Annotated in this window: 55 protein-coding genes; 27 read left to right on the forward strand and 28 right to left on the reverse strand. The window is 70.3% G+C overall.

Annotated features, from left to right (window positions below):
• Positions 1-195: 195 nt before the first annotated feature.
• Together AAW14_RS09590 and AAW14_RS09595 are read left to right on the forward strand one after the other, a co-directional pair.
• Positions 196-2769 carry a bifunctional YncE family protein/alkaline phosphatase family protein gene (locus AAW14_RS09590; protein WP_265562031.1) on the forward strand — a complete coding sequence of 858 codons (2574 nt, stop codon included), beginning with the start codon at positions 196-198 and terminating at the stop codon, positions 2767-2769.
• Positions 2770-2964: 195 nt separating this feature from the next.
• Positions 2965-3510 carry a GNAT family N-acetyltransferase gene (locus AAW14_RS09595; RefSeq protein ID WP_265562033.1) on the forward strand — a complete coding sequence of 182 codons (546 nt, stop codon included), beginning with the start codon at positions 2965-2967 and terminating at the stop codon, positions 3508-3510.
• 57 nt (positions 3511-3567) lie between these two features.
• Here AAW14_RS09595 and AAW14_RS09600 read toward each other — a convergent pair whose 3' ends face one another.
• The 7 genes from AAW14_RS09600 to AAW14_RS09630 all read right to left on the reverse strand — a co-directional run bounded on the left by AAW14_RS09600 (position 3568) and on the right by AAW14_RS09630 (position 12931).
• Positions 3568-5382, reverse strand: coding sequence for a type IV secretory system conjugative DNA transfer family protein (locus tag AAW14_RS09600; RefSeq protein WP_265562035.1), 1815 nt, complete (start codon positions 5380-5382; stop codon positions 3568-3570).
• Between the two features lie 22 nt (positions 5383-5404).
• Complete coding sequence (locus AAW14_RS09605) at positions 5405-6826, reverse strand: ATP-binding protein (protein ID WP_265562036.1); 1422 nt, start codon at positions 6824-6826, stop codon at positions 5405-5407.
• Between the two features lie 7 nt (positions 6827-6833).
• On the reverse strand, positions 6834-8393 hold the full coding sequence (locus tag AAW14_RS09610; RefSeq protein ID WP_265562038.1) for an SCO6880 family protein: 1560 nt from the start codon (positions 8391-8393) through the stop codon (positions 6834-6836).
• Positions 8390-9709 carry a hypothetical protein gene (locus AAW14_RS09615; RefSeq protein WP_265562040.1) on the reverse strand — a complete coding sequence of 440 codons (1320 nt, stop codon included), beginning with the start codon at positions 9707-9709 and terminating at the stop codon, positions 8390-8392. The genes AAW14_RS09610 and AAW14_RS09615 overlap by 4 nt, the downstream gene beginning before the upstream one ends.
• Positions 9699-10538, reverse strand: a complete 840-nt coding sequence (locus AAW14_RS09620; RefSeq protein ID WP_265562043.1) for a hypothetical protein — start codon at positions 10536-10538, stop codon at positions 9699-9701. The genes AAW14_RS09615 and AAW14_RS09620 overlap by 11 nt, the downstream gene beginning before the upstream one ends.
• 232 nt (positions 10539-10770) lie before the next feature.
• Entirely contained in the window at positions 10771-11079 is a 309-nt protein-coding gene (locus AAW14_RS09625) for a hypothetical protein (RefSeq protein ID WP_265562045.1), read from the reverse strand.
• A gap of 496 nt (positions 11080-11575) precedes the next feature.
• Positions 11576-12931, reverse strand: a complete 1356-nt coding sequence (locus AAW14_RS09630; protein ID WP_265562048.1) for a S53 family peptidase — start codon at positions 12929-12931, stop codon at positions 11576-11578.
• A 1120-nt stretch (positions 12932-14051) separates the two neighbouring features.
• Here AAW14_RS09630 and AAW14_RS09635 point away from each other — a divergent pair.
• The 3 genes from AAW14_RS09635 (at position 14052) to AAW14_RS09645 (ending at position 16897) form a co-directional block, all read left to right on the forward strand.
• Positions 14052-14807 carry a trypsin-like peptidase domain-containing protein gene (locus AAW14_RS09635; protein WP_265562052.1) on the forward strand — a complete coding sequence of 252 codons (756 nt, stop codon included), beginning with the start codon at positions 14052-14054 and terminating at the stop codon, positions 14805-14807.
• Between the two features lie 102 nt (positions 14808-14909).
• Positions 14910-15917: a bifunctional lytic transglycosylase/C40 family peptidase gene (locus tag AAW14_RS09640; RefSeq protein WP_265562054.1), complete on the forward strand. Its 1008-nt coding sequence runs from the start codon at positions 14910-14912 to the stop codon at positions 15915-15917.
• A 281-nt stretch (positions 15918-16198) separates the two neighbouring features.
• Positions 16199-16897 (forward strand): phosphatase PAP2 family protein, encoded by a 699-nt coding sequence (locus tag AAW14_RS09645; RefSeq protein ID WP_265562056.1) that lies wholly within the window; start codon positions 16199-16201, stop codon positions 16895-16897.
• Between the two features lie 65 nt (positions 16898-16962).
• Here AAW14_RS09645 and AAW14_RS09650 read toward each other — a convergent pair whose 3' ends face one another.
• Together AAW14_RS09650 and AAW14_RS09655 are read right to left on the reverse strand one after the other, a co-directional pair.
• Positions 16963-18501, reverse strand: coding sequence for an FAD-binding oxidoreductase (locus AAW14_RS09650; RefSeq protein ID WP_265562058.1), 1539 nt, complete (start codon positions 18499-18501; stop codon positions 16963-16965).
• 115 nt (positions 18502-18616) lie between these two features.
• Entirely contained in the window at positions 18617-18784 is a 168-nt protein-coding gene (locus AAW14_RS09655; protein WP_265562060.1) for a hypothetical protein, read from the reverse strand.
• A gap of 124 nt (positions 18785-18908) precedes the next feature.
• On the opposite strand from AAW14_RS09655, the gene AAW14_RS09660 reads away from it, so the two are divergent.
• Both AAW14_RS09660 and AAW14_RS09665 read left to right on the forward strand, forming a co-directional pair.
• Positions 18909-19751, forward strand: a complete 843-nt coding sequence (locus tag AAW14_RS09660) for a hypothetical protein (RefSeq protein WP_265562062.1) — start codon at positions 18909-18911, stop codon at positions 19749-19751.
• A gap of 125 nt (positions 19752-19876) precedes the next feature.
• A complete protein-coding gene (locus AAW14_RS09665) occupies positions 19877-20101 on the forward strand; it encodes a hypothetical protein (protein WP_265562064.1) in 225 nt (74 codons plus the stop codon).
• Between the two features lie 209 nt (positions 20102-20310).
• On the opposite strand, the gene AAW14_RS09670 is transcribed toward AAW14_RS09665, so the two are convergent.
• Positions 20311-20667, reverse strand: coding sequence for a metal-sensitive transcriptional regulator (locus tag AAW14_RS09670; protein ID WP_265562066.1), 357 nt, complete (start codon positions 20665-20667; stop codon positions 20311-20313).
• Positions 20668-20970: 303 nt separating this feature from the next.
• Between AAW14_RS09670 and AAW14_RS09675 the strand changes: the two genes are divergently transcribed.
• The 3 genes from AAW14_RS09675 to AAW14_RS09685 all read left to right on the forward strand — a co-directional run bounded on the left by AAW14_RS09675 (position 20971) and on the right by AAW14_RS09685 (position 23094).
• Complete coding sequence (locus tag AAW14_RS09675) at positions 20971-21591, forward strand: DUF47 domain-containing protein (protein ID WP_265562068.1); 621 nt, start codon at positions 20971-20973, stop codon at positions 21589-21591.
• Positions 21592-21598: 7 nt separating this feature from the next.
• Positions 21599-22597, forward strand: coding sequence for an inorganic phosphate transporter (locus AAW14_RS09680; RefSeq protein WP_265562070.1), 999 nt, complete (start codon positions 21599-21601; stop codon positions 22595-22597).
• Between the two features lie 296 nt (positions 22598-22893).
• On the forward strand, positions 22894-23094 hold the full coding sequence (locus AAW14_RS09685; RefSeq protein ID WP_055490601.1) for a DUF5988 family protein: 201 nt from the start codon (positions 22894-22896) through the stop codon (positions 23092-23094).
• A 112-nt stretch (positions 23095-23206) separates the two neighbouring features.
• Here AAW14_RS09685 and pstB read toward each other — a convergent pair whose 3' ends face one another.
• From pstB to AAW14_RS09720, 7 genes are all read right to left on the reverse strand, one after another.
• Entirely contained in the window at positions 23207-23983 is a 777-nt protein-coding gene (pstB, locus tag AAW14_RS09690) for a phosphate ABC transporter ATP-binding protein PstB (protein WP_265562073.1), read from the reverse strand.
• Positions 23984-24020: 37 nt separating this feature from the next.
• Positions 24021-25085 (reverse strand): phosphate ABC transporter permease PstA, encoded by a 1065-nt coding sequence (gene pstA, locus AAW14_RS09695; RefSeq protein WP_265562075.1) that lies wholly within the window; start codon positions 25083-25085, stop codon positions 24021-24023.
• Positions 25082-26089: a phosphate ABC transporter permease subunit PstC gene (gene pstC, locus AAW14_RS09700; protein ID WP_265562077.1), complete on the reverse strand. Its 1008-nt coding sequence runs from the start codon at positions 26087-26089 to the stop codon at positions 25082-25084. The genes pstA and pstC overlap by 4 nt, the downstream gene beginning before the upstream one ends.
• A gap of 99 nt (positions 26090-26188) precedes the next feature.
• Positions 26189-27325: a phosphate ABC transporter substrate-binding protein PstS gene (gene pstS, locus AAW14_RS09705; RefSeq protein WP_265562079.1), complete on the reverse strand. Its 1137-nt coding sequence runs from the start codon at positions 27323-27325 to the stop codon at positions 26189-26191.
• Between the two features lie 383 nt (positions 27326-27708).
• The gene (locus AAW14_RS09710) at positions 27709-28122 is read right to left on the reverse strand and encodes an NUDIX hydrolase (protein ID WP_265562081.1); all 414 of its coding nucleotides are present in this window, start codon (positions 28120-28122) and stop codon (positions 27709-27711) included.
• A gap of 64 nt (positions 28123-28186) precedes the next feature.
• Positions 28187-29323: a CHAD domain-containing protein gene (locus AAW14_RS09715; protein WP_265562083.1), complete on the reverse strand. Its 1137-nt coding sequence runs from the start codon at positions 29321-29323 to the stop codon at positions 28187-28189.
• On the reverse strand, positions 29304-31718 hold the full coding sequence (locus AAW14_RS09720; RefSeq protein ID WP_416223281.1) for an RNA degradosome polyphosphate kinase: 2415 nt from the start codon (positions 31716-31718) through the stop codon (positions 29304-29306). Before AAW14_RS09720 ends, AAW14_RS09715 begins: the two co-directional genes overlap by 20 nt.
• Before the next feature lie 588 nt (positions 31719-32306).
• On the opposite strand from AAW14_RS09720, the gene AAW14_RS09725 reads away from it, so the two are divergent.
• From AAW14_RS09725 to AAW14_RS09745, 5 genes are read left to right on the forward strand one after another with little or no spacing between them, the layout of a single operon-like run.
• Positions 32307-32846 (forward strand): RNA polymerase sigma factor, encoded by a 540-nt coding sequence (locus AAW14_RS09725; protein WP_265562086.1) that lies wholly within the window; start codon positions 32307-32309, stop codon positions 32844-32846.
• A complete protein-coding gene (locus tag AAW14_RS09730; RefSeq protein WP_265562089.1) occupies positions 32843-33715 on the forward strand; it encodes a zf-HC2 domain-containing protein in 873 nt (290 codons plus the stop codon). Before AAW14_RS09725 ends, AAW14_RS09730 begins: the two co-directional genes overlap by 4 nt.
• Positions 33712-34581, forward strand: coding sequence for an ATP-binding cassette domain-containing protein (locus tag AAW14_RS09735; RefSeq protein ID WP_265562091.1), 870 nt, complete (start codon positions 33712-33714; stop codon positions 34579-34581). Before AAW14_RS09730 ends, AAW14_RS09735 begins: the two co-directional genes overlap by 4 nt.
• On the forward strand, positions 34578-36125 hold the full coding sequence (locus AAW14_RS09740; protein WP_265562092.1) for an ABC transporter permease: 1548 nt from the start codon (positions 34578-34580) through the stop codon (positions 36123-36125). The genes AAW14_RS09735 and AAW14_RS09740 overlap by 4 nt, the downstream gene beginning before the upstream one ends.
• A complete protein-coding gene (locus AAW14_RS09745) occupies positions 36113-36778 on the forward strand; it encodes an ABC transporter (RefSeq protein WP_265562094.1) in 666 nt (221 codons plus the stop codon). The genes AAW14_RS09740 and AAW14_RS09745 overlap by 13 nt, the downstream gene beginning before the upstream one ends.
• Positions 36779-36808: 30 nt before the next feature.
• Here AAW14_RS09745 and mshD read toward each other — a convergent pair whose 3' ends face one another.
• From mshD to AAW14_RS09785, 8 genes are all read right to left on the reverse strand, one after another.
• Positions 36809-37747, reverse strand: a complete 939-nt coding sequence (gene mshD / locus AAW14_RS09750) for a mycothiol synthase (protein WP_265562096.1) — start codon at positions 37745-37747, stop codon at positions 36809-36811.
• A gap of 207 nt (positions 37748-37954) precedes the next feature.
• Positions 37955-38395: a hypothetical protein gene (locus AAW14_RS09755; protein ID WP_265562099.1), complete on the reverse strand. Its 441-nt coding sequence runs from the start codon at positions 38393-38395 to the stop codon at positions 37955-37957.
• Between the two features lie 66 nt (positions 38396-38461).
• Complete coding sequence (locus AAW14_RS09760) at positions 38462-39937, reverse strand: sensor histidine kinase (protein ID WP_265562101.1); 1476 nt, start codon at positions 39935-39937, stop codon at positions 38462-38464.
• Positions 39934-40665 (reverse strand): response regulator transcription factor, encoded by a 732-nt coding sequence (locus tag AAW14_RS09765; protein ID WP_265562103.1) that lies wholly within the window; start codon positions 40663-40665, stop codon positions 39934-39936. Before AAW14_RS09765 ends, AAW14_RS09760 begins: the two co-directional genes overlap by 4 nt.
• Positions 40666-40854: 189 nt before the next feature.
• On the reverse strand, positions 40855-41100 hold the full coding sequence (locus AAW14_RS09770) for a hypothetical protein (RefSeq protein ID WP_265562105.1): 246 nt from the start codon (positions 41098-41100) through the stop codon (positions 40855-40857).
• Between the two features lie 37 nt (positions 41101-41137).
• Complete coding sequence (locus tag AAW14_RS09775; RefSeq protein WP_265562107.1) at positions 41138-42157, reverse strand: S1C family serine protease; 1020 nt, start codon at positions 42155-42157, stop codon at positions 41138-41140.
• 271 nt (positions 42158-42428) lie between these two features.
• Complete coding sequence (locus AAW14_RS09780) at positions 42429-43451, reverse strand: LacI family DNA-binding transcriptional regulator (RefSeq protein WP_265562109.1); 1023 nt, start codon at positions 43449-43451, stop codon at positions 42429-42431.
• Between the two features lie 49 nt (positions 43452-43500).
• Positions 43501-44280: a response regulator transcription factor gene (locus AAW14_RS09785; RefSeq protein ID WP_265562111.1), complete on the reverse strand. Its 780-nt coding sequence runs from the start codon at positions 44278-44280 to the stop codon at positions 43501-43503.
• 253 nt (positions 44281-44533) lie between these two features.
• Between AAW14_RS09785 and AAW14_RS09790 the strand changes: the two genes are divergently transcribed.
• From AAW14_RS09790 to AAW14_RS09820, 8 genes are all read left to right on the forward strand, one after another.
• Entirely contained in the window at positions 44534-45523 is a 990-nt protein-coding gene (locus tag AAW14_RS09790; RefSeq protein WP_265562113.1) for an alpha/beta hydrolase, read from the forward strand.
• A gap of 37 nt (positions 45524-45560) precedes the next feature.
• On the forward strand, positions 45561-45815 hold the full coding sequence (locus tag AAW14_RS09795) for a MoaD/ThiS family protein (protein ID WP_265562115.1): 255 nt from the start codon (positions 45561-45563) through the stop codon (positions 45813-45815).
• Between the two features lie 3 nt (positions 45816-45818).
• Positions 45819-47033, forward strand: a complete 1215-nt coding sequence (locus AAW14_RS09800) for a hypothetical protein (RefSeq protein ID WP_265562116.1) — start codon at positions 45819-45821, stop codon at positions 47031-47033.
• 134 nt (positions 47034-47167) lie between these two features.
• Entirely contained in the window at positions 47168-47905 is a 738-nt protein-coding gene (locus tag AAW14_RS09805; protein ID WP_265562458.1) for a DUF2993 domain-containing protein, read from the forward strand.
• Positions 47906-48107: 202 nt separating this feature from the next.
• Positions 48108-48188, forward strand: a complete 81-nt coding sequence (locus AAW14_RS39715; RefSeq protein ID WP_355139345.1) for a putative leader peptide — start codon at positions 48108-48110, stop codon at positions 48186-48188.
• Positions 48189-48329: 141 nt separating this feature from the next.
• A complete protein-coding gene (locus tag AAW14_RS09810) occupies positions 48330-49169 on the forward strand; it encodes a sulfurtransferase (RefSeq protein WP_265562118.1) in 840 nt (279 codons plus the stop codon).
• A 36-nt stretch (positions 49170-49205) separates the two neighbouring features.
• Positions 49206-49493, forward strand: coding sequence for a DUF1416 domain-containing protein (locus AAW14_RS09815; RefSeq protein ID WP_128379854.1), 288 nt, complete (start codon positions 49206-49208; stop codon positions 49491-49493).
• A gap of 122 nt (positions 49494-49615) precedes the next feature.
• Positions 49616-49873 (forward strand): DUF3099 domain-containing protein, encoded by a 258-nt coding sequence (locus AAW14_RS09820; RefSeq protein ID WP_265562120.1) that lies wholly within the window; start codon positions 49616-49618, stop codon positions 49871-49873.
• Positions 49874-49884: 11 nt separating this feature from the next.
• On the opposite strand, the gene AAW14_RS09825 is transcribed toward AAW14_RS09820, so the two are convergent.
• Positions 49885-51306, reverse strand: coding sequence for a helix-turn-helix domain-containing protein (locus tag AAW14_RS09825; RefSeq protein ID WP_265562122.1), 1422 nt, complete (start codon positions 51304-51306; stop codon positions 49885-49887).
• A 191-nt stretch (positions 51307-51497) separates the two neighbouring features.
• Here AAW14_RS09825 and AAW14_RS09830 point away from each other — a divergent pair, with 191 nt between their 5' ends.
• Entirely contained in the window at positions 51498-52154 is a 657-nt protein-coding gene (locus tag AAW14_RS09830; RefSeq protein ID WP_265562124.1) for a hypothetical protein, read from the forward strand.
• A gap of 125 nt (positions 52155-52279) precedes the next feature.
• Here AAW14_RS09830 and AAW14_RS09835 read toward each other — a convergent pair whose 3' ends face one another.
• Entirely contained in the window at positions 52280-52642 is a 363-nt protein-coding gene (locus AAW14_RS09835; protein WP_265562126.1) for a DsrE family protein, read from the reverse strand.
• 375 nt (positions 52643-53017) lie between these two features.
• On the opposite strand from AAW14_RS09835, the gene AAW14_RS09840 reads away from it, so the two are divergent.
• Genes AAW14_RS09840 through AAW14_RS09850 form a run of 3 tightly spaced genes read left to right on the forward strand, consistent with a single transcriptional unit; the run spans position 53018 to position 55023 of the window.
• Positions 53018-53593, forward strand: a complete 576-nt coding sequence (locus tag AAW14_RS09840) for an FABP family protein (RefSeq protein WP_265562128.1) — start codon at positions 53018-53020, stop codon at positions 53591-53593.
• A gap of 16 nt (positions 53594-53609) precedes the next feature.
• Complete coding sequence (locus tag AAW14_RS09845; RefSeq protein ID WP_265562130.1) at positions 53610-54047, forward strand: Fur family transcriptional regulator; 438 nt, start codon at positions 53610-53612, stop codon at positions 54045-54047.
• Between the two features lie 10 nt (positions 54048-54057).
• On the forward strand, positions 54058-55023 hold the full coding sequence (locus tag AAW14_RS09850) for a YgfZ/GcvT domain-containing protein (protein WP_265562133.1): 966 nt from the start codon (positions 54058-54060) through the stop codon (positions 55021-55023).
• Positions 55024-55031: 8 nt separating this feature from the next.
• On the opposite strand, the gene dtd is transcribed toward AAW14_RS09850, so the two are convergent.
• A complete protein-coding gene (dtd, locus tag AAW14_RS09855; protein ID WP_265562135.1) occupies positions 55032-55457 on the reverse strand; it encodes a D-aminoacyl-tRNA deacylase in 426 nt (141 codons plus the stop codon).
• Between the last annotated feature and the right edge of the window lie 74 nt (positions 55458-55531).

Here is a 55531-nt window from a genome sequence, read left to right on the forward strand (position 1 = left end):
AAGCCTTACAGCGCCGATGGTACTGCAGGGGGGACCCTGTGGGAGAGTAGGACACCGCCGAACAAATCTTGAGAAAGAGCCCCAACTCCGGATTTACCCCCGTGAGTTGGGGCTCTTTCGCGTTCACTGTACGGTCATGGCCACGTCAGTGCGATGTCAATGGCGCGTCACGCATCGGGGCCAGCGTCGTGGTCCATGGTCTCCACACGCACCGCGCGCGGACAGCGCAGCAGCAATGGCCGCAGCAGGAACAGACGGCTCACCGTCACCGTCATCGCCAGTACCGCCGTGCTCGCCACCGGAGCGGCTGTTGCCCTCGCCGCCGGCGGCGGGCACGCAACCGCGGGTCCGAAGGGCGACGGCACCGCCATCACTCCCGTCGGCTACAAAGTCACCCCGGCCGGCAAGCAGGCCCAGCTCGGGGACCTTCCCCTCAACGCTGTTCTGTCGCCGGACAAGAGCATGCTCCTGGTGAGCAACGCCGGTCAGGGCACCCAGTCGCTCCAGGTGGTCGACCCCAAGGATTCCAAGGTCGTACAGACCATCTCCTATCCGAGCCCGCAAGCGATCTTCACCGGCCTTGCCTTCAGCCCCGACGGAAAGCGTGCCTACGCCAGTGGCGGCGGTCGCGAGATCATCCACACCTACGACGTACGGGCCGGGCGGCTCACCGAGACCGCGCCCATCAAGCTCCCGACGAAGAACCCGCAGGGCCAGGCCGTGAACATGTATCCGGCTGGGATCGCCGTGACGCCTGACGGGAAGCGGCTCGTCGTCGCCGACCGGCTCGCGGACGCCGCGACCGTGGTGAATCTGGCCGACGGGTCCATGGCAACCGTTGCTGTCGGACACGCCCCTTACGCCGTCGCCCTCACCGAGGGCGGAAAGACCGCCTACGTCACCAATCAGGGCGGCAACACCGTCAGCGTCCTCGACATCGGCGGGTCCGCCCCCGTCCTGCGGGCCACCGTCAAGGTCGGCACCCATCCCAACGCCATCATCGCCGACCGAGCGCAGAAGACCCTGTACGTCGCCAACGGCGACAGCGACCAGGTCAGTGTCATCGACACAGGCAAGCGCACCGTGACGCGGACGATCGGCCTCGCGCCGTACGCGCATGCGCCTGTCGGCAGCAACCCCGATGCTCTCGCGCTCTCCGAGGACGGGCGTCGGCTCTACGTGGCGAACTCCGGCAACAACGACATCGCCGTCGTCAGCCTGAAGAGCGGCACGACGGAAGGGCTCGTCCCCACCGCCTGGTACCCGACCGCCGTCGTCGCGCACGGCGGCAGCCTCTACGTCACCAATGCCAAGGGTCTCGGCGCAGGACCCAACAACGGTCCCGGCCATCCGGACCCCACCTCGACGGCCCCCCAGTCGCCCGACCAGTACTCGGGCTCGATGATGAAGGGCACGCTGTCCACCATCGGCCTCGGCGGCGGGGACCGGCAGCTGCGCGACTGGACGCGGACCGTGGTTGCCAACAACGGGTTCGATCAGGGGGACGGCCCCCGGGCCACCGGGGCGGTCGTACCGCGCCGGGTCGGTGAGAAGTCGCCCATCAAGCACGTCATCTACGTCGTCAAGGAGAACCGGACCTTCGACCAGGAGTTCGGCTCCCTCCACAAGGGAAACGGTGACGCCTCGCTCAACCTGTTCGGCGACGACTCCGCGCCCAACGCCCGCTCCCTCCAGCGTCAGTTCGTCACGCTCGACAACTTCTACGCCGACGCCGAGGTGAGCGCGCAGGGCTGGAACTGGACCGTTGCGGCCAATTCCAACCCCTACGCCGAGCAGGGCTGGCCCGCCAACTACTCCGGGCGCAACCACTCGTACCCGTCCGAGAACAACGACCCGGCGATCGCGCCGAACAAGGACCCCGAGCAGGCTTACATCTGGCAGCGGCTCGCGGACAAGGGAATCAGCTTCCGGAACTACGGGTTCTACGGGTATGCGGACGCGAGCGGGAAGACCGTGGCCGACGACCCCGTGCTGAACGCCCGGACCGACCACGCCTTCGGACCGTTCAACCTGAACTGCCCCGACTCCGCGAACACCTTCCCGGCCCGCGCCACGAGCTGTGGCAGCCCGCGGATCGAGGAGTGGAAGAAGGAGTTCGCACAGTACGAGAAGAACGGGAACCTGCCCGCCTTCGAGTCACTGCGGCTCCCCAACGACCACACCTCGGGGACCAAGGCCGGACTGCCGACGCCGAAGGCGTACGTCGCCGACAACGACTGGGCGCTGGGGCAGCTCGTCGACACTGTCTCGCACTCGAAGTACTGGAAGTCTACGGCGATCTTCGTGACCGAGGACGATGCTCAGAACGGGCCCGACCACGTGGATGCACACCGGACGATTTCGCAGGTCATCAGTCCCTACACGCGCATCGGGCGGGTCGACTCGACGTTCTACTCGACCGCGTCGATGCTGCGGACCATCGAGCTGATGCTGGGCGTGTCCCCGATGACGCAGTTCGACGCGTACGCCACCCCGATGGTCAACTCCTTCACGGCGCGCCCCAATCCGGCCGCGTACCGGGCCATCAAGCCGCCCACCGATCTGACCGCCGTGAACACGGCCGGCTCGCCGATGTCGGCTGTCTCCGCGAAGCAGAACCTGACCAAGGAGGACCAGATCGACGAGCGCACGTTCAACGAGGCGATCTGGGAGAGCGTCCGCGGGGCGCAGTCCACGATGCCGGCGCCGAAGCACGACCTGTTCGGGGCGCCGACCGCTCAGGCGAAGACGTCGGACGATGACGACTGACCCTGGCTGAGGCGACCCGGCCGAGGCGACTCGGCTGAAGTGACTCGGCTGAAGTGACTCGGCTGAAGTGACTCGGCTGAAGTGACTCGGCCGAGGTGACTTGGGTGCGGCCCCGCGAACCGGGGCCGCACCTGTCGCGTCAGGGCGTGAGAAATGGGCGCGCCGTCCGCAGCGTCGGGCCGTTACCGTGGCCGCATGCAGTACATGATCCGGTCCATACGCCCCGACGAGTGGCCCGCGGTGAAGGAGCTGCGGCTCACCGCTCTCCAGGACCCCGTTGCGCACCTCGCCTTCCTGGAGACCTATCAGGATGCCGTCGACAAGCCGGACTCCTTCTGGCAGGAGCGGGCGGAAGGGGCTGCCGAGGGGGCATTGGGAGTTCGGCAGATCATCGCCGAGGCCCCGGACGGCACGTGGGTCGGCACGCTGACCGTGCTGGTCGAGGAGGCCGGGACGAAGGACTGGGCCGGGTTCCCGGTGGAGCGGAAGCAGGGCCATCTCGTGGGGGTGTTCGTACGCCCTGAGCACCGGGGAACCGGGCTGACCGAGACGCTCTTCGACGCCGGTCTTGAGTGGGCGTGGGCGCGCGGTGTCGAGCGGGTGCGGCTCATCGTGCACGAGGACAACGAGCGGGCCAGGACCTTCTACCGCAAGATGGGGTTCGTGCCGAGCGGGCTCACGGTGCCGCTGTCCGAGGACTTGGGCGAGTCCGAGCTGGAGATGGTGCTCGAGCGGGCCTGAGGCGGTGTCCGACACTGCGCGCCCGGCGGGAATCGCCGGACACCGCCCGGCCGGGCGCTACACGGGTGGTTCGTACTGCGGCCAGCGTGCACGGGCCTGTTCGCGGGAGCGGAGCAGGGCCAGGGTCGGCAGGCCGCGGTCCGCTCCGGCGGACAGGAGTTCCGGCAGCTGGGGGAGGGGAGCCACGGCCGCCACGTCGTCCAGGACAAGGGTGAGTGGTGGGTCGAGGCGACCGGAGGATGACCGTTCGGCCATGCGCCGGCCGCGCTCGACCACGCTGGAGACGAGGGCCGTCAGCAGGGGCATGGCGCCGGGGTGCTGCCTGGGGTCCTCGATGGATTCGCCTACCACATAAAGAGTGCCCCCTTCGTTCACGAAGGAATCCAAGGCGAGGCTGTCACTTCGGTTGGGTGTGCATGCCTCGCGGATATGGACCGTGAAGAGGGAGGACAGGGCGCGTGCGGTCAGTTCCTGAGCCATGTCCCTGCGTTCGGGGTGCGAGGTGAGCGCGGACTCCAGCTCGCCTGCCGCGCCGGACGCCGCCTTGGGGTTCGTACGGAGGGCGCGCACGGCTTCCTGGACCTGGGTGCCCTGGGCCCAGCGGTGAATGTGCCGGATGGTTCGGCCCTCTATGGCTGCTGCGTGCAGATAGCTCCGCAGGAGTGTTTCCGCCGCGTCGGCGAGCGCCTGGTCGATACGGGCCGTGGGGCGGACCGGCGCGAGCAGCGCGACGGCGCGGGCCGCGGCGGTGGCCTTGTCCTCGCAGCCGGAGGACGGGGACCAGTGCAGCCGGGCCGGGGTGTCGCACAGGTGGGAGGGGTCGTAGAGAAGAACGGGGCCGAGCTTGGCGCGGGCGTCCTTGGTCTCGGACCACAGGGCCGGGCCGGAGGTGACGACGAGCGCGGGTCCCTCGGCGTCGCGCACGGCCTGGGCGGCCAGGGGATGACGGGTCTCGGGTCCGCCGAGGACGACCGATGCGGGCGTCCATGCCCCGGGGCGCGCGGCGGTCTGCTCGGCGCCGACGCCCGCCGGACGGGGGGCGGTTGCGACGTCGCCCGAGGCGGCGGGAGGCTCGGGCCCGGATGCCGACGGGCCCGGGTGCCCGGCCGTGGACGGCTTCGTCACCGCGGGGCCGAGAACGGGCACCGGGGTCGAGGCGATGTCGGAGGACGGCACACCGGCGCCCCGCGTCGACGCACCGGCGTGCTGCGCGGACGCGCCGACGACCGGGGCGGTCCAGCCCGCGGCCGGGGCGGGCGAGCCCACAGGAGTGGCGGGCGAGCCCACGGCGGTGGCGGGCGAGCCCACGGCGGTGGCGGGCGGGCCTTCCGCCGGTCCGGCTGAGCCGGGAGCCGGAACCGACGAGCCCGCGTGCGGGACGGGCACGCCCGCGGCGGCGGACGGTGCGCCCGCAGGCCAGGCGGATGCGTTCGCGGCCGGGGCAGGTGCGCCCGCAGGCCGGCCGAAGGGGTCCCCGGCCGGGGCGAACGTGCCCTTGGCCGTCGCCTTCCGGCGGGCCCGTACCGCCTTCCACCGGGCCACCGTGCCGATCACGAACACGGTCAGCACGAACAGCACCATCAGTTCGCCTATGAACAGGCCCCAGAACAGCCCGTATCCGGACAGCTGGTTCGCCGGCACGTCCGGCCATGCAGCCGCGATGTCATGGGGCCGGATGGCCAGATGCCGTATGGCCACCGGCGTACGGCTGAACCGGACGTCGTGCGGCCAGGCGCCCCGCGCGAACCAGCCCGCGAGGCCCGTGGCCGTCCACACCATCAGCGTCACACCGAGCAGGAAGGCGAGCACGCCCACCAACAGGCCGTCGGGGATGCCTCCCCGGCGGTCCTGTCGCTCCTTGGCTGCAGTCATCGGGACCCCATGTCTACGCCACCTACGCCACCGTGGACTCGGAGGAGCCGTCCAGGTCGCTCAGCCGCTCTTCCATGAATGCCGCCGCGCGTTCCTCCGCCTCCCGTTCCGCGGCGCGCAGTGCGTCGTGCGCCGGGTCGCTCGCCGACTCCGTCATCGCGCGGTCGGTGAAGACGAGCGGCCGTTCCATCTCCGTGATCAGGTGTTTGACCACCTGGACATTGCCGTTGACGTCCCACACCGCGATGCCGGGCGTCAGGGTGGGGATGATCTCCACGGCCCACCTCGGCAGGCCGAGCACCCGGCCGGTCGCCCGTGCCTCGTCCGCCTTTTGGGCATAAATGGTCCTGGTGGACGCCATCTTCAGGATCGCGGCGGCCTCCTTCGCCGCCGCCCCGTCCACGACGTCGCTGAGGTGGTGCACGACCGCCACGAAGGACAGACCGAGCCGCCGTCCGAACTTCAGCAAACGCTGGAACAGCTGGGCGACGAACGGGCTGTTGATGATGTGCCAGGCCTCCTCGACCAGGAAGATGCGCTTCTTCCGGTCGGGGCGGATCCACGTGTGCTCCAGCCAGACGCCCACGATGGCCATCAGGATCGGCATGGCGATCGAGTTGCGGTCGATGTGGGACAGGTCGAACACGATCAGCGGGGCGTCCAGATCGATGCCGACGGTTGTGGGTCCGTCGAACATGCCCCGCAGGTCACCGTCGACCAGGCGGTCCAGGACCAGCGCCACGTCCAGGCCCCAGGCCCGTACGTCGTCCAGGGCGACATTCATCGCCTCCGCGGACTCGGGTTCGGGGTGCCGGAGCTGCTCGACGATGTCGGTGAGGACCGGCTGGCGCTCGACGATCGTCTCGTTGACGTACGCGTGTGCGACCTTCAGGGCGAAGCCGGACCGTTCGTCGAGGCCGTGCCCCATGGCGACCTCGATGATCGTGCGGAGCAGTGCGAGCTGGCCGGTCGTCGTGATCGCCGGGTCGAGGGGGTTGAGCCGGATGCCGTGGTCCAGGGCGGCCGTCGGGTCGAGCCGGATGGGCGTTATCCCCAGCTCCTGCGCGATCAGGTTCCACTCGCCGACCCCGTCCTCGCCCTGCGCGTCGAGGACCACGACCTGTCGGTCGCGAAAGCGCAACTGGCGCAGGACGTACGTCTTCTCCAGTGCCGACTTGCCGTTGCCCGACTCGCCGAGCACGAGCCAGTGCGGCGCCGGGAGCTGCTGGCCGTACAGCCGGAAGGGGTCGTAGATGTAGCCCTTCCCGGAGTAGACCTCGCGGCCGATGATCACACCGGAGTCGCCGAGGCCGGGTGCGGCCGTCGGCAGGTAGACGGCTTGGGCCTGGCCCGTGGACGTGCGGACGGGCAGCCGGGTCGTCTCGACCTTTCCGAAGAGGAAGGACGTGAAGGCGTCGGTCAGGACGGACAGCGGATCCCGCATCAGGTCCTTACCTCCGAATGCCGGTGGCGAAGGGGAGCGTGTTGACGAAGGCCCGGTGGTGCTCGCGATCGCACCACTCCAGCTTCAGATAGGACTTGCCGGCCGAGGCGCGGATGGTCCGCTTGTCCCGGGCCAGGGCTTCCGGCGAACGGGCCGAGACGGTGATGTAGCCGACCAGGTTGACGCCCGCGGCGCCGCTCGCGAGGTCCTCGCCGCGCTGGTCCAGGCGGGAGTGGGCGGCGATGTCACGGGGGTCGACGGTGCGGTTCATCTTGGCGGCGCGGCTGGCCTCGGCCTCGTCGTTGGTCTTCTCGGTGAGCATGCGCTCGATGGCGACCTCGGTGGGCTCCAGGTCCATGGTGACGGCGACCGTGCGGATGACGTCCGGGGTGTGGACGAGCAGCGGAGCGAGGAAGTTCACGCCGACCGGGGTCATCGGCCACTCCTTGACCCATGCGGTGGCGTGGCACCAGGGCGCGCGCGTGGACGACTCGCGGGTCTTCGCCTGCAGGTAGGTCGGCTCCATGGCGTCGAGTTCGGCGGGCCAGGCGTTCCGCTTGGTCATCGCCTGGATGTGGTCGATGGGGTGGTCGGGGTCGTACATGGAGTGGATGAGGGAGGCGAGCCGCCCCTGCCCCAGCGGCTGCCGTACGCGGATGTCGGCTTCCTGCAGCCGGGAACAGATGTCGGTCAGTTCGCGCGCCATGACGACCGCGAGGCCCGCGTCCCGGTCGACCTTCTTGCCGCCCTGCGGGCGCGCGGCGCGCGCCATGGCCTGGGCCTCGGCGGCCAGTTCGCGGGTGTAGTGCATACAGGCGACCAGGTAGGCGCGGTGCTGCTCGCTGCTCGTGGACACCATGGACTGGAGCTGGTCGTAGGACCGCTGCAGCCAGGCCGGGGAGCGGTCGTCGCCGCGCTGGGTGACGTCCTTGGCGTGTGCGTCCGGGTCGGCGGGGAGGGTGCGGGCCAGCATCTGCAGGCGGGTGACGAAGCCGTCGCCGTTGGCCACGTGCTTGAGGAGCGTGCCGAAGCGGTCGACGAGGGCCTCCTGGTCCTCGCTGTCGCGCAGGCCCACGCCGGGGCCCTCGATCTCGATGGCGGCGGTGACGGTACGGCGGTCGGCGTGGAGCAGTACGGCGATCTCGTCCGGGCCGAAGGGCGCGGCGAGCCAGGTGATGCGACCGATCCCGGGGGGCGGCCCGATCTCGATCTCACGGCCGTCGAGCCCGGTGCCGGCCTCCATGACCGACGACCGGTAGGTGGTCCCCTGCCGCAGGGTCCGCTTGTAGCTGCGGTTGATCTCGAACCACCGGTAGAAGGTGCGGTGCTTGTACGGGACGTACACGGCGGCCAGCGCGAGCAGCGGGAAGCCCATCAGCAGCACGATGCGCAGGGACAGGACGGGGACGAGTAGCCCGCACATCATGCCGAGGAACGCGCCCGCGATGATGAGCGCGATCTCGCCGGTCTCGCGGTTGCGGCCGACGATCGCGTTCGGCCGGGCGCGGCCGATCAGATATGTCCGGCGGGGCGTGACCGCATGGGACAGGTGGGACTCGGTCGTCAACGCCCTTCACCTCCTGAGCGGTTGGTGCTGCTGTTGCGGGTGCTGCTGGCGTGCGGGGTGTTGGCCGGGCTGGTGCGCGGCGGGGGTGTGGAGGGGACGGATCCGCCTCCGCCCGGCGTACGGGTGCTGTGCGCGGCCACGCCGCCGGATGCGGGGTTGGCGGGGCGGGGCGGCTGGCTGCCGCTGCCCGTACTGCCGTTGCTGTCGGCGCGGGTGCTGTGGGTCTTGATGCCCTGGGCGACGAGGGTCGCGGGGGAGCTGATGACGGCCGCGGCCTTGCTCTCGGCGCTCTGCATGAGGCGGTTGTTGCGGGAGGCGGCGATCTCGTCGCCGAAGCCGGGGACGAAGCGGTAGATCATGGCGCTCGCGAAGATGGCGAGCAGGATGATGGCGAGTCCGGAGACGACGGCGGAGAAGGCGTCGGGGCCGTTGTCGGAGGAGAGCGCGCCGGCGAGCCCGAGCACGATGACGATGACGGGCTTGACGAGGATGACGGCGATCATGACGCCGGCCCAGCGCCGGACGTGGCCCCAGAGGTTCTTGTCGACGAGCCCCGCGTACACGACGGTGCCGAGGAGGGCGCCGACGTAGAGCAGTGCGGCACGGATGACGAGCTCCAGCCACAGCACGCCTGCGGCGAGGATGGACACGAGGGACACGACGATCAGCATGATCGGGCCGCCGCCGATGTTCTCGCCCTTGCTTATGGCGCCGGAGAACGTGCCGAAGAACGTGTTCGTCTGGTCGCCGGTGGTCTTCGCGAGGACGTCGGTGACGCCGTCGGTCGCCGATACGACGGTGTAGAGGATCAGCGGGGTGAAGGCGGAGGCGAGGACGGTCAGCCAGAGGAATCCGACGGCCTCGGAGATGGCGGTGCCGAGGGCGACACCGCGGACGGCCCTCTTCGCGACGGCGAGCAGCCACAGGAGGAGGGTGAGGATGGTCGACGCGGCGAATACGACGGCGTACTGCTGGAGGAACCTGGGGTTGGTGAAGTCGACGTTGGCGGTCTCCTTCACGGCGGCGGACAGCTTGCCGATGGTCCAGGAAGCGGCGCTGGCACAGCCCTTGGCCAGGGAGGCGAGGGGGTCGAGGGTGGGGTCCAGGGGTGGGGAGGTTCCGCCGCCGGATGGGGTGTTGCCTTTTTCGCAGTAGTCCTTGGCGGGGCCGCGGATGAGATCACAGGGGTCATTGCTGCTGGACGGCGAAGGTGTGGGGCTGGGAGCGGCGAGAGCACGGGACGCCAACAGCACCATGGCGGTCTGCACGGCGGTGGCAGCGGCGGTGACCTTGAGTACACGACGCTTAGCGGGCATACGTGAACCCTCCGTACTCCTGGACGGCCTTGGTCATGTCGTCAGCGGTGGATGCCTTCTGATCGCGCCCGACGGGAACGGGCCCGTCCTTCTGCGTGAAGTCGGTGACCTTCCAGTCGTCGTTGATCCACTTCAGCTGGTACGTCGTTGTGTACCAGCTCTCGGACACCGGATTCGTGGATCCCTGGCCGGACAGCCCGAAGAGCGACGTGTACCAAAGCTCGACGGTCGCGCTGTCGGCGCTGAACGTCCTGACCTTGGTGCCAACCGGGATGATCCGCGAGACGAACGTCTCGCCGTTGGGTGCCGTGCCGTCCTTGTTGAGGCCGATGCTGTTCAGGAACTTCTCGCTGGAGTACGCCTTGTCGAGATCCGACTGCCGGGCGGCGCCGACTTCCGGGGCATAAACGGTGTTGACGATCGTGTGCCGCTGGTTCGCATCGAACATGCCCGTGGAACCGAGCGCCACCCCGTAGTTGGCGGCAGCCGACTGCGCCCCCTGCTGATCACGCGCGAACCCTGCCGGAATCCCCCCCGTCTTCGACTGCACCGGTCGGGCGCCGGAGGCGGACGTCGGGGCCGCCTCCGTTCTGGTGCCGTCGGCTGACGACGAACTCCCGCCCCCGCGGTTCGCGAAGGCGATCGCCGCGATCAGGAGGACGACCACCCCGACCACCGTGACCAGGCTCCGCGACGAGGACCGGCCCTTCCGGGCGCCGCCGTACACGTCACCACCCCGGTCGGGCAGCCGCGTCCGGGTCTGTCCCACACCGCCGACATCGCCGTACTCTCCGTCGCCCCCGCCGGAGGCACCGTCACCGAGACTCACGCCGTGCACGCCCCCTCGACCTTGTAGCCGTTTCGCATCCCTTGTCGGAATGCGTAGAAGTACGACGGTAGCCGTGCTGGTTCCCGCGCGGGCGCGGTGTGGTGACTCGACATCAGGGAAACGCAACCTCAGCCGGTGGGCGCGACGGACGGATGGGGCTTGGGAGGGAAGCGGGCGCGCCCGGCCGGGACTGACGGTGCGCCAGGTCTGGCGTGGCGGTCCGCGGCCGGGCCTAGACGGCCATGCCGTACACGATCGTGAACAGCGTGCCCAGTGAGCCGATGATGAAGACTCCGGTCAGGCCCGCGATGATCAGGCCCTTGCCCTGTTCGGCGCTGAACGTGTCGCGCAGGGCCGTCGCGCCGATGCGCTGTTTGGCCGCACCCCAGATCGCGATCGCCAGGCAGAGCAGGATGGCGATGGCCATCACCACCTCGACCATCACGCGTGCCTCGTTGCCCAGGCTGCCGAACGGCCCCCAGTTTGGGGCGATACCGCCGATGATCGTGTTGATGTCGCCTTTTGCGGCCGCGAGATGCATGTAAGTCACCGCCCCTAGTGGGTAGTTCCGTACCCCTGCCGCAGTCGCAGAGGCCAGGGTCATTCTCGCCGACAATGGTGCCGTCGTATGTCGACTTGGCGTCATTGATTGGCGGGTTTCGTACCTGTCCCTTGCTTCCGGCCCGTCCACGACCCTCACGAGGAGCGTGGGTCGGCATCCGAAGGGGCGTATGGTCACCGTGTGTACCACGGCAGGTCACGCCGGGCAATGAGGTCGAAGCGGAACCTGTGGTGCGGTTCCGTCGTTAACCCACTCTGCGCCGCGAGACCCGGGTCGGCCTGCGGCGACACCCTTCGGACCGGGCCGCTGCATACGAGTGTCACCCGTATGAGCGGAAGGCTATCCCCGAGCGGTGACGCGGAATACGCCGGGTGGTCGTGCCGAACGGGCCGCGGCTGCTGCCACGACCCGTTCCCTGCGCCGAGCCGCCGGACGGGGGCCCACGTACCCGCCGTCGGCCTCCCGTACCCGGAGGTCAGCCCGTGAAGGCCCCGACCCCCTCCGGCGTTCCCCAGCCGGTCGGGCCGTCGTAGCCGGACCGGGCGGTGCAGAAGTAGCTCGTGGAGCAGGTGCCGTTGCTGCCGTCGGTCACGTCGTTGAGGGCGGAGGTACCGGCCGCGCTGTACGGGAACCTGGCCGGGTAGGAGCCGCTGGACGGGGTGCCGGCCAGGGCGTAAACACCGGCGATGATCGGCGCGGAGGCGCTGGTGCCGCCGTACGTGACCCAGCCGGTGCCGTCGCCGTACGTGTCGTAGACCGAGACGCCGGTCGCCGGGTCGGCGACGGCCGAGACGTCGGCGATCATGCGCTTGGAGCAGCCGGAGTCGGTCTGCCAGGACGGCTTCGCGTCGTAGGCCGAGCAGCCGGAGCCCGTGCCCTCGGTGCTGCTCGTGTTCCACACGGACTCGGTCCAGCCGCGGCTGTTGGAGGACGTGGAGAGCGCGGTGCCGCCGACGGAGGTGACGTACTTCGAGGCGGCCGGGTACTCGGCGCCGTAGCCGTTGTCGCCCGCGCTGACGGTGATCGCGACGCCCGGGTGGTTGAAGTACTTGGAGTCGTAGGTGGGGTCGGATGAGGACTCCGCGCCGCCGTAGCTGTTCGAGACGAACTTGGCGCCGAGCTTGACGGCCTCGTTCACGGCGGTGCCCAGGTTGGCCGTCGAGGCGGACTTGGCCTCGACCAGCAGGATGCTGCAGTTGGGGCAGACCGCGCTGGCCATGTCCAGGTCGAGGGAGATCTCACCGGCCCAGCCGCTGTCGGTGGAGGGCAGGGAGGTCGTGGAACCGGTCTGGCCGACCTTGGTGAAGCAGCCGTTGTCGGAGGTGCAGTCGGGCAGGCCGTAGTACGACCGGTACTGCGCGAGGTCGGACTCGGCGTTCGGGTCGTCGTATGCGTCGACGACAGCGATGGTCTCGCCGGAGCCGTTGGAGGAGGCGGCGTCGGTCAGGCCGTAGGCGGACTGGAGGTCGCTCGGACCGTAGCCGGTGGGGGAGTCGGCGGCTGCCTTCGGGGACACGTTTTTGGGCGTGATGCCCGTCTTCTGGGCCTGCCGCTTCTGGAAGGCCGTGATGCCTCCAGTGACGCGCAGGGCGTTGCAGGCCATCTCGCCCTTCTTCTTGGGCACGGCGCAGGACCGGGTCCAGGTCACCTTCGGGGAGGCGGACCTGGCGGTGCTCTTCGCGGCGGGCGACTTGGCGATCGCCGGTGCCGCGTTCGCGTCGGCCGCGGTGCCGAGAGCGCCGAGGACGAGGGCGGCGGAGGCGACCGCGGCCGAGCCGATGCGGCGCCACCTGCCGCGTATCGCCTGTCTGTTGGGGGGTGTCGTACGCAAGGTGCGTTCTCCTGGGTCGTGTTGACGGGGGAGGTGTGCGGGTGCGTCACCGGTGCGATGTCCCGGCGACGAGGCGGCGGCCCGCGCACGACACTGACTTGTTGAGTACGCGACAAACAAGAGGCTTCAGGATTCCTGACCCCCGCCTTACCGAACCGAGGCGGCGCCCTTACCGATCAATGGCCAGGGGATGGCGGGCACCTGACGCAGGCTTGACGGCGTGCACGGAGAACCCATGGATCCGGCCGTTCGAGGCCGGTCCGGTGGCCGGTTCGGTGGCCGGTTCGGCGGCATGTCCTGGGAGACCCCGTGCGGCGCGGGATTCTGGAGCTACTGGCGAACGGGGAGGTGACGTCCGGAGCGGTCTGTGAGGTCCTCGCCCGGCGTTCGGGGTATCGCAGCCCGGCGTCCCCCAGCATCTGAAGGCGCTGCGTGAGAACGGCCTCGCGACGGTGCGTCCGGACGGTGCGTCCGGAGGGGACGCGGCGGCTGTACGCCGTGAACTCGGAGCCCCTGCGGGACGTCGACGAGTGGATCGGGCGCTTCCGGCGGTTCTGGGCCCCAGGACTGGATGCGGCAACGCGAGCGGCACGGTCGAGCGGTGTGACCCGCCGAAGGGGTTCTTCGCGACCTGGGAGTACGGCGGTGAGGTGGGCTGGATCGAATCTGCGGGCCGGCACCGGTCACGGAGGATCGAACGCGATTCGAACTGGAACGCATCGGCCATGTGAATGATGACCGGTGAGCGGAGTGAGCCGAGCGGAGTGAGCCGCGAGGCGTGGGGCGCCGCGAACGCCGAGACGGGCGGCCCGCGGGAGGCGGCACGGGCCGCGGCCGAGCGGACGACCGCTCGGCCGCGTACACCGGCGGCCAGGCGGCCCTGCCGCGGCTTTCGCGAGTCTTCACGGCGCAGGTGAACGCCGACAGGTGGCGACTCGTACGTACGTGCGTATGTCCGCTCGGTGGCGGGTATCCGTCCTCAGAGCACCGGTCGCGTCCGAAAGGGTGGAACCCGCTGTGACCCAATTGCGCGCACCGACCTGGGCCAATGGAAGCTCATAGGTTAATTTCAGTTCGGTCACAGAGATTTTCTCATCTTTCTGGGTCACAGTAAGAGGCGATGAACCGCATCACACGCCCCCCTGGCAACCGCCGGCACGCGTTTTTCGGTGCCATCGTGCTTCTGGCCGTCACGACCTCCTCCGTGGCGGCGGCCGACGGCGGTCCCGGACCGCTGGGTGTGACCACCCAGGCGTCCTACACGTCGTCCAGCTCGCGGATCGGTGCGCTCTTCGGCTCCGGCGGAGCCCTGGAGGGCGGTCACTTCTGCACCGCCTCCGTGGTGCACAGCAAACAGGGCAACCTGATCGTGACCGCCGCACACTGCATCGGGAGCGGCACCCTGTGGTTCGCCCCGGGGTACCGGGACGGCAGGGCGCCGTACGGGGTGTGGAAGATCGTCAAGACGTACGTCGGCGACGCCTGGAGCGGTGATCAGAACGAGGACAGCGATGTCGCCTTCGCCGCGGTGGAGTCCATCGGCGGCGTGGACGTCGAGGACATCGTCGGGGGCAACAAGTTCGTGACGGGCCGGGAGACCGGCGCCAGCGCCGTCACCGTCACGGGCTACCCCACCTCCCAGGAGGAACCGATCACCTGCATCAACCGGCCGACCGTCCAGAGCAGTACCCAACAGCGCATCGACTGCCCCAGCTTCACCAGCGGCACGAGCGGCAGCCCCTGGGTGAACGGCTACGGCGAGGTCGTGGGCATCCTCGGCGGCCACGAGCAGGGCGGCTCCACCCCCGACATCTCCTACAGCGTCGTCCTTGGGAATGAGGCCGCGGACCTGTACAGGACCGCCTCGGGCGAGTAGCCGCTACGCCGTACGTCCCCGCGGTCCCTTCAAGTGCCGGTCCGCGGGCCTGCCCCCACCCCTAAACTGACCCTCGGCGGACTCCCGTGCGGCGAGGGGCGGTTGACGGTGCGTAAGGCGTGGATCTGGGCGACCGTCGCCATCGGTACCGCGCTGGGTTTCGTGATGCTGCTAGTCCTCGGGGTCTACATGGCCGCCGGGAACCTCGCGGGCGAGGCAGGGCAGCGGGCCCTCGGGCTCGCCAAGAATGCAGTGCCCGCCGCGTATGCACCGATCGTCCAGAAGTGGGGCAATCTGTGCAGCGCGATCAGCCCCGCGCTGCTCGCCGCCCAGCTCTACCAGGAGAGCGGATTCAACCCGAACGCCACGAGTCCGGCGAAGGCGCAGGGGATCGCGCAGTTCATCCCGGGCACCTGGGCCGTCCAGGGCATAGACGGCAACGGCGACGGGGTCGCCGACGTCTGGGACCCGCGCGACGCGATCCCGTCGGCCGCCTCGTACGACTGCAAGCTCGCCTCGTATGTGAAGGACGCACCCGGGAACACGACGGAGAACATGCTCGCCGCGTACAACGCGGGGGCGTACGCGGTCATCAAGTACGGAGGCGTGCCGCCGTACCAGGAGACCCAGAACTATGTGAAGACCATCACGACCCTGGCGCAGAGCTTCGCCGCGCCCGTCCAGCGGCTCGATCCCTCCCGGCAGGCCGCGGGTGCCATCTACTACGCGCAGAAGAAGCTCGGCACGCCCTATCTCTGGGGCGGCGACGGCACCCCCGACCAGGGCGGACGCTTCGACTGCTCCGGGCTGACCAAGGCCGCGTACGAGAGTGTGGGCATCACGCTGCCGCGCGTCGCCAACGACCAGTACAACGCCGGGCCGCACCCGAAACGAAACGAACTGCTCCCGGGTGACCTGGTGTTCTTCTCGCACGATCCGACGGATTCCCGTGCCATCCACCACGTCGGGATCTACGTCGGCGGCGGCTACATGATCGACGCGCCCAGGACGGGGGCCGTGATCCGCTTCGACCCGATCGACACCTCCGACTACTTCGGGGCGACGCGTGTCACCGCGGATGGCGCGAAAGCGCTGCCCACTTCGGTGTGAACCGGGGTGTGAACGGCGTGCGCGCGGACACGCGCCGGCCGGAACTCTCTGTTATGCCCACCCCGTGAGCTGCGAAGACGAGTCTCTCTTCGATAACGTCTGCGTGATCATTCGGTGGAGTGTGGAACGTAGACGAGAGGGCTGTGCGTTCCTTCTGCAGTAGAGCGTTGACGTACGGCAGCCGGCTTGACGTAGAGCGGATCTACGGACCACGGGGGTGGTGGAGCGGCGCGCACGGGCGCGTCCGCGGAACGGGACAGAGGACGAAGGGGCCGCGCACCATGGCTGGACTCGCCGAATCCGGGTCGAACCCCGACGTCGATCTGCTCTACGACATCAATGGCCTGGCCAACGAGGCGCCGCGCTGGTTCGACCGCGTCATGGAATTCGTCGGCGAGTACGGCCTGTTGCTCGCCATGGTGCTGCTGGTCCTGTGGTGCTGGTGGAGCGTGCGCCGACGGGGCGGCGCGGACGCGGCGTCCTCCGTGGCAGCGCTCGTCTGGGCCCCGCTGGCCGCCGGCCTCGCGGTGCTGGTGAACGTGCCGATCCGGGGGTTCGTGGCACGCCCCCGGCCGTTCGTCGACCACCAGGGACTCGATGTCCTTGTCACCGGGAAGACCGGCTACTCCTTCGTCAGCGACCACGCCACGCTCACGATGGCGATGGCGGTCGGACTCTTCGTCGCCAACCGGAAGTTCGGGCTCATCGGTCTCGGGCTCGCGCTCCTCGAAGGGATCTGCCGCGTCTACATGGGCGTGCACTACCCGACGGACGTGGTCGGCGGGTTCGCCCTCGGCACGGCCGTCGCCCTGCTGCTCTCCCCGCTCGCCATGGCCCTGCTCACCCCGCTCACCAAGGCGATCGAGCGCTCGCCGCACGCCGGTTGGCTGATCCGGGCCCGCGGGGCGCGTGCCGCGGAGACGGTGATCCCGGACACGCGGGCGGAGGCGGCGACGGAGGAACGGGACCTGGCAGCCTAGCCGCGGCGGCTCCACTCCTTCTTCGAGCCGCGGCGGCTCCCACTCCTTCTTCGCGGGACGGATTCCTAAAGCGACTGCGGGAACGTGAAGAAGCCGCTCGGGTCGTACTGGCGCTTCAGCTGGGTCAGCCGGTTCGCCGCGTCGCCGTAGTACGCCTTCTTCCAGTTCGTCAGGGTCGGGTCCGTGTAGTTCTGGTACGCCGCCCCGGACGCGTAGTCCCGCATGGACGCGTGCGCGGACGCCAGCCAGGACTGGGCCGTCGTCCCGGACGCGCCCGCACCCCAGCTCGCGATGTACTGCGCCAGCATGCGCGAGCGGCGGTGGACGAACGCCGTCGCCGTCGGCGAGACCCGGTTGACCGCGCCGCCGAGCGCGGTGAAGGCGACGCTGCCCGCTCCGCCCCGGACCTGTGCAATCTGATTCAGGACGGTCTGGATTCCCGCCGCCGGGATCGAGCGGTCGAAGAAGTCCGAGCGGGCCGCGTACGTCTCACGGCCGAGGGCGCCCTGCGGGGAGCGGCCGGGCGTCGAACCCGGCAGATGGCACTGGGCGGCGGTGGGGAAGGAGGAGCAGCCCGCGTACGCCTCCATCGCGCCCTCGTACGAATGCCGCTTGAGTGAGACGCTCCGCGCCGGGGAGCCGACGCTCGCGGCCAGGCGGTCGACGGCGTTCTGGAGTTCGCCGTACGTACCGAGCGAGAAGGCGGCGACGGCGACGGTGGGCGTGCCGCCGTTCTCGAGGTGGCAGGAGGACCAGATCTCGTCCGGCTGGTCCGGCCCCCACTCCTGCCAGGCCTTGAGCACGGCGGCGGCCTTGGACCAGGGCCATGTCATGTAGGCCGAGACCGTCTGGGGGGCGGGGTGGGTCCTGAAACGCAGCTCGGTGACGACGCCGAAGTTGCCGTTGCCCGCGCCGCGCAGGGCCCAGAAGAGGTCCTTGTTCTCGGTGGCGTTGGCGACGAGCTGCTTGCCGTCCCCGGTGATCAGGGTCGCCTGGGTGAGGCTGTCGCAGGTCAGTCCGTACGCCCGGGAGGCGACGCCGTGGCCGCCGCCGAGGGTGAGGCCCGAGACGCCGACGCTGGGGCAGGAGCCGGCGGGTATCGTCACGCCCTTCGCCGTGAGCGCGCGGTAGACGTCGATCAGTTTGGAACCGGCGCCGACCACGGCCTCGCCCACGCTCGCCCGTATCGTGTTCAGCCGGCCCACGTCGATGATCAGACGGCCGTCTCCGGAGGACCAACCGGCGTAGGAGTGGCCGCCGTTGCGTATCGCCACCTTGATGTTGTGGGCGCGGGCGTACGACATCACGGTGCGGATGTCCTCGGCATGCGCCACATAGGCGACGGCCGCGGGCTTCAGGGAGTCGAAGCGGGTGTTGTAGAGCTGGTGCGCGGTCGGCCACGCGTGGTCACCGGGGCGGATCAGGGTGCCCGACAGATCCCGGGCCAGGGCGGTCCAGTTGGCTGCGGCGCGGGCGCTGGTGACGGCCGTGCGTATGGACGTGTCCGTGGCAGCCGATGCGCTGCTCGTGCTGCCGCTGCACGCGGTGGTGGCCGCCGTCGCGAGTGCGGCGGCGGCTCCGCCGATGAACGTACGCCGTTGCATGTGCGCCTCCCTTGGGTTCCTTGGAACGAGACGGAGCCCTGTGACGGGAGGTTCCGCAGGGAAGTGCCACAGAATCGCTACAGCGTGGGGATGGTGTGGGTGCGGCGGGCCGCCGTCAGTGCCGGTCCGCGGCATGCCCCTGCGCGTCCGACCTCGCCAGACTGCGGGCTCTGCGCGCCGGACCCCGCCAGCCGCAGTTGCACCGCGCCATGCAGAAACGGCCCTGCTCGACCGTCGTCGTGCGGTGCTCTTCCGGACCCAGGGCGGTCTCCTGCTGCTCCACTCCGACAACGCTACCCAAGGCACCCGTGCCGCAATGCCGTGCGCGTGACGGGTTCCTGCTGCCCGTCGTTATCCGGAACGGCAGGAGGGACACCGGGACTGACCGGCTTGGGGGTAGGCAGACGATGGTGGTGCGACGACACGGTCGGGTCGGTGAGGCGGTCGTCACGACGGTGGGACTGCTCCTCTGCGGCGCCTCGGTCACGGGATGCACGGGCGGCGGGGCCGCCGCCGAGGAGGCGCGCTCCGGCACGGACGCCGTCGAGGCGCTCCACCGGGCGGCCGAGGCCCTCGTGCACGCGGGCAGCTCCAAAGCCCGTACGTCGATGGAGATGGCCACCGGCGGCACCCGGGTCACCATCCGCGGCGAGGGGGTCTACGACTACCGGGACCGGCTCGGCCGGCTGGAGGTGATGCTGCCCAAGGATCCCGCGGGCGCCGAGGAGCACCGCCCCATCACCGAACTGCTCGCCCCGGGCGCCCTGTTCATGAAGAACCGGGGCGCGGGCGTACCGGCCGACAAGTGGGTGCGGGTCGACACGAGCACCCTTTCCGACGGCAACCTCGTCACCGGCGGGGTCACCGACCCGTGGGCGGCGGCCGAATTGCTGCGCGGGGTCCGGAGGGCGACGTACGTGGGGCGGACCGAGGTCGCGGGAACGCCGGTTCGGCACTATCGCGGGGTCGCCGACATCGCGCTCGCGGCGAGGAGCGCGTCGGCCGGGAACAGGAAGGCGTTGCAGGCGGCGGCGAAAGGGTTCGCCACGGCCGAAGTCCCGTTCGACGCTTATCTCGACGACCAGGGACGCATCCGGAAGGTCCGCCACCGGTTCAGCTTCGTCAATGGCCGGCAGAAGACCGCGGTCGCCGTGGCCTCGACGACCTTGCTGTACGACTTCGGGGTCCCCGTCGAGGTGCGGCTGCCGGCGTCCGGGGACATCTTCGCCGGCAGGATCGCGGAGCAGTGACGCACGAGGGCCGGACGCCGGGCCGGAAGTGGCGCGGCTGAGGGGCTGGAAATGGTCCGTCCGTGCCATGCGCGGTGCGTAGACCGCTCCCTACTCTAGGAAGCCGGTGACGGCAGAAAGAGGTGATGCACGTGGCTCCGGTCGGCGGTACGGCGGTTCAGGACCACGTGGCCCTCGCCGAGATCGAGCTGTGCGGCGACCTGATCATCGCGGCCTCGTCCGCACACGAGGACCGGCTCAGTCTTGAGAGCATCGACGAGGTCCTGAAGGTGGCCGAAGAACGGGATGCCGCCGGTGGCGCGGCCGCCTCCACTGCGGATGCCTCCGATGGGGATGCCTTCGGCGGGTGAGCCTTCGGCGGGCGGGCCGTGATCCGCCGCGTGACGGCGGACGTCCCCACCCGCCTGCGCGGCTGTCCGGACAGGACGCCTCGGGCGGTTCAGGCGGTTCAGGCGGTTTGATTGGAATTTCGGGGAGTTCGGGAGCGGTTCGGCGACGGTTCAGGGTGGATCGAAGCGCCCGCGGCGTCAGGTTGTCAGGACGTCATGTGCTTGTGTGCTCATGTGCGCAGGAGGCGGCCGATCGCCTTCGTCGCCTCCTCGACCTTCGCGTCGATCTCCGCTCCGCCCTTGAGGGCGGCGTCCGCGACGCAGTGGCGCAGATGCTCCTCCAGGAGCTGGAGTGCGAAGGACTGCAGGGCCTTCGTCGAGGCGGAGACCTGCGTGAGTATGTCGATGCAGTACACGTCCTCGTCGACCATGCGCTGCAGTCCGCGGATCTGGCCCTCGATGCGGCGCAGCCGCTTGAGGTGCTCGTCCTTCTGCTCGTGGTAGCCGTGGACGCCGCGGTCGTGGTCGGTCACCGGGGTCCCGGTGCCCTCGGAGGGCGCCGTCGCGCCGGCCTCGGTGGTCGTCATCGCGTCCTCCTGTTTGACAGTCGCGCGGGGCATGAATTCCGGACAGACGGGATAGGGATCCGGACAGAGGGCCCGCGGGTGCGAAGCGTGAGCAACACGTTACGGATATATACCCCTGGTGGGTATATGGTAACGAAGTTTGCCGGGTATGGGGCCCTTGGCCTCTGCCTCGGCCGCCCTCGCACCGCCCCCGTGCCGACCACTGTGCCCGATGGGCGACACTGGGGGACGGCCCCTTAGCCGTGGCCGGATGATGCGCTTAGCATCAGCCTGACCGACACCGAAGCATCCCGAGGACCCCACGTGCGCTTTCGTCTGACCCCCAGGGAGACGAGCTTCTACGACATGTTCGCCGCATCCGCGGACAACATCGTCACGGGCTCGAAACTCCTGATGGAACTGCTCGGGGCGGACGCCTCCGGCCGGGCCGAGATCGCAGAGCGTATGCGGGCCGCGGAACACGCCGGTGACGACGCCACGCACGCGATCTTCCACCAGCTGAACTCCTCGTTCATCACGCCGTTCGACCGTGAGGACATCTACTCCCTCGCGTCCTCCCTCGACGACATCATGGACTTCATGGAGGAGGCCGTCGACCTGGTCGTCCTCTACAACGTCGAGGAACTGCCGAAGGGCGTCGAGCAGCAGATCGAGGTGCTGGCGCGGGCGGCGGAGCTGACGGCGGAGGCGATGCCGAACCTCCGCACGATGGAGAACCTGACCGAGTACTGGATCGAGGTGAACCGTCTGGAGAACCAGGCGGACCAGATCCACCGGAAGCTGCTCGCTCATCTCTTCAACGGCAAGTACGACGCGATCGAGGTCCTGAAGCTCAAGCAGATCGTGGACGTGCTGGAGGAGGCGGCGGACGCCTTCGAGCACGTGGCCAACACCGTGGAGACCATCGCGGTCAAGGAGTCCTGAGGCGTCCATGGACACCTTTGCTCTGATTCTGACCATCCTGGTCGCGCTCTTCTTCGCGTACACCAACGGCTTCCACGACTCGGCGAACGCGATCGCGACGTCGGTGTCGACCCGGGCGCTGACGCCCCGGGCGGCGCTGGCGATGGCGGCGGTGATGAACCTCGCCGGTGCGTTCCTGGGCAGCGGGGTGGCGAAGACGGTCAGCGAGGGCCTGATCCAGACGCCCTCCGGCGGCAAGGGGATGGGGATCCTCTTCGCCGCACTGGTGGGCGCGATCACGTGGAACCTGATCACGTGGTACTTCGGGCTGCCGTCCTCGTCGTCGCACGCGCTGTTCGGCGGCATGGTGGGGGCGGCACTGGCGGGTGGTACGACGGTGTACTGGTCCGGGGTCCTGGACAAGATCGTCACCCCCATGTTCCTGTCGCCGGTGGTCGGCCTGATCGTCGGCTACCTGGTTATGACGGCGATCATGTGGATCTTCCGCCGGGCCAATCCGCACAAGGCGAAGCGGGGCTTCCGTATAGCGCAGACGGTGTCGGCGGCCGGAATGGCGCTCGGGCACGGCCTGCAGGACGCCCAGAAGACGATGGGTGTCGTGGTGATGGCACTGGTCATCGCGGACGTGGAGAAGTACGGGGACCCGATCCCGGTGTGGGTGAAGCTGGTCTCCGCGGCGATGCTGTCGCTGGGCACGTACGCGGGCGGGTGGCGCATCATGCGTACGCTGGGCCGCAAGATCATCGAGTTGGACCCGCCGCAGGGCTTCGCGGCGGAGACCACGGGTGCCTCGATCATGTTCGCGACGGCGTTCCTGTTCAAGGCCCCCATCTCGACGACGCACGTCATCACGTCGGCGATCATGGGCGTGGGTGCGACGAAGCGGGTTAACGCCGTGCGGTGGGGCATCGCGAAGAACATCGTCATGGGCTGGTTCATCACGATGCCGGCAGCGGCGCTCGTGGCGGCGGGCGGCTTCTGGCTGATCAACCTGGCGTTTCTGTAAACGGGCGGCGGGGCGCCGCCCGCAGAAAGGTTTCCCCTTGCGGCCGTCCCGACGGCGTCCCCTGAGTCCGGCCCCCACCGGTGCCCCGGACCCGCCCGTGGTGCCGACCGGGCCCGTCCCAGGAGCCCGCCCCAAGCCCGCCCCAGGAGCCCGCCCCGGACCCACCGCGCCCGTCAGGTGCCTGTCACCCCGTGGCCGCCCAGGACCCAGGGCTGTCGTCCCGTCGAAACGCCCCCGGATCCCGCGGGCCCGGCGTTTCGAGATGCGGCGGTCGGTGGGGTGACAAGACTGGACGTATGACTACCAAGGCACTCCTCGAAGGCGGGCCGGACGATCTGGCGGGCAAGACCGTGCCGATCGTCCCGCCTGGACAAGAGCTGAAGATCCCCCATCGCGGCGGATACGAGCACTACAAGGTCACGCCGCGCCACGAGGACCGCGAGGAGGGACGGATGATCGTCTTCCAGTGGTGGGAACGCACGGAAGTCGCCGAATAGCGCGTGGTGGACGCGAACGGGCCCGCCCCCGGGAGCCAGGGGCGGGCCCTCTTCGGCCTCGCGGTGGCACCGCCATGCAGCACCGCGAGGGGTCTTCGCAGGGACCGTCGGCTCAGCCGAAGCGGCCCGAGATGTAGTCCTCCGTCGCCTGGACCGACGGGTTGGAGAAGATCCGCTCCGTGTCGTCGATCTCGATCAGGCGGCCGGGCTGGCCCACGGCCGCCAGATTGAAGAACGCCGTACGGTCCGAGACACGCGCGGCCTGCTGCATGTTGTGCGTCACGATGACGATCGTGAAGCGTTCCTTCAGCTCGCCGATCAGGTCCTCGATCGCGAGCGTCGAGATCGGGTCGAGGGCCGAGCAGGGCTCGTCCATCAGCAGAACCTTCGGCTCCACCGCGATCGCGCGGGCGATGCACAGACGCTGCTGCTGACCACCGGACAGACCCGAGCCCGGCTTGTTCAGGCGGTCCTTCACCTCGTTCCAGAGGTTGGCGCCCTTGAGTGACTTCTCGACGATGTCATTCAGCGCGGACTTCTTGTAGTTGCCGTTCAGCCGCAGGCCCGCCGCCACGTTGTCGAAGATCGACATGGTCGGGAAGGGGTTCGGGCGCTGGAACACCATGCCCACCTCGCGGCGGACGGCCACCGGGTCGATCCCGGTGCCGTACAGGTCCTCGTCGTCGAGCAGCACCTTGCCCTCGACACGGCCGCCCGGGGTGACCTCGTGCATGCGGTTGAGCGTCCGCAGGAACGTCGACTTGCCGCAGCCGGAGGGGCCGATGAACGCCGTCACCGACCGCGGCTCGACCGTCATCGAGATGTCCTCGATCGCCTTGTGGGAGCCGTAGTACGCGGTGAGTCCGCTTACGTCGATTCGCTTGGCCATGACTACTTCACTTCCATAATCAGTCGCTGTGGCCGCGTCAGCGACCGGTCTTCGGGGCCTTCCAGCGGGCGATCCCGCGGGCCACCAGGTTCAGGATCATCACGAAGCCGATGAGGGCGAGTGCCGCCGCCCAGGCCCGGTCGTAGGCGGCGCCGGAGCCGGCGCTGTTCGCGTACTGCTGGTAGATGTACAGCGGAAGCGAGGCCTGCGGGTCCTTGAACGGGTTGCTGTTGATGAAGTTCGTGCCCCACACCAGCAGCAGCACGGGAGCGGTCTCACCGGTGATACGCGCGATCGCGAGCATCACGCCCGTGGTGATACCGCCGATCGAGGTCGGCAGGACCACCTTGAGGATGGTGCGCCACTTCGGGACGCCCAGGGCGAGGGAGGCCTCGCGCAGCTCGTTCGGGACGAGCTTGAGCATCTCCTCCGTGGAGCGGACCACCACGGGCATCATCAGGATCGCCAGGGCGAGCGAGCCGGCGAAGCCGGAGTAGCCCATGTTCAGGATGAGGATCCAGAAGCTGAGGATGAACAGACCCGCGACGATCGACGGGATGCCCGTCATGACGTCGACGAAGAAGGTGACGGCCTTGGCGAGCTTGCCGCGGCCGTACTCGACCAGGTAGACGGCGGTGAGCACACCCACCGGCACGGCGATCACAGTGGCGATGCCGACCTGCTCCAGCGTGCCGAGGATCGCGTGGTAGATGCCGCCACCGGGCTGGGTGTCGGGGACCACGCCCATCGAGTGGGTGAGGAAGTAGACGTCGAAGACCTTCACACCGCGCTTGAGCGTCTCCCAGATCAGGGAGGCCAGCGGGATGACCGCGGCGAGGAAGCAGACCCAGACGAGGCTGGTCGCGATCCGGTCCTTGGCCTGCCGGCGGCCCTCGACGCGTGCCGCGATGACGTACGTGCCCAGGACGAACAGGATCGCGGCGATCAGGCCCCACTGGATGGTGCTGTCGAGACCGGCGCCAAGTCCGATACCCGTGCCCAGAGCGACCGAGCCCGCGGCGATCGCCCAGGGCGACCACTTCGGCAGGCTGGCGCCGCGCAGGGTGCTCGGACGCCTGTCGGTGACGGCTGCGTGGCTCATGCGTTGGCCCCCGAGTACTCCTTGCGGCGGGCGATGATCATGCGGGCCGCACCGTTGACCAGCAGGGTGATGACGAAGAGGACCAGACCGGAGGCGATGAGGGCGTCACGGCCCTGGTCGGTGGCCTCGCCGAACTTGCTGGCGATGTTCTGGGCGAAGGTGCCGCCGCCCGGGTCGAGCAGGCTGGCCTGGATGTCGAAGGTCGGGGAGAGGACCGTGGCGACCGCCATCGTCTCGCCGAGCGCACGGCCGAGGCCGAGCATCGAGGCGGAGATCACGCCGGAGCGGCCGAACGGCAGCACGGCCGTGCGGATGACCTCCCAGCGCGTGGCGCCGAGGGCCAGGGCCGCCTCCTCGTGCATCTGCGGGACCTGACGGAAGACCTCGCGGCTCACATTGGTGATGATCGGCAGGATCATGATCGCGAGCAGGACGCCGACGGTCAGCAGCGCGCGCGGGGCGCCGCCCTGCCAGGAGAAGATGCCGGTCCAGCCGAAGTAGTCGTTCAGCCAGCCGAACACGCCCTGCATGTGCGGTACGAGGACGAGGGCACCCCAGAGGCCGTACACGATGGACGGCACGGCGGCCAGCAGGTCGATCACGTACGCGATGGGGGTGCCCAGCTTGCGCGGGGCGTAGTGCGTGATGAACAGCGCGATGCCCACCGCGACCGGGACCGCGATGGCCATGGCGATGATCGAGGAGACGACCGTGCCGAAGGCCAGGACCGCGATGCCGAAGACCGGTGGGACGACGTTGGTGTCCCACTCGAAGGTGGTCAGAAAGTTGCCGTGGTCCTTGCTGATCGCGAGGGACGCGCGGTAGGTGAGGAAGACCGCGATCGCGGCCATGATCACCAGAAGGAAGATGCCGGATCCGCGGGAGAGACCGAGGAAGATCCGGTCTCCGGCGCGGGTGGCGCCGCGGCTCGCGCGCTTCTGCTCGGCCGCGGAAGGCTGGGGGGCGGGTGGAGGTGCTTCAGTGTTCTCTGTCGTTATGTTCATCGGATCTCCGGTCTGCGGAGCCGTAGCGGGTGGCGGCTCCAGGCGGCGGTGCACCGGACGGTGCGGCCCGCTCCTTGGGGGAGCGGGCCGCACTTCAGGTCAGCTCAGGCCCGAGATGGTGTCGCGGACCTTGGAGATGATCTCGGCGGGGATCGGCGCGTACTTGGCGTTGGCCAGCTGGTTCTGGCCGTCCTCGGACGCGGTGTAGCCGAGGAAGGACTTCACGGTCGGGAGCGTGTCGGCCTTGTTGCCCTTGTCGCAGACGATCTCGTAGGTGACCAGGGTCAGCGGGTAGGCGCCGTCCGCGGTCGGCTTGTAGTTCAGCTTCAGGGCCAGGTCCTTGCCGGTGCCGGCGACCTGGGCGGTGGAGATGGCCTTGGTGGCGTTCTCGACGGTGGCCTTGGCGGGCGTGGAGGCGCCGGTCTTCAGGTCGACCGTGTTGATGCCGTCGGCCGCGTAGGACAGCTCGAAGTACGAGATCGCACCCGGGGTCTGCTTGACCTGCTGGGCGAGGCCCGCGGAGCCCTGCGCGGACTGGCCGCCCTTGGCCTGCCAGGCCTTGCCGCCGGTGTACGGCCAGTCGCTCTTCGCGGCGGCGATCAGGTACTTGGTGAAGTTGTCCGTGGTGCCGGACTCGTCCGAGCGGTGGTAGGCCTGGATCTTGGTGCTGGGCAGCTTCGCGCTGGGGTTCAGCTTCTTGATCGCGGGGTCGTCCCACGTCTTGATCTGGTCGTTGAAGATCTTGGCGATCGTGGAGGCGTCCAGGACCAGGTTGCTCACGCCCGGCACGTTGTAGCCGATCGCGATCGGGCCGCCGACCATGGGCAGGTCGATGGCCTGGCCGCCGCCACTGCAGACCTTCTTGGACTGGGCGATCTGCTCCGGCTTCAGCGCGGAGTCGGAACCGGCGAACGCGGTCTGGCCACCGAGGAAAGCGGTGACACCGGCACCCGAACCGGTCGGGTTGTAGTTGATCTGGACGTTCTTGCAGGACGCGGTGTACTGCGTGACCCACGCGTCGATCGCGTTCTTCTGCGCGGACGAGCCGGAGGCCTGCAGCTGCCCCTTGGCGTTGTCGCACTTGATGTTGGAGTTGCTCGACGCGGGCGCGGAGCTGCTTCCGCCGCCGTTGCTGCTGGTGGCATCGGAGCCGCACGCCGTCAGGGCCAGGGCGCCGGAGACGGCGACAGCACCGAGGGAAAGGGCGCGAAGCCGGTTCGTGCGCTGAAGCTTCACTTTCGGGGGTTCCTTCCAAGAGCCGCCGTCATTGGCGGCGTGCGAAGTGTGGCCAGCCCGTGCGGGCTGCTCTGTCTGTTGTGAAGTGCGACCGCACGCCTTCATGCGCGCTTCGCACCGGGTAGGGCCGAAATTAGGCAGAACAGGTGAAGCGGCTGATGGCCAAGAATGAACGGAAGGTGAACCCCTGTAGTCGGTGTGGTTAGGTCACGGAACGCTTACGTCTCGGACACGGGGGTATTCCATTGCGCCGAGTCGAGGCGGTGCCCGTGGCCTGCGGTTTCCGGCGGCTGCGTTCGGTTGTGGCGGGGGTGCACGGTTCCCCGAGCCCCGACGGGGTGCGGGCGTCCCCCGAGCCGTTTGTCGCGCCCCTTTCGGGGCGCTCAGGTCAGGTTGAGCGCGTTCAGGAAGGCGTCGACCAGGTCCCGGTCGCGGGGCTGGGTCAAGCGGCGCCGTGCCGCGGCCGGGGGGAGCCACAGGATGCGGTCGACCTCACGGTTGGGGACGAAGGAGCCGCCCGTCGCCTCGGCAGCCCAGTAGCGGACCTGCTTGGGGCGCCCGCCCGCCTCGTAGTGGACGGTCGGCAGGCGCGCGCCGGGGACGGCGGCGTACCCCGTCTCCTCCGCCACCTCCCGCAGCGCGCCCGCGAGTGGGTCCTCTTCACTCTTGAGCTTGCCCTTCGGGTGGGACCAGTCGTCGTACTTCGGCCGGTGGACCAGACAGATCTCCAGTTCACCGTCTACGGGCGAGTGGCGCCACAGGACACAGCCGGCCGCGCGGATGGTCTCCTCGTTCATCGGGTGCTCCGGCTCCTCTCTGTCCCCGCGGCGCGCCGGGCGCGCCGCGCCGTCGTACAGGTGCCTACGGAGTGCCCACCGCCTGCTTCTGCCAGGCCTGCTGGAAGGCGAAGCGGGCCGCTTCCACCTCGTGGCGCTGGTCGGCGTGCAGCACGCCCAGCGCGTACGCCGTCGCCGGGGCGATGCGCGGGGTGCGTGCCGCGGCGGCAGCGGCGGCGGCCGCCTCCGAGGCGTCCCGGTGCCGGTTCAGGGCCTGGCCCGCCGCCAGCAGCCGTACGTCGACGGCCGCGTCCTCCCCGTACAGCACTTCCCGGGCGTAGCGGTGCAGCCGCAGCAACAGCCGGACCTGGTGCCAGGGGCCGTCCTGCGGATGCGGCGCCGGGTCGGGGGACAGGCCGTGGATCAGGGCCTCGGCGTTGTACGGGTGGCCCGCGGTGAGCAGCGGCAGCGCGGTCACCGCGTCGCACAGCCGCTCCTCGGCCGCCGCCGCGAGCGGGCGCAGGTCGGCGGCGGCCGAGGCGGGCGCGAGCGGGACCTCGCTGGCGAGGACGGCGACGCTGTCCGCCACCGCGTGGAAGCGGCTCGACCCGAGAGCCCCCAGGGCCGCGGAGTGGGCGCGCGTCCGGGCCAGGGTCAGCTGGCGCTCCAGCAGTGCGCCCGCCTTCGCCGCGCCGACGGTCAGACTGCCGCGCTCCGCGGCTGCGGGCTGGGTGCGCGGACCGGTACCGACGGGTTCCGCCGCGCCGCCCGGCTGCGCGGGGAAGGCCGACGAGCCCGAGAGCCGGTGCAGCGCGAGGAGCAGCCGTTCGAGCCGGGCCGCGTACGCGTGCTCGCGGGCCAGCGTGCCCGACAGCCAGGCCAGCTCGGGACGCATCGTCTCGGACCAGTCGGCGTCGAGGAGGGGGCGGAACGTGTGGAGCGTGCCGCTGATGCGGCGGGCCGAGCGGCGCAGGGCGAGCGCCGCGTCGCCGGAGTCCACCGTGCCGCTCTCTCCCAGTCTCGACTGCGCCCCCACCCTCGGCTTCGCTCGAGTGGCGGGACCCCCGTGAGCGGGGGGATTCCCACCGGCACCGTTGTCCCGGTGCTGGCGCAGCGAACGCAGGAACTCCGTGGCCTGGGCCCGCAGGTAGCCCGCGAGGGCGTCCCCGGACGTCGGGCGGGCCGTGGGGTCGGTGGGGGGATCAAGGTGTTGCTGTGCCACGCCGGCGCCTCCGGGCGTCTATGAGCATCTCCTGGATGTTCCGCAGCGGCTGGCCGTCCGCGTCGGTCGAGTGCCGGTTCCACTCGCCGTCCGGGCCGAGGTGCCAGGAGGAAGTGGTGTCGGACATACCGGTCTCCAGGAGCCGGTTGAGGGCCGCCCGGTGCGCCGGGTCGGTGACCCGGACGAGTGCTTCGATGCGGCGGTCGAGGTTGCGGTGCATCATGTCGGCGCTGCCGATCCACACCTCGGCCTCGCCGCCGTTGCCGAAGGCGAAGACGCGGGAGTGCTCGAGGAAGCGGCCGAGAATGGACCGTACGCGTATGTTCTCGGACAGGCCCGCGACGCCCGGGCGCAGCGCGCAGATGCCGCGCACCCAAACGTCGACCGGGATGCCCGCCTGCGACGCGCGGTAGAGCGCATCGACGACCGCCTCGTCCACCATCGAGTTGACCTTGACGCGGACATACGCGGGCCGACCGGCGCGGTGGTGCTGGATCTCCTTGTTGATCCGGGAGACCAGACCGTCGCGCAGGGACTTGGGGGCGACGAGCAGCCGGCGGTAGGTCTCGCGGCGGGAGTAACCCGACAGCCTGTTGAAGAGGTCGGACAGGTCCGCGCCGACCTGCGGATCCGCGGTCAGCAGCCCCAGGTCCTCGTACAGCCGCGCGGTCTTCGGGTGGTAGTTGCCCGTACCGACGTGGCTGTAACGGCGGAGCGTTTCGCCTTCCTGCCGTACGACGAGCGACAGCTTGCAGTGCGTCTTCAGCCCGACGAGCCCGTACACCACATGGCAGCCCGCCTCCTCCAGCTTGCGGGCCCACTTGATGTTGGCCTGCTCGTCGAAGCGGGCCTTGATCTCGACCAGCACGAGGACCTGCTTGCCGGACTCGGCCGCGTCGATGAGCGCGTCGACGATCGGCGAGGTCTCCGAGGTCCGGTACAGCGTCTGCTTGATCGCGAGCACGTCCGGGTCCGCGGCCGCCTGCTCCAGGAACGCCTGGACGGAGGTGGAGAAGCTGTCGTACGGGTGGTGCAGCAGCACGTCCCGCTCCCGCAGCGCCGCGAAGATGTCGGGCGCGGACGCCGACTCGACCTCCGCGAGGTCGCGGTGGGTGCCCGCCACGTACTTCGGGTACTTCAGCTCCGGCCGGTCGAGGTTCGCGATGCCGAAGAGGCCGGTGAGGTCCAGGGGACCCGGCAGCGGGTACACCTCGGCCTCGGAGATCTTCAGTTCGCGCACGAGGAGGTCCAGGACGTACCGGTCGATGGACTCCTCGACCTCCAGGCGCACCGGCGGCCCGAAGCGGCGCCGCATGAGCTCCTTCTCCAGGGCCTGGAGAAGGTTCTCGGCGTCGTCCTCCTCCACCTCCAGGTCCTCGTTGCGGGTGATCCGGAAGGTGTGGTGCTCCAGGACCTCCATGCCCGGGAACAACTCCTCGAGGTGCGCGGCGATGACGTCCTCGATGGGGACGTACCGCTGCGGGGAGGCCTCAAGGAAGCGGGAGAGCAGCGGCGGGACCTTGACGCGCGCGAAGTGGCGGTGGCCGGAGACCGGGTTGCGCACGACGACCGCGAGGTTGAGCGAGAGTCCCGAGATGTACGGGAAGGGGTGCGCGGGGTCGACGGCCAGCGGGGTGAGGACCGGGAAGATCTGGTGGCGGAAGAGCGTGAAGAGGCGCGCCTGCTCCTTCTCGGTCAGCTCGGCCCAGCGGACCAGATGGATGCCCTCCTCCGCGAGCGCGGGGGCGACGTCCTCGTGGAAGCAGGCGGCGTGCCGGGCCATGAGCTCGCGGGAACGGGCCCAGATCATCTCCAGCACCTCGCGCGGCTGGAGACCGGAGGCCGAGCGGGTGGCGACGCCGGTGGCGATACGCCGCTTCAGACCCGCGACCCGGACCATGAAGAACTCGTCCAGGTTGCTGGCGAAGATGGCCAGGAACTTCGCCCGCTCGAGCAGGGGCGTATCGGGGTCCTCGGCGAGTTCGAGCACGCGCTCGTTGAACTGGAGCCAGCTGCGCTCCCGGTCGAGGAAACGGCCCTGCGGGAGCTGGGCACCCTCGGCTTCCTCGTACGCGTCGAGATCGGCGTCGATGTCCGGTTCCAGGTCGGAGACCGCCGCGGGCACGGTGTGCGGGCGGTGCGCGGCGATGGAGCCCACGGAGGGCTGCTGGTTCTGCATGTTCGCGCGACCCGACGGCTCTCCATCACGAGGGGTGGTGGGGGACGGGTGGGCCGGTGCCTGGGCGTTCTGCTGGCTCATGAACCCATTCTTCCGCGCCGACCGGGTGACGGGCGCGTCGTGGAGTCCGGGGGGTGTCGCGGCGAAGGGACGTCCACGTTCCGGACCGGCCCCGTTCTCCGGGGGCGGTGCGGGTTCTGGCACGGCGGCGTTCATTGGCTGAGCGTCGCAAGTCCGTCTGAATCAATGGTTACGGCGACATGACGTGCGGGATAGCGGGGAGGGGCCCGCGAACGTCTACAGGCGACACCGACGCGTACGAGGGAGCAGGAAGGGACGCGTGCGCCGCCAGGGCTCGACCGGCCGTACGTTCGGCCCTGCCGGTTGTGGGGAGCGGCCGACCCGGGGAGCGCTACGGGCCGGTGCGGTGGCCCGCTCGAGGGGGCGCGTTGCGATGGGTTCCGGTCCTCGCGTGACCCCGTCTCGGTGGTTGCCCTGCGTTGGGCTCCGGGCCGGTGCGGTGGCTCGCTTTGATGGTTGCTTTGCGGTGGGCTCCGGTCGCTGTGGGACCCGCTTCGACGGTCCCCATCGCGGGCGGGGCTCCGGCCGCCTGCGAACCGGCTTCGGCCCTTGCGTTTCCGGCTCGCCCGGCTGTCGTACGGCGGCTCGCCCGGCTGTCGTACGGCGGCTCGCCCGGCTGTCGTACGGCGGCTCGCCCCGCCCCTCATACCGTGGCTTTCCCGGACCGCCGAAATTTTTCTCGGGGACGTGAACCGATCGCGTGGGCTCGTCCGATGAAGGGGCGTGAGGGAAACGAGAAGTGACGGGGAGCTGCTGCGTGCCGTGGCAGACGGGGACCGTCGCGCCTTCGAGGAGCTGTACAGGCGGTATGCGCCATGGCTCACGGCACGGCTGCGTGGCCGCTGCGCCGACCCGGGAGTCGTGGACGACGTCGTGCAGGAGACCTTCCTGGCGGTCTGGCGCGGCACCGCGCATTACCGCGAGGACGGCGACGTGGCCGGCTGGCTCTGGCGTGTCGGCGCCCGCCGGCTGGTGGACGTGCTGCGCGGCGACGGTGCCCGGGGCCGGCTGCGGCAGACACTGGCCCGGCTGCGGCATCGCCACGAGGCGTCCGCGGAAGAGCGCGTTCTGGCCGGAGTGGAGCACGGCGACCTGGCGGGAGCGCTGACAAGGCTCTCGCCCGAGCTGCGGGCCGTCCTCCAGGCGACGGTGATCGACGGACTGACGACCAGGGAGGCGGCCGTTCTGCTCGGCATTCCTCCCGGCACGGTCAAGACACGGGCGCTGCGTGCGCGCAGGCGGTTGCGGGAGGAGCTGGCATGAGGGACGACAAACACGACGGCACCGGATGGCACGCGGACGCCGACGACCTCGGTGCCTATGTACGCGGCGAGTTGGAGGCCCCCCGGCTCTGGTCCGTCGACGAGCACCTGGTCGCCTGCGCGCCTTGCCGGCAGGCACTGGCGGAGGTCGGAGACCCGCTCGCGCTGGACGCCGGGTGGGAGCGGCTGGATGCCGAGCTGGACGCCCCCCGGCCGGGGGCCTTCGAGGCGCTGCTGATCCGGTTCGGCGTCGCCGACCACACCGCGCGGCTGCTGGCCGCGACCCCAGTGCTGCGCGCCTCCTGGCTGGGCGCGGTCCTGCTGGTCCTGGCCATGACGGTGATCACCGTCTACTCGGCGGGCTCGCCCGTGACGTTCCTCGCCCTGGCCCCGCTGCTGCCGCTGGCGGGCGTCGCGGTGTCGTACGGTCCGGCCTTCGACGCGACGTACGAGATGACGCTCGTCGCCCCGCTGCACGGCTTCCGCCTGCTGATGATCCGCACGGTCGCGGTGCTGGCCGCGAGTCTGGCGCTGAACGGTCTGGCGACGCTGGCCCTCCCGGAGTACGGGCTGCGTGCCCTCGCCTGGCTGCTGCCCGCCCTCGCGCTGACCACGACGGGGCTCGCGCTGACCGCCCGCCTGGGCCCGGTCCTCGCCCCCGTCCTGGTCAGCGGCGGCTGGGTCGCCCTGCTGGTGGTGGCCGACACGACCACGCGCGGGACCCTCGCGCCGTTCACGGCGGCGGGCCAGGGCGTGGCGGGTGCGGTCGCCGCGGTGGCGGCCGTCCTGCTGCTCCGTCTGCGTGACCGGTTCGACGCCTCGCCGGCCCCGTCCCTCTTCCCCGACTTCGCCCCCAGGAGCACCTCATGACCACCGCCCCCACCGTCTCGGCCTCCGGCCTGACCCTGCGCTACGGCGGTACGGCCGCTCTCGACGACGTCTCCCTCCGACTCCGCGAAGGCATCACCGGCCTGATCGGGCCCAATGGCGCGGGCAAGACGACACTGCTTCGGGTGCTCGCCACCGCCGTGCCCGCCGACCGGGGCGCCTTCGCCGTCCTCGGGCACGACCCGGGCACGACCGCCGGGCGCCAGGAGGCGCGGCGCCGGCTCGGCTATCTGCCGCAGAACCCGGGCTTCCACCTGGACTTCACGGCGTTCTCGTTCGTCGACTACGTGGCGATCCTCAAGGAGCTCACCGACCGTGCCGCCCGCCACCGCGAGGTGCGGCGTGTGCTGGAGGCCGTCGACCTCTCCGACGTGCGCGGCAAGCGCATCAAGCGGCTCTCCGGCGGCATGCGCCAGCGCGTCGCCCTCGCCGCGGCGCTCCTCGGCGACCCGGGCCTGCTCCTGCTCGACGAGCCGACCGTCGGCCTGGACCCGGAACAGCGCATGCGGTTCCGGGAGTTGATCGCCCAGGCGGGCGAGAGCCGGACGGTTCTGCTGTCCACTCATCAGACGGAGGACGTGGCCATGCTCTGTCACCGCGTCATAGTGATGGTCCGCGGTCGCATCCACTTCGAAGGCACCCCGGCCGAGCTGACCGCACGGGCGGCGGGCCGGGTCTGGAGCAGTGCGGAGAGAGACCCGGGCGCCCGCGCGGGCTGGCGCACGGGACTGGGCACGTTCCGCAATGTCGGCGACCCGCCCAGGGGCGCCGCACTCCTCGAACCCACCTTGGAAGACGGCTACTTGCTCGTCCTGGACGGAGAGCCCGCGGAGGTGGCGTCCCTATGAGTACGGTCATCGACAAGGCCCCCACGGTCTTCGCGCCCGTGGAGACCGGCCGCCGGCCGGCCGCCGCCGTCCTCGCGCTCGCCCGCTTCGAGGCGCGCGAACTGCTCGTGCAGATCCCGGTGTTCTTCTTCCTCCTGGTGTACGTCGGGACCACGGCCTGGAAGCTGTTCTCCCCCCGCGAGGACATGAACAACTACCCGATCCTGCACGATGTCGACCGCGCCACTCAGCCGGGCACGCTGTTGCTCGCCGTGGCCGCCTTCATCTGTGTGAACGTTGCCGCGCTGCGCTCCAGGCGCCACGGCACGGACCGGCACTTCGACGTCCTGGTCCTCGAGCCCTGGCGGCGCACGGTGGCGCACGCCCTGTCCGTGGTGCCGCTCGCGGCAGTCACCGCGCTGGGCGCCGCCATCGAGTTCGGCTGGGCCGCGCTGAAGCCGGGGGCGGTCGGCCACGGGTCGGTGGCCGAACTGGCGACGGGGCCCCTGGTGGTCCTCCTTTCCGGAGTCCTGGGTGTGCTGATCGCGCGGCTGTGTCCGCGTCTGGCCGGGGGGCCGCTCGTCGTGGTCGTGGGGTTCGCCACTCTCATGGTCGTCTCCTCGGTCGTGGGACAGACGCACTGGCTGACCTGGCTGCACCCGGTGGTCTCCGAGACCAGCAACAACCCGATCCCTTCCGATCTTCTGGGCCGTCCGGCCGCCTGGCACGCTCTGTATCTGGTGGGCCTCAGCGCCGTGCTGCTGTGTGTCGCGGCCCTCGTGAGCGGGGGGCGTACGCGGCTGCTGAAGGCGATCACCGTGGTCGCGCTCGGCGCCATGGTCACGGGTATCGCCGGGCAGTCCCCGGGCGACGACGCCGCCCTGATCACGGCCCGCACGAAGGCGAGCAGTACGCCGGCGGCGTTCCAGTCGTGCGTGGCCCACGGCCGGTCGACGTACTGCTCCTTCCCCGAGTGGACGGGCTGGCGGGACGACTGGGAGAAGGTCGTCGACCGGATACAGGACCTGGCGGGCGGCGGTGCCGGGGGAGCGCCGCTGACGATCCGGCAGCGGATACCGGTCGTCCACCAACTGGAGGGGGACGCCGCGATTGAGCCCCTGCACACTCCGGGCGAGGTCACGGCCGGCACGCGCTGGGGAGGAAATCGCGTCCCCGAGTTCGCCGTCGGGGTCGCGTCGGTTCTCGTCGCCGGTGACGAGCAGGCGGTCTCGAAGATGTGCGACGCCCGGGTGGTGACCGTGATGTGGTTGGCGATGGCCGCACAGGACGACCCGATGACCGCGTTCCGCCACGTCCGCCTCGATGACAGCCTCAGCGGCTCCGCCGTCGCTCTGGCCCCCACCAATCCGGTCGGGATGAGCGCCGAACAGACCCGGATCGTCCGGGCACTGCTCGGGCGCCCGCTCTACGGCGTCACGGCCCGGGTGAAGGCGCACTGGACGGAGCTGACGTCCCCGAGGACGTCGGAGGCACGGGTCGCGGAGCTGCTGGGAGTGCCGGCGGCGAAGAACGGAACCGGCGCGGGGGAGTCATGCCAGAAGTAGGCGCGGCATACGCACGGGTCCGTGCCCTTCTCCCGCCGCTGTGGCGCGCCCTCCCCTGGCGGGTCCTCGGAGCCGCGGGCGGTTCGGCGACGGCCCTCCCGGCACTCGCGCGGCTGGTGTCCGGCGGGCACGACACCGCGTTCGCCCTCATCCTCCTGAGGTCCGCCGAGGTCGCCCTGGCCCTCGGCCTGGCGTTCCTGCTGGACGACCCGGCGCGGCACATCACCGTCGCGGTGCCGACCCGGCGGGTGCTGCGGAACGGACTGCGGTTGGCGCTCGTCGTCCCGCTCGTCTTGCTGTGCTGGACGGTGGCCCTGCTCCTGGTCCCGGGGGAGATACGGCCCCCGGCCGGCGATGTCGGCCTGGAGGCGGCGGCCCTTGCGGCGCTGGCGCTCACCGGTGCGGCGGCCGCCGTGCGGTTCACCGACGAGCCGCAGCCGGGGGCTGTCGTGGCGGCGACACTGCTGGCGGTCACGGTGCTCGAGACGCTGCTCCCGGAGCGGTGCACCCTGTTCGTGGACGTGGCCGACCCCGGCTGGGCGGCGGCCCATCAGCGGTGGGCGGTCCTCCTGCTGCTCACCGTGCCGATGGGCGCGGCGCTGCTGCCGGAACGGATACGCAGGCGCCGGGCGTTGGCCTGGACCCACCGCTGAGGCCACCGGGTGCCTGGGGTCACCCGTTTCTCAGGTCTCCGTGCGGTACATCAGATCGGTCTCATGGGTCGCGAAGCCCAGCCGCTCATAGACCGTGAGCGCGGCCTTGTTGTCCGCGTCGACGTACAGCATGGCGGTCGGGAGGCCCTGGTGCGCGAGGTGCCGCAGGCCGATCGTGGTGAGTGCTCGGCCGAGGCCGCCGCCCTGGGCACCGGGGCGGACGCCGAGGACGTACACCTCGCCGAGCTGTTCCGCGGCGTGGACCTTGGTCCAGTGGAAGCCGATGAGCTCGGGGCCGTCTTCGCCCTCGCGCTCCGCGAGGAAGAAGCCCTGCGGGTCGAACCACGGCTCGGCCTTGCGGTCGTCGAGATCCCGCTGGGTGAGGGAGCCCTGCTCGGGGTGGTGGGCGAAGGCCGCCGCGTTGACGGCGAGCCACGCCGCGTCGTCCTGGCCGGGCACGAAGGTACGGACGGTGACGCCGTCGGGCAGCTTCGGCTCGGGCAGGTCGAGATCGGTCAAGGGGCGGCGCAACTGGCGCAGTTCGCGGAAGAGGGTCAGTCCCAGGACCTGGGCGAGGTGCCGGGCCGCCGAGTGACCGCCGTGGGCCCATACCCGCAGCCGTTTGCCGGAGGCGGCGAGTAGGGCGGAGCCCAGTGCCCGGCCGTGCCCGTGGCCCCGGTGCCCGGGGTGCACGACCAGTTCGGCGGCGGGGGCCTCCACGGGGTCGGTGTCCTCAAGCTGCGCGTATCCGACGAGCGTGCTGCCGACCGACAGCAGCAGATGGGACACGCCCTCCCGCTCACCGCCGCGCAGCTGGAGCCGCCCCTGCTCGGACACGGCCTGCTGGCCGTCGACCCGGGCGGCCTCGGCGAGCAGCGCGCGCACGACCTCGGCCTGTTCGGGCGAGAGTGCGGTGACGGTCTCGAGGGAGCGGGGCGATGCCGGGCGGGCGGTGTCGTCGCTGGTCATGGGTACGAGGGTAAGGGGAGGACCCGGGGAAAGGGGAGGCAGAGGCAATTCACCTCCGAGGCCTCAATCCCGGGGTTCAGTCCCCGGGCTTCGACCTGAGGTTTCAGTCCTGGGGCTCCGTCCCGGGGCTTCGACCTGAGGTTTCAGTCCTGGGGCCTTGACCCGTCAATCCCGGGGCTTCGGCCCTGGAGCCTCAACCCCGCGGCTTCAGCCCCAGGGATCGGGAATCGGCTGCGCTTCGCCTTCGGGACCCGACCTCGGGGTCAGCCGCCGTACGGTGCCGGCCGCCGGATCGGCGACGAGCACGTCGGGCACATGATCCTCGAGGCACCGCAGATACCCGACAGTGCCGAAGGTGCTGGTGCGGGCGGCCAGCCAGACCACGAGTTCGCGCAGCCCGTCGAACTCTTCGGGGTGCACCTCCTGCCGGACGGTGAGTGCCCAGCCGCGTGCACTCGGTGCGAGCACGCCCACGAGCGCCCCGCCCATCCGCGCGGCCGGACCACGGGAAGCGAACAGCGGATACGCTTCCGGATCCTCAGGCTCCTGGCCGCCCTCCCCCAAGTGCCAGCGCAACAGGGCGAGATCGGCCTCCGGCAGGGAGCCGGGAAGATCGAGGGTGAGCTGGAGTTCGCGGAAGTCGCTCATGGGACGAGGCCCCGGGCGGGGCCGCTCACCCCGCAGTCGCCGCCCGGACCGGAACGGTTGCCGGACTCAAGGGCCTTCGTGACGTGGCGCCTCCGGCGGCGGAGTGGGCGCCCCGGGCAGCCGTACCGTCGCCACGGTGCCGCCGCCCTGCGCCGGCTTCAGGGACACCTCGCCGCCGGCCTGCTGGACCGTGCGGGCCACGATGGACAGGCCCAGGCCCGAGCCGGGCAGTGCCCTGGCGCTCGGTGAGCGCCAGAAGCGGTCGAAGACATGTGGGAGTTCGTCGGCCGCGATGCCCGGACCATGGTCGCGGACGGTCAGGACGCCGTCCGCGAGGACGACGTCGATCGTGCCGCCCTCGGGGCTGAACTTCACCGCGTTGTCCAGGATGTTCACCACCGCCCGCTCCAGCGCGGACGGCTCGGCCCGTACGTACCACGGCTGGAGATCGGCCGTGATCGTCAGCTCCGGCCCCCGGAGCCGGGCGCGGCGCAGCGCGGATTCGACGATGTCCTCCCACGCCAGCACCTGCACCTTGCCGGTGTGCTGGCCCTTCTCCGGACGCGACAGTTCCTGCAGGTCGCCGATGAGCGAGGCCAGCTCCGTCATCTGTGCCTTCACCGAGGTGAGGAGCGCCTTGCGGTCCTCCGGGGGAAGAGGGCGGCCCGTCTCCTCGCTGCGGGTGAGGAGCTCGACGTTCGTCCGCAGCGACGTGAGCGGCGTACGGAGTTCATGGCCCGCGTCCGCGATCAGCTGCTGTTGCAGTTCGCGGGAGCTGGCCAGGGCCGACGTCATCGAGTTGAAGGAGCGGGACAGACGGGCGATCTCGTCCTCGCTGTCCTCTTCCACCGGGATACGGGTCGTCAGGTCCTCGGTGCGGGCGATGTGTTCGACCGCCTCGGTGAGCTTGTCGACCGGGCGCAGGCCCGCACGGGCGACGGCCAGGCCGACCGCACCCGCGCCGACGACCCCTATGCCGGAGACGAGGAGCAGCAGCAGCGCCAGGTCGTTGAGGGTGCTCTGGGTGTTCTTGAGCGGCACGGCGACGAGGAGCGCTGCGTCGGGATACAGCCGGGGCTCGTTGCCGATGCCCGTGTTGACCATCAGTGGCAGGGTCAGCACCCGTACGTCGTTGCTGTTGGTGTCCGTGCCGTTGCGCACGATCCCCCTGCGGGTGCTCGCGTGCCTGATCACTTCCTTGTCGGCGTCGGTGACCCTGACCGTGCCCACGGAGTTCGAGGAGACGCAGGGCGTCCCGTCCGCCTTGACCAGCTGGAGGTAGTAACTGTCGCGGGTGCGGAGGAAATCGTTGGTCGCCGCCTGTGGTGTCTGGGGGCAGCTTTCCAGGGTGCCCAGGACGTCGGTGTAGGGCTGGGGCCTGGCCGCCGCCTTCTGCAGGTCGCTGTCGAGCTGCTCGTACACCTTGCCCTGCACGATGAACCAGCAGCTCACCGAGACCGCCGCCACCCCGAACGCAACCGCCGCCGCCACCAGCAGGGCCAGCCGGGAGCGGAGCGGGAGGGAGCGGTACCGTCTGATCACTCCGCGCCGCCCTGCCGCAGGACGTACCCCACACCGCGCACCGTGTGCACGAGACGGGGTTCGCCGCCCGCCTCCGTCTTGCGGCGCAGGTACATCACGTACACGTCGAGCGAGTTCGACGACGGCTCGAAGTCGAAGCCCCACACCGCCTTCAGGATCTGCTCGCGCGTCAGCACCTGGCGCGGGTGTGCCATGAACATCTCCAGCAGGGTGAATTCCGTGCGGGTCAGTTCCACCGTCCGTCCGCCGCGCGTGACCTCGCGCGTCGCCAGGTCCATCCGCAGGTCGGCGAAGGTCAGCGCCTCGTCCTCCGGCGCGCCGACGGCAGCGGCGGCGTACGAGCTGCGGCGCAGCAGGGCCCGGATGCGGGCGAACAGCTCGTCCAGTTCGAACGGCTTGACGAGGTAGTCGTCCGCGCCCGCGTCGAGGCCCGTGACCCGGTCGCCGACCGTGTCACGGGCCGTGAGCATGAGGATGGGGGTGGTGGTGCCCGCGCCCCGCATTCGGCGGGCGGCGGTGAGACCGTCCATGCGCGGCATCTGGATGTCGAGTACGACGAGGTCGGGCTGGTACGCGGTCGCCTTCTCCAGGGCGTCCGCCCCGTCAACGGCGACCTCGGTGTCGTAGCCCTCGAAGGCGAGGCTGCGCTGGAGTGCTTCGCGCACGGCCGGCTCGTCGTCGACGATCAGGATGCGCTGGGTTTCACGGTCGCCTTCGGCGAGGCTCATGGGTGTGTGGTTCCTAGGGGGTACGACGGGAGGGGCTGGACTCATTCAGCCTCGCACGTTTCCGCTCGGGGACGGAAAGGGATCGGCGGGAGAACCAGGTCGGGAGCCCCGCCCCGCGTCCGTACGAGGTACGTCGCCGGGACCCCCGGACCTTACGGCGTACGCCGCCGGGCCCGTATGCCGTACGGCTCAGGTGAGGACCGCGGTGAGCCGGTTCAGCGGCACCTTGCGGCGGTGGGGGCGTGCGGCGCTGGTCCGCAGGCCCATCAGCTGCGGGACCGCCACCTCCAGCGGCCGTGTCAGGGGTGTCCGCAGTGCGTACGGCTCCGGGATCTGCACCGCCGGTGCTCGGAGTTCGTACGCCACGGCCAGTGCCAGGGCCACCCCGGCGGGGCCGGCGGGAGCGGTCGCCTCGTGCAGAACCTGCTTGATCATGTCGTACTCCTTACCAATCGCCCGGCGGGATGTCCGCTCAGCTCTGGGAGCCGGAGCGCAGCGTCGCCAGGTCGGCCTTGACGGTGTTGATCGGTATGGCGAAGCCCAGGCCGACGCTGCCGGCGCCCGACGAGGTCGAGTCCGAAGCCGCCGAGTACATCGCCGAGTTGATGCCGATGATGTTGCCGTTCATGTCGATCAGGGCGCCGCCGGAGTTGCCCGGGTTCAGGGACGCGTCCGTCTGGATCGCCTTGTACGTGGTGGTGGACGAGCCCGTGTCGCCGTTGAACTGCCGACCGCCGAACTGGAACGGCCACCGGCCGCCCGGGCCCTGTCCCTGGTTCTCGTCGGTCGAGACGGTGACGTCGCGGGCCAGCGCGGAGACGATGCCGCTGGTGACCGTGCCGGTCAGCCCCTCCGGGGAGCCGATCGCGACGACCTGGTCACCTACCTGGATGCCCTCGGAGTTGCCGAGCGTGGCCGTCTTCAGGCCGGAGGCGTTCTGGAGCTTGACCAGTGCCAGGTCCTTCTTGCTGTCGGTGCCGACCACCTGTGCGGTGTATGACGTGCCGTCGTTCGTCGTCACCTTGATCGAGGAGGCGCCGGAGATGACGTGGTTGTTGGTGATGACCTCGCCGTTGCTGGTGACGATCACGCCGGATCCGGTCGACCGGCCGGAGTTCGAGGTGGCGCTGATCTCCACGATGCTCGGGCTGACCGCCTTGGCGACGCCGGCCACCGTGCCCTTCAGGCTGGAGGGCACTACGGCGGTGCTGGTGGAGCTGGTGGAGACGGTTTTCGTGCCGGTCAGCTCCTGGATGCCGTACGCCGTGCCACCGCCGATCGCCGCGGCGACGATCGCCACGGCGGCGAGGAGGGCGAAGGGACCCTTGGCGCGCTTCTGCGTGGCGGTCTGCTGCGCCGGTGCGTACGCCGGAGGGGGCGGCCACTCCGGGTCCACCGGGGAGGAGACGTGCTGCGCCTGGGCATACGCGGACTCGTGTCCGGGACCCTGGGGGTACTCGTGCTCGCCGCTGCGGCGGAAGCTCTCGGTCATGCATAGAGAGTGTCCCGTGATCATGAGAGCTTCCTGAGTCATCCCTGAGAAGCCCGACAGAACCGTGTATGCCCGATATAAGGGCGCCTCGGAGGAGGCTTTGCAAGGGCACTTCGACGGAGGCTCACGGGCCGCGGGAACAGCGGGTGGCGCACGGCGGCCAGGCCGACGGTGTACTAGAACATACGTCCGTACCTGCCCGTATTGCCCGTACTGTCCGTCCCTGTTCTGAGTTTCTGAGTCAGGTGTGTCGGTCACACCCGTCGCCGTGTCAGTCGCACCCGCAGGAGCGCCGCACCACCAGCCGCGAGGGAAACAGCTTCAGCCGCTCACGACGGGACCCCGCCACCCGCAGCCCGTCGTCCAGGACCAGGTCGACGGCCGCACGGGCCATCCCCGAGCGGTCCGAGGCGACGGTCGTCAGCGGCGGATCCGTGAGTGCCGCCTCCTTGACGTCGTCGAATCCGGCCACGGCCAGCTCGCCCGGGACGTCGATGCGCAGCTCGCGCGCCGCGCGCAGCACGCCGATCGCCTGGTCGTCGGTGGAGCAGAAGATGGCCGGCGGACGGTTCGGGCCGGACAGCAGCTCCAGGCCCACCTGATAGGCGTCGTAGCGGTTGTACGGCGCCTCGAAGAGCCGTCCCTCCGTGGAGATCCCGGCCTCCTGCATTGCGCGCCGCCAGCCCTCGACGTGGTCGGAGACCGGGTCGCCGACCGCCGGGGTCTCCGCGGTGCCGCCCATGCAGGCGACGTACTCGTAGCCGTGCTCCAGGAGGTGGCGGACGGCGAGCTGGGCGCCGCCGAGGTCGTCGGTGACCACCGCGACGTCGTCGATCGCCTCGGGTCGCTCGTGCAGCAGCACGACCCGGGCGTCCCATGCGTCGATCTCGGCGGCGGCGTGGTCGTTCAGCGCGTGGCTGACCAGGATCAGTCCGGAGACGCGCATGCCGAGGAACGCCCGCAGATAGTGGACCTCGCGCTCGGCCACGTAGTCGGTGTTGCCGACGAGCACCATCTTTCCGCGCTCGGCGGCTGCCTGTTCGACCGCGTGCGTCATCTCCCCGAAGAAGGGCTGGCGCGCGTCCGGCACGATCATGCCTATGAGGTCCGTGCGCCGCGAGGCCATGGCCTGGGCGACCCGGTCTGGCCGGTACCCCAGTTCCTTGATCGCGGCGAGGACACGCTCGCGCGTGGCCGGGGCGACCGGCCGGGGTCCGTTGTTGATGACGTAGCTCACGACGGCGGTGGAGGTTCCCGCCAGCCGTGCCACATCGTCCCGAGTCACCTTGGCCACGCGCGGAGTCTACGCGGATGGACCGCCTCTGGGCAGGCCTTACGGCTTCCTATGCCTCAGCCGTGACCTCGGCCGCGGACACGGCGGCCGTCTCGTCCGTGTCCTCCGGCTTCGGCTGGGCCGCCTTGGCCTTCGCCTCCTCCGCTGCCCGTTCCACCTTCTCCGGGGTGACGAACCGGTAGCCGACGTTGCGCACGGTTCCGATCAGCGACTCGTGCTCGGGGCCGAGTTTGGCTCGCAGCCGCCGTACATGGACGTCGACCGTGCGTGTGCCGCCGAAATAGTCGTAGCCCCAGACCTCCTGCAGCAGCTGGGCGCGGGTGAAGACACGGCCCGGGTGCTGAGCGAGGTACTTCAGGAGCTCGAACTCCTTGAAGGTGAGGTCGAGGACACGGCCCTTGAGCTTGGCGCTGTAGGTCGCCTCGTCCACGGACAGGTCGCCGTTGCGGATCTCCATCGGGGAGTCGTCGTTGACGATCTGCTGGCGGCCCATGGCCAGACGCAGCCGCGCCTCCACCTCGGCGGGACCCGCGGTGTCCAGCAGGACGTCGTCGACGCCCCAGTCGGCGGTGACGGCCGCGAGACCGCCCTCGGTGACGACGAGGACGAGCGGGCAGCCGGGCCCGGTGGAGCGCAGCAGCTGACAGAGGCTGCGCACCTGCGGAAGGTCCCGCCGCCCGTCGATCAGGATGACGTCGGCGCCCGGGGTGTCGACCAGAGCGGGGCCTTCCGCCGGAGCCACTCGCACGTTGTGCAGGAGCAGGCCGAGAGCGGGAAGCACCTCCGTCGACGGCTGAAGAGCATTGGTCAGGAGCAGCAGAGAACTCATCGTGCCCCTCCAGCCTGGGTCGTCATACGTTCGTGCACGGTTCGCTCGCCCATAACGTCTGGTCCCTCCTCGGTCCCTGCGAGGACGTTTGCGGCACTGCTTCGTACGGTGCGAATCCCGCGTCCCCTGGGACCCGCCGTGCGATCGAGGGCCGTACACCTGCGGTTTCCCGCTTCGTATACAACGCTTCCGAAAGCACAAAAGGACCCGGGGGCTACGCTGCCCGAGTCCTCTGCCCAGCAGAATAGCCCACATGAGCACCGGTGCGGCAGGTCATGGGGCACGATCCACCGTTCGTCCGAATGGCGAGACGGGCCGGCCCGGGCCTGTGCGGACGTTTCTGCGCACGGTCGACGGGGTGACGATCGATGCCGCATACGATCCAGGGTGCCTCGTATACGGCCACGATCACGACCACCACACCCACGACGACGGCCACGGTCACGGCCACCACACCCACGACGACGGCCACGGTCACGGCCACCACACCCACGACGACGGCCACGGTCACGGCCACGGCGCCTACGGCGCGGACGACACCGGGCGTCCACCTCCCGGTCATCTCGCCGATCTTGCGATCGTCGTCGCGCACGGCTTCACGGGCCATCTGGAGCGGTCCCATGTACGCCGGGTGGCGGGCGTCCTCGCGCGGTACGGGGCGGTGGTCACGTTCTCCTTCCGGGGGCACGGGGCATCGGGAGGACTGTCGACCGTCGGTGACCGCGAGGTGGACGACCTGGCGGTCGCGGTGGAGTGGGCGCGCGAGCTCGGGCACTCCCGGGTCGCCACGGTGGGCTTCTCCATGGGCGGGTCCGTGGTGCTGCGGCACGCAGCGCAACACCGGGAGGGATCGCACACGGACGCGGTGGTGGCCGTGAGCTCGCCCGCCCGCTGGTTCTACCGCGGTACGGCTCCCATGCGGCGGCTGCACTGGCTGGTGACCCGCCCCGAGGGACGCCTGGTGGGCCGCTACGGCCTGCGCACCCGGATCCACCACCGTGACTGGGACCCGGTTCCCGCCTCGCCCGTGGAGTCCGTCCCGCTGATCGCGCCGACCCCCCTGCTGGTGGTGCATGGTGATCAGGACGGCTATTTCCCCGTCGACCACGCCCGGATGCTGGCCGAGGCCGCCCGAGGGCACGCCGAACTGTGGCTGGAACCCGGCATGGGCCACGCCGAGCACGCCAGCGACGACGGGCTGCTGGCCCGGATCGGGGCGTGGGCGGCCTCGCGCGCGGGCTAGCCTGACGGTGTTCACCACGACCGAGTTGAGGAAGCAGATGGCAAAGGGCACGGTGCGCTACTGGGCCGCCGCCAAGGCCGCGGCCGGGATCGCCGAGGAGCCGTACGACGCGACGACGCTCTCGCAGGCGCTCGAGGCGGCCCGGGAGCGGCACCCCGGCGAACTCGTCCGCGTCCTGCGGCGATGCTCCTTCCTCGTCGACGGTGACCCCGTCGGGACCCGTGAGCATGAGACGGTACGGCTGGCCGAGGGCGGCACGGTCGAGGTGCTCCCGCCGTTCGCAGGAGGATGAGCGATGAGCAACCAGCCGTACGAGGGCTATGACGCCGGGTACGACCCGTACCACCAGCAACAACAGCAACAGCAGCAACAGCAGCAACAGCAACAGCAACAGCAACAGCAGGGGTGGCACGACCCGAACGCCGCATATCAGCAGCAGCCGTACCCGCAGCAGCCGTACCCGCAGCAGCCGTACCCGCAGCAGTGGGAGGGGCAGGCCTGGCAGGGGCAGGGGCAGGGGCAGGGGCAGGCGTACGGGCAGGCGTTGCCGCCCGAGGTCCCCGGGTACGAACCCCATGGCCACGCGGCACCCGGAGCTGACGGCCTCGCCCACCCTTCCCCTTCCCCGAGCTCCCAGCTGCGGTCGGGCGACGGCGGCCCCCATCACCCCGGCGGGACGACCGCCCAAGGCGGTGGCGGCACGCGGACCACGACCCGGCCCGAGGCACCCGCCGCCGACATCTCCCGCCTGGCCCCCAACCAGCGCGCCCGGCTGGAAGGCCGTTCGCCGATCATCGAGCCGGGGCTCCAGCCCGCCGCGCTCACCGCGGTGCTGGGCGTGCTGCTCGCCGGGGCGGCGGCCATCGGGACGTACGCCCTCGTCGTCCCGCTCGTGATCCTGCAGGCCGTGACGGCCGCCGGATGGTTCCGGCTGAACGGTATGTGGCCCGCCCGGCAGGGCATCGCGCTGGCGTTCCTGGGCGCCGTCACCGCGGACGTCGTGGTGCTCGTGGCCGGCCGGGAGCACGCGCCCGCCGCCATCCTCGGCACCCTGGGCGTCTGGGTCCTGCTGGCCCTCGTCCTGCAACTGCGCTCGCACGCCGATCCGGACGAGCGGATGCACGGCCTGATGGCGACCGTCGCCTCCGCCGCCCTGTCGATCGTCGCCACCGGGCACCTCGCGGCCGAGCCGACCGCCGTCACGGTGGGCGCCGTCGCGGTCGCCGCCGCGGTCCTGGCCCGTGCGCTGCCGCTGCCGACGGCGGCCTCGGTGATCGTTGCACTGCTGGCGGCGGCGGGTGCGGGCATCGCGATGGGCGGCGCGACCGAGCTGGGCACCTCCGGTGCCTTCCTCGGTCTGGGGGCGGGCGTCTGCGCCCTGATCGGCCACCGGGTGGCCGGCTACGACTACCCGTCGCGCTTCGTCCACCTCACGGCGGGCGTGGCCCTGCCCCTGACCGCGGCGGCGCCGGTGATCTATCTGCTGGGGCGTGCCATCGGCAAGGGGTGAGTCCCGCTCGGGCATGTCACAGGTGATCGACAATTTCGCGGCGCCCCTTCCCGGGAGGGTTACAGTCGCGCTCGACGGCCACACGGTCGTCAGTGACGTCTTCGACGACCGCCGAGGTGGGGGAAACACCGAGCATGCGCGCACTGCGGATTCTGCTGATCGTTGTTGTGGTCCTGGGTGGTCTCTTCGTGATCGCGGACCGTGTCGCGGTCCACTTCGCGGAGGACGAGGCGGCCGACAAGCTGAGGACGACCGAGAGCCTGGCCACCGCCCCGGACGTGTCCATCAAGGGATTCCCCTTCCTCACGCAGGTCGCCGACGGTGAGCTCGACGACGTCGAGGTCGGGATCAAGAACTACGACGCCACCACCGGCAACGGTGGCGACAAGATCCGCATCGACGATCTGCACGCACAGATGAAGGGCGTCAGGTTCTCCGGGAACTTCAGCTCCGCCACCGCGACCGACGCCACCGGCACCGCCCTCATCACCTACGACGAGCTGCTCAAGACGGCCAAGTCCGAGCCCACCCGGGTCGCGCCCGGCGTCACCGCACGGGTGATCGGCCTCTCGGACGGCGGCAACGGCAAGATCAAGGTCGCGGTGGAGGCGACGGTCCTCGGCGTCAAGCTGCCCAACCCCGTCTTCGTGCTCAGCTCGGCCACGGTCCAGGGCAACACGGTGAGGGTGCACGCGGACGCCCTGCCGAAGTTCGGCGGTGTCGAACCCGCCGAGACCAGGGTCCGGGCGATCACCGACTTCCAGCAGCGGATCGACCAGCTCCCCGGCGGCATACGGCTGGACAAGGTCCAGGCGGCGCAGAACGGGGTGGAGATCACGGTGAAGGGTTCGGGCGTCAGGCTCGCGGGGTAGGGCGACCGACGGCCGAGGACGGCAGGGTGTCCGAAGAGCGAGACACCCCCGTCCGTACGGCAGATGGGACAGCGTAGGCGGAGGCCCGGCGCCCGTGCGGAGGCCGCACGAGCGGGCAGTCGTTCTCATATCCCGGACGATCGTATCTCACCATGCGACACGCCGGTGACACGCCCGGCGGTCCGTCCCTACGATCGACCCCATGCAGCGACAGGCGGATCTCACGAAGCGGCGGGCAGTAGACCTGTGCCGCGTCGCCGCCATGCTCTGTCGCACTTCCTGAGCGGGAGCACGCACTCCCGTATCCGCCGGCCCCAGCACCGACTCGGGGCCACTCGTGCGCCGCGTACGCCACCGCAAAGCCGTGTACCCGCGCATTTCCGACTCGCACACCCCGCCGCAACTGCCCCGGAGGAGAAAGAGCATGAGCCGCAGCGACGTCCTGGTCGACGCCGACTGGCTGCAGGACCACCTGGACGACCCGAACATCGCCATTGTCGAGGTCGACGAGGACACGTCCGCCTACGAGAAGAACCACATCAAGAACGCGATCCGCATCGACTGGACCAAGGACCTCCAGGACCCGGTCCGCCGCGACTTCGTCGACCAGGCCGGCTTCGAGAAGCTCCTGTCGTCCAAGGGGATCGCCAACGACACCCTGGTGATCCTCTACGGCGGCAACAACAACTGGTTCGCGTCGTACGCGTACTGGTACTTCAAGCTGTACGGCCACGAGAACGTCAAGTTGCTCGACGGCGGTCGCAAGAAGTGGGAGCTGGACGCCCGCGAGCTGGTCGAGGAGGTGCCCGAGCGCGCCGAGACCACCTACACGGCGAAGCCGCAGGACACGGCCATCCGTGCCTTCCGCGACGACGTGGTCGCCGCGATCGGCGCCCAGAACCTGGTCGACGTCCGTTCGCCCGACGAGTTCTCCGGCAAGCTGCTCGCCCCGGCGCACCTGCCGCAGGAGCAGTCGCAGCGTCCGGGCCACGTCCCGACCGCCCGCAACATCCCCTGGTCGAAGAACGCCAACGACGACGGCACCTTCAAGTCGGACGAGGAGCTCAAGGAGCTCTACGCCGAGGAGAACGTCGACCTGTCCAAGGACACCATCGCGTACTGCCGCATCGGTGAGCGCTCCGCGCTGACCTGGTTCGTCCTGCACGAGCTGCTCGAGGTCCCGAACGTCAGGAACTACGACGGCTCCTGGACCGAGTACGGCTCCCTCGTCGGCGTCCCGATCGAGCTCGGCGCCGCCAAGTAATCCCGGATCCCCCGGACCTACCCCGAAGGAAGAATCATGTGTGGAGCGAAGGCCGGCGGCCCCGACGCCTCGACGATCAAGCCCGGTGAGACCACGATCCAGGGCCAGGTGACCCGCAACGGCGAGCCCGTCGTCGGGTACGTGCGCCTGCTGGACTCGACGGGCGAGTTCACCGCCGAGGTCCCGACCTCGGCGACCGGACAGTTCCGCTTCTACGCGGCCGAGGGCACCTGGACCGTACGCGCCCTGGTGCCGGGCGCCACCGCGGACCGTACGGTCGTCGCTCAGACGGGCGGTCTCGCGGAGGTCGCGATCGCCGTCTGAGGCACACTCCACGACGGTCCGAGGGACCGTTCGTGCACGGCCTGAGGGCCGCATCCCCCGGGGGTTGGACGCTTGCCGGGCACGGTGCGGCCCTCCGGCATGTCCGGGCATAGCCTGGACGTATGTACGCACGACGGCGGCACATCTACTTCGCCATGATGGGCACGTGCATCGGCCTGTTCGTCCTGGCCTGGGGAGTCGTGCGTATCTGGTCGGTTCCCGTGGCCGTGGGGATGTGCCTGGTCGCGATGGTGATCCCGCCGCTGGCCGCGATGGTGGCGAACCGGCGCGGCCCCGAGGACCGTTGGTGGGACGACCCGTCCGGCGACCCGCAGTCCGACGAGTGGTGGGACGAGCTGGACGGGAAGAAGCGGCGGTAGCCTGTGGGGCACTAGGAGGACGAGGGCACCCAGGCGTTTGCGTGGGCCGCGTCGTACCAGTACGCCCTGGCACCGCGCATGCCCGCGGTGCGGAACGGCCTGCCGTGGTCGTCGATACGGGTCGTGCCCTGGCGGTCCCCGCTGCTCCAGCTGAGTTCGAGGTACCAGTCGACGTCCTGCGCGACCGTGGCGGCGTCGATGTTCAGCACCTCCGGGTCGTCGGCGGACACCTTGTAGGGGAAGTCCGTGGCCCGCGTCGTGATGTTCCCCTCGTGTCCCGGCACCGCCTTGGCGCCCGGTGCCTGCGCGTCGAGGTCGACGGCGAAGGACGACGGGGCCAGGTCGCCACCGCATCCCGAACCCATGGTGTACGCGTTCCCCGCCGGTGCCTTGCGGGTGCCGGTCACGCGGACGTAGAGCGCGTGCAGCACCACGGGCCGGCTGTCGTCTCCCTGAACCGTCACCTGCAACCGCAGATGCCCGGCCGGTACGGCGCCCAGCGCGGCGGCCCAGCCGTCGGTGGCCTGGCTCGCCGGGGGCGGGGGAACCGCGCCGGGCGCTCGGTTCAGGAGGAACCACTGGTCGCAGGGGCTGTCCCAGTTGTTGGTCAGGACGTTGACGTGAAAGGGGGGTGAGCCGGCTGCGGGTGCGGTCACCGGGCCGGACGGACTGCTGGTGTGGGCGGGGGAGTTCGAGGAGGCCGGGCCGACGGTCGCCGTGGAGGTCGGCTTACCGGAGCCGGCGACCTGCGTGCCGGTGACGGTGCCGTGCGGCGCGGAGACGGTGGACCGGCCCGTCGTCCCGCTCGCGAGAGGGTGCCGCGAGGGCGAGGAGGAGTACGTGGCGGTGATGACCGCGGCCGGCACCGTGACGGCGGCGACGGCCACCGCGACGGCGGCGAAAAGCACCCGGCGACGGCGGAACCGGGGGGTGCGGGCGGTTTCCGGGGCCGGGGCGCCCCTGCCCTCCCCGGTCGGAGCGCCGTCCGAGGCGTCGGCCGTACGGTCCCCCCGTGCGGATCCCTCCGCCGGGACCGGAACCTCCGGATCCTCGTCCGCCGTCGGAGTCGCGGAGGCCGTGACGGCAATCCCGCCGTCGGCGCGGGCCGGTGGCGCCTCGTCCGCCCGAGGGCGGCCCCCGGTGGCCGTGGGCGCGGAGCCCGCCCCGGCCGACGGACTCGGACGCCGGCGGCGGGACGCGTCCGCCAGGATCCAGCGGCGGTGCAGTTCGACCAGTTCGTCGGCGGTCGCGCCGCAGACCCGGGCGAGTCGTTCCAGCGGCGCGTACTCACTGGGGACCGCCGTGCCGCTGCAGTAGCGGTGCACGGTGGAGGTGCTGACGTGCAGCCGTTTGCCGAGCGCGCCGTAGCTGCGGCCGGAACGCTCCCTGAGTTCGCGGAGCAGCGCCGCCAACTCGTCCGTCTCCCGGCTCATTACCACCCTCCCCCGTCCCGGAACGGCGTTCCAAGGTCTGCCGTTTCCCCTGGTGAGAGCGCCTGAAAGCGTTCCAGGGTTCCGGATTTCTCCGTGAACATGGCAACTGGGACGAACGTCACCCCACAGTTCGGTGCAGCAGCCGGTCCACCTGGTCCGGCCACCGAGCGCACCACCAACGGGAGACACACATGTCCGCCACGCGCATCCTGGCCACCGCCACCACACTCGCCCTCGGGTCCCTCGCCCTCGTCGGCTGCGGCGCCACCACGTCCGCCTCCGGCACCACGCCGTCCTCCTCCGCCGCCGCCCCGGCCCAGTCCTCCACCGCGTCAGCGCCGCCCGCCGCCGGCACCCCGCAGGCGAACGCCCCGGCCGGGGGCGGCAGCACGGCGAAGGGCAGCTCCGCCAGGACCACGACGGGCTCTGCGCACCACACGGCCTCCGCGTCCGGAAGCAAGCGGGTTCCGCTGTGCCGGGCCGGCCGGCTCACCGTCACCGCCGCCCCCGTGTCCCGCCCGCTGAACCACCTGCTGATCACGGCCAGGAACACCAGCGGCAGCCCCTGCGACCTCGGGATCATCGGCCTGGTCACCTTCGACGGCCGGATCAAGGCCGCCACTCCGGACGGCATCGGCGGCGGGCCCAACATCCTGAGCCCGGGCCAGGCCAACTACGAGGGCGTGGCCCTGGACCAGCAGGACGCCCCCGGTACGGGCACCCACGTCTCCGGCCTCGCTGTGCGGTTCGACAGCGGGGACACCGTCAGGATCCCCGTGCAGGCCCACGTCCACGCCCCCGCGGTCACCGTCTGGGAGCCCACGGCGCCGGACGCTCTCGTCTCCTGACCCGCGCCCCTGCGATTCCTGACCCGCGCCCCTGCGATCGTGTCCCCCTCCCCGGGAGGGGGACACGATCGCAGGGGCGCACGCGTGCCATCCCAGTGCACGAGCGCCTGAGTGTCATCCGCCAGTCAGTACACGAGCGCCTGCGCGTCATCCGCCAGCGACTCCTGGACGAACACCTGCGCGCCCGCGATCCGTACGCCCTCGATGACGTCCTTCTCCGTGATGTCGCGGCGGGCCGCGCACTGGGTGCACAGGGTGATCCGGCCTGCCGCCAGGATCGACTCGACCAGGTCGGGCAGCGGCGCCGCGTGCGGAAGCTCGAACTCGGCGGCCCGGCCCGGGAGAGCGAACCAGGACGACTCCCCGGTCAGCCAGAGCGAGACGTCAACTCCGCTGGCCGCGGCCACCGCCGCCACCGTGAACGCCTGCGAGCAGCGCTCCGGGGCGTCCGCCCCGGCCGTCACCTTGATCACGAGCTTCTTCGCCATGCCCGAAGCGTAGCCCGGGGCCTGGGTGTCGGGTCCTCCGGACGGTTCCGGGCCTCGTGCAGTCAGGACCGCGCGGTCGGTGGACTGCACGAGGTGGCCGGCGGCCCGCACGGGGAGTCACACGCGGTGGATTCCCGGAGTGACCCCCGAGCAGCGCACCTCATCGAGAGGCCCGGGTTCCGGCCGCGTAAGCTGAGACACGGCTCTGTGTACCCACCCTCGCTCACAAGGAGCACCTCGTGGAGATCTTCTTCGAAACCCTGCTGGTCCTGGTCTGCGTCGGCGTCCTCGCCTTCGCCGGACTGACCGTGAAGAAGCTGTACCAGGGCCAGCGCTGACCCCGACCCCTCCGCCGTCGACGACGAAAAGCTGCTCATGATCGAGATCCCGTCCGACCTCCACAAGGACCTCGTCCCGCTCGCCTTCCTGCTCGGCAACTGGACGGGCGCGGGCGTGCACGACTTCCCCGGCTCCGAGAAGTGCAACTTCGGGCAGGAGGTCGCCTTCACCCACGACGGCCGGGACTTCCTGGAGTACCACTCGCACACCTGGGTGCTGGACGGCGAGGGGAACAAGGTCCGTCCGCTGGAGTCCGAGTCCGGCTTCTGGCGCATCGACGCGGACCGCAGGGTCGAGGTGACCATGGTCCGCGACGACGGGGTCGTCGAGATCTGGTACGGCGAGCTGGCCGAGAAGAAGCCGCAGATAGACCTCGCGACGGACGCCGTGGCGCGGACGGCCGTCTCGCCCCCGTACACCGGCGGCAAGCGGCTGTACGGGTACGTCAACAGCGACCTGATGTGGGTCGGCGAGAAGCAGACCCCGGACGTCCCGCTGCGCCCGTACCTGTCGGCCCATCTGAAGAAGGTCGTCACCCCGGAGGACGTCGAGCGCTGGGCGAAGGCGCTCCCGGACGACCTGCCGGACGACGGGATCGCCTTCTTCAAGTAGTTCTAGACTTTCCCGTGTGGTGAGCACCGACTGGAAGAGCGATCTGCGGCAGCGCGGCTACCGGCTGACCCCGCAGCGGCAACTCGTGCTCGAAGCCGTGGACAATCTGGAGCACGCGACCCCCGACGACATCCTCGTGGAAGTGAGGAAGACGGCGTCGGGGGTCAACATTTCCACCGTCTACCGGACCCTGGAGCTCCTGGAGGAGCTCGGGCTGGTCAGCCATGCCCATCTCGGGCACGGTGCGCCGACGTACCACCTCGCGGACCGGCACCACCACATCCACCTGGTCTGCCGCGACTGCACGAACGTCATCGAGGCCGACCTCGAGGTGGCCGCCGAGTTCACCGCCAAGCTCCGCGAGACCTTCGGTTTCGACACGGACATGAAGCACTTCGCGATCTTCGGCCGGTGCAAGGACTGTTCCCTCAAGAGTTCAACTACCGCGACGTAGGCTGGGATCCATGAAGAGTCCTCTGCTGTCCCTGCCCGGTGCCGTCCCCGCCGAGGGCGTGGACGAAGGCGTCGCCGCCCACTACGGCGACCTGTTCCGCGAGCAGCGAGCCCTCGCCGACGGCTCCGGATTCGTGGACCTCTCGCATCGCGGCGTCATCACCGTCAGCGGCGAGGACCGGTTGAGCTGGCTGCACCTGCTGCTCACCCAGCACGTCAGCGAGCTGCCCCCGCACCAGGCCACCGAGGCGCTCGTCCTCTCCGCGCACGGTCACATCGAGCACGCGCTCTACCTGGTCGACGACGGCGAGACGACCTGGGCCCATGTCGAGCCCGGTACCCGGGGTGCCCTGATCGCGTACCTGGAGTCGATGAAGTTCTTCTACCGCGTCGAGGTCGCCGACCGGACGGACGATTTCGCCGTCGTGCACCTGCCGGCCGGTTCGATCGCCGAGGCCCCCGAAGGCGTCCTGGTCCGCGAGACGGCCTACGGCCGTGACCTCTTCCTGCCGCGTACGGACCTGGAGTCGTACGCGGAGAAGAACGGCCCCGTGGCCGGGCTGCTGGCCTACGAGGCCCTTCGCGTCGAGCAGCACCGCCCGCGCCTCGGCTTCGAGACCGACCATCGCACCATCCCGCACGAGCTGGGCTGGCTCGGCACGGCCGTGCACCTCCAGAAGGGCTGCTACCGGGGGCAGGAGACGGTCGCCCGCGTCCAGAACCTGGGCAAGCCGCCGCGCCGCCTGGTCTTCCTCCACCTCGACGGCAGCGAGGTCCATCTGCCGCCGCACGGCACGGAGCTGCGCCTCGCGGACGAGGGCCCGGAGGGCCGCAAGGTCGGCTTCGTGACGACGTCGGTACGCCACCACGAATTGGGTCCGGTCGCCCTCGCCCTGGTCAAGCGGAATGTCCCGGTGGACGCCCGTCTGCTCGCGGACTCGACGGCCGCGGCACAGGAAGTGATCGTCGAACCGTAGGTCCCGGCTCAGATCTCCAGGAGCACGGTGAACGGGCCGTCGTTCGTCAGCGATACGCGCATCCGCGCACCGAACCGGCCCGTCGCCACCGTCGCGCCCAGGGCACGCAGCTGGGCGACGACCTCGTCGACGAGGGGCTCGGCGACATCGCCCGGGGCGGCCGCGTTCCAGGTGGGGCGGCGGCCCTTGCGGGCGTCGCCGTAGAGCGTGAACTGGCTGATCACCAGCAGCGGCGCGTCGATGTCCGAACAGGACTTCTCGTCGTGCAGCATGCGGATCGACCAGAGCTTGCGGGCGAGCTGGGCCGCCTTCTCCTTGGTGTCCTCGTGCGTGACCCCGACGAGCACGCACAGGCCCTCGCCGCTGATCTCGCCGACCGTCTCGCCGTCCACGACGACGCTCGCGCCGTCCACCCTCTGCACCACCGCACGCATGAGGACCATCATGCCGTGCGGTCCGCCGACGCCGGGAAGCGGCCGACGGCGCCCTTCGTCCGGCCTCGCGCGAT

The sequence above is a fragment of the Streptomyces hygroscopicus genome (assembly GCF_026168105.1).
Taxonomy (GTDB): Bacteria; Actinomycetota; Actinomycetes; order Streptomycetales; family Streptomycetaceae; genus Streptomyces; species Streptomyces hygroscopicus_D.

Excerpts from the sequence above, each read along its gene's own strand:
- AAW14_RS09720 (WP_416223281.1), bottom strand. The coding sequence starts at position 31,718 with ATGAACGCCGCCGTGCCAGAACCCGCACCGCCCCCGGAGAACGGGGCC.
- AAW14_RS09600 (WP_265562035.1), bottom strand. The coding sequence starts at position 5,382 with ATGACTGCAGCCAAGGAGCGACAGGACCGCCGGGGAGGCATCCCCGAC.
- AAW14_RS09650 (WP_265562058.1), bottom strand. The coding sequence starts at position 18,501 with ATGCAACGGCGTACGTTCATCGGCGGAGCCGCCGCCGCACTCGCGACG.
- AAW14_RS09790 (WP_265562113.1), top strand. The coding sequence starts at position 44,534 with ATGAGCACCGGTGCGGCAGGTCATGGGGCACGATCCACCGTTCGTCCG.
- AAW14_RS09595 (WP_265562033.1), top strand. The coding sequence starts at position 2,965 with ATGCAGTACATGATCCGGTCCATACGCCCCGACGAGTGGCCCGCGGTG.
- AAW14_RS09680 (WP_265562070.1), top strand. The coding sequence starts at position 21,599 with ATGGACACCTTTGCTCTGATTCTGACCATCCTGGTCGCGCTCTTCTTC.
- AAW14_RS09765 (WP_265562103.1), bottom strand. The coding sequence starts at position 40,665 with ATGAGCCTCGCCGAAGGCGACCGTGAAACCCAGCGCATCCTGATCGTC.
- AAW14_RS09670 (WP_265562066.1), bottom strand. The coding sequence starts at position 20,667 with ATGACGACCACCGAGGCCGGCGCGACGGCGCCCTCCGAGGGCACCGGG.
- AAW14_RS09660 (WP_265562062.1), top strand. The coding sequence starts at position 18,909 with ATGGTGGTGCGACGACACGGTCGGGTCGGTGAGGCGGTCGTCACGACG.
- pstA (WP_265562075.1), bottom strand. The coding sequence starts at position 25,085 with ATGAGCCACGCAGCCGTCACCGACAGGCGTCCGAGCACCCTGCGCGGC.
- AAW14_RS09740 (WP_265562092.1), top strand. The coding sequence starts at position 34,578 with ATGAGTACGGTCATCGACAAGGCCCCCACGGTCTTCGCGCCCGTGGAG.
- AAW14_RS09830 (WP_265562124.1), top strand. The coding sequence starts at position 51,498 with ATGTCCGCCACGCGCATCCTGGCCACCGCCACCACACTCGCCCTCGGG.
- AAW14_RS09770 (WP_265562105.1), bottom strand. The coding sequence starts at position 41,100 with ATGATCAAGCAGGTTCTGCACGAGGCGACCGCTCCCGCCGGCCCCGCC.
- AAW14_RS09665 (WP_265562064.1), top strand. The coding sequence starts at position 19,877 with ATGCACGTGGCTCCGGTCGGCGGTACGGCGGTTCAGGACCACGTGGCC.
- AAW14_RS09805 (WP_265562458.1), top strand. The coding sequence starts at position 47,168 with ATGCGCGCACTGCGGATTCTGCTGATCGTTGTTGTGGTCCTGGGTGGT.
- AAW14_RS09815 (WP_128379854.1), top strand. The coding sequence starts at position 49,206 with ATGTGTGGAGCGAAGGCCGGCGGCCCCGACGCCTCGACGATCAAGCCC.
- AAW14_RS09840 (WP_265562128.1), top strand. The coding sequence starts at position 53,018 with ATGATCGAGATCCCGTCCGACCTCCACAAGGACCTCGTCCCGCTCGCC.
- AAW14_RS09835 (WP_265562126.1), bottom strand. The coding sequence starts at position 52,642 with ATGGCGAAGAAGCTCGTGATCAAGGTGACGGCCGGGGCGGACGCCCCG.
- AAW14_RS09735 (WP_265562091.1), top strand. The coding sequence starts at position 33,712 with ATGACCACCGCCCCCACCGTCTCGGCCTCCGGCCTGACCCTGCGCTAC.
- AAW14_RS09850 (WP_265562133.1), top strand. The coding sequence starts at position 54,058 with ATGAAGAGTCCTCTGCTGTCCCTGCCCGGTGCCGTCCCCGCCGAGGGC.
- AAW14_RS39715 (WP_355139345.1), top strand. The coding sequence starts at position 48,108 with ATGCAGCGACAGGCGGATCTCACGAAGCGGCGGGCAGTAGACCTGTGC.
- pstC (WP_265562077.1), bottom strand. The coding sequence starts at position 26,089 with ATGAACATAACGACAGAGAACACTGAAGCACCTCCACCCGCCCCCCAG.
- AAW14_RS09795 (WP_265562115.1), top strand. The coding sequence starts at position 45,561 with ATGGCAAAGGGCACGGTGCGCTACTGGGCCGCCGCCAAGGCCGCGGCC.
- AAW14_RS09820 (WP_265562120.1), top strand. The coding sequence starts at position 49,616 with ATGTACGCACGACGGCGGCACATCTACTTCGCCATGATGGGCACGTGC.
- AAW14_RS09745 (WP_265562094.1), top strand. The coding sequence starts at position 36,113 with ATGCCAGAAGTAGGCGCGGCATACGCACGGGTCCGTGCCCTTCTCCCG.
- AAW14_RS09645 (WP_265562056.1), top strand. The coding sequence starts at position 16,199 with ATGGCTGGACTCGCCGAATCCGGGTCGAACCCCGACGTCGATCTGCTC.
- AAW14_RS09605 (WP_265562036.1), bottom strand. The coding sequence starts at position 6,826 with ATGCGGGATCCGCTGTCCGTCCTGACCGACGCCTTCACGTCCTTCCTC.
- AAW14_RS09825 (WP_265562122.1), bottom strand. The coding sequence starts at position 51,306 with ATGAGCCGGGAGACGGACGAGTTGGCGGCGCTGCTCCGCGAACTCAGG.
- AAW14_RS09800 (WP_265562116.1), top strand. The coding sequence starts at position 45,819 with ATGAGCAACCAGCCGTACGAGGGCTATGACGCCGGGTACGACCCGTAC.
- dtd (WP_265562135.1), bottom strand. The coding sequence starts at position 55,457 with ATGCGTGCGGTGGTGCAGAGGGTGGACGGCGCGAGCGTCGTCGTGGAC.
- AAW14_RS09710 (WP_265562081.1), bottom strand. The coding sequence starts at position 28,122 with ATGAACGAGGAGACCATCCGCGCGGCCGGCTGTGTCCTGTGGCGCCAC.
- AAW14_RS09635 (WP_265562052.1), top strand. The coding sequence starts at position 14,052 with ATGAACCGCATCACACGCCCCCCTGGCAACCGCCGGCACGCGTTTTTC.
- AAW14_RS09775 (WP_265562107.1), bottom strand. The coding sequence starts at position 42,157 with ATGACCGAGAGCTTCCGCCGCAGCGGCGAGCACGAGTACCCCCAGGGT.
- AAW14_RS09615 (WP_265562040.1), bottom strand. The coding sequence starts at position 9,709 with ATGCCCGCTAAGCGTCGTGTACTCAAGGTCACCGCCGCTGCCACCGCC.
- AAW14_RS09810 (WP_265562118.1), top strand. The coding sequence starts at position 48,330 with ATGAGCCGCAGCGACGTCCTGGTCGACGCCGACTGGCTGCAGGACCAC.
- AAW14_RS09785 (WP_265562111.1), bottom strand. The coding sequence starts at position 44,280 with ATGAGTTCTCTGCTGCTCCTGACCAATGCTCTTCAGCCGTCGACGGAG.
- AAW14_RS09730 (WP_265562089.1), top strand. The coding sequence starts at position 32,843 with ATGAGGGACGACAAACACGACGGCACCGGATGGCACGCGGACGCCGAC.
- AAW14_RS09755 (WP_265562099.1), bottom strand. The coding sequence starts at position 38,395 with ATGAGCGACTTCCGCGAACTCCAGCTCACCCTCGATCTTCCCGGCTCC.
- mshD (WP_265562096.1), bottom strand. The coding sequence starts at position 37,747 with ATGACCAGCGACGACACCGCCCGCCCGGCATCGCCCCGCTCCCTCGAG.
- AAW14_RS09685 (WP_055490601.1), top strand. The coding sequence starts at position 22,894 with ATGACTACCAAGGCACTCCTCGAAGGCGGGCCGGACGATCTGGCGGGC.
- AAW14_RS09590 (WP_265562031.1), top strand. The coding sequence starts at position 196 with ATGGTCTCCACACGCACCGCGCGCGGACAGCGCAGCAGCAATGGCCGC.
- AAW14_RS09625 (WP_265562045.1), bottom strand. The coding sequence starts at position 11,079 with ATGCATCTCGCGGCCGCAAAAGGCGACATCAACACGATCATCGGCGGT.
- pstB (WP_265562073.1), bottom strand. The coding sequence starts at position 23,983 with ATGGCCAAGCGAATCGACGTAAGCGGACTCACCGCGTACTACGGCTCC.